This is a genomic window from Kitasatospora saccharophila, from assembly GCF_039529925.1.
GTDB classification, from domain to species: Bacteria; Actinomycetota; Actinomycetes; order Streptomycetales; family Streptomycetaceae; genus Kitasatospora; species Kitasatospora saccharophila.
This window is the reverse complement of the sequence record NZ_BAAANS010000015.1, coordinates 1-57,671: the sequence shown is the minus strand read 5'-3', so window position 1 is coordinate 57,671 and position 57,671 is coordinate 1. Positions and strand designations below refer to the sequence as shown.

Here is a 57,671-nt window from a genome sequence, read left to right as displayed (position 1 = left end):
CGGTCGAGCACGCCCGCCGCTCACTGGGCCTGGCGGTGCTGCCCGCCCAACTGCGCCTGCGCGGCGCGAAGCCCCGCCGGGAGCGGTCCCGCAAGAAGGCTCCGCGGGTGCAGTAGCCGGGGAGGCGGGGCGCACCGAGGCGAAACCGGGGGCGCGGGACGGTGCGAGCTCTCGTCCTGCTTCGCGATCCGGCTCTGCGTGCCCGGTCGGCCGCGCAGTTCCTCGCGCCCCTGGTCTCGTACCGGTGTCACAGGCTGCGGATCGCGCCGCCGTCGACGGGGAGCATCAGGCCGGTGAGGTAGGAGGCGGCGGGGGAGAGCAGGAAGGCGGCGGCGCGGCCGAACTCCTCGGGGGTGCCGTAGCGGCGCAGCGGGATGCCGGCGGCGGCCGTCTCGCGGGCGGTGGCGGGGTCGGCGGCGAGGGAGTCGAGTTCGCGGACGCGGTCGGTGTCGATCCGGCCGGGGAGCAGGCCGAGGACGCGGATGCCGCGCGGGCCGAGTTCGTCGGCGAGGGTCTTGGCGGCCATCGCGAGGCCGGGGCGCAGGCCGTTGGAGATGCCGAGGCCGCCGATGGGCTGGCGGACCGAGGTGGACAGCACGAAGGCGATGACGCCCCCGTCGGTGAGCTGTTCGGCGGCGGTGCGGGCCAGTCGCAGGGCGCCGAGGAAGACGGAGTCGAACGCGCTGCGCCAGGCTTCGTCGGTGGCGGTGGCGACCGGCCCCGCGGCGGGGCCGCCGACGCTGATCAGGACGCCGTCGAAGCCGCCGAAGCGGTCGCGGGCGGCGTCGATCAGGCGTTGCGGGGTGGCCGGGTCGGCGTTGTCCGCGCCGACGCCGTGGGCGTTCTCGCCGAGGGCGGCCGCGGCGGCGGTGGCGGCCGCTGCGGTGCGGCCGGTGACGACCACCTTGGCGCCTTCGGCGACGAGCTGCTGGGCGGTGGCGTGGCCGAGTCCCCGGGTCGCACCGGTGACCACGTACACCCTGTCCTTGAGTCCGAGATCCATGCCGACCATTCTCGCCGGTCGGCACGGATCCCGGACGGCGGGTCAGCCCACCGGGACGCCCGGGTTGACCAGGGCGGCGCCGCCGGTGACGGTGTTGTCGGCGGTGACGGTGGTCGGGCAGTCGGCGGAGTAGTTGGTGACGTCGATCGCGTACTTGGCGGCGTTGGCGCCGTTCGCGCCGGTCAGGTCGGAGGCGTTGCCGCGGAAGACGGTGCGGCAGCCCCAGCCGGGCTGCTGGGTGTGGGTCTGGTAGCCGTCGTTCATGGTGCGCACGCCGGTGTTGTTCTCGATGACGTAGTCGTTGCCCTTCACGTCGACCCAGGAGTCGTCGTAGTTGACGTTCGTCAGCCCGTTGCCGTCGAAGCGGTTGCCGGAGACCAGGCCGCCGGTGGTGCCCTCCTTGAGGTCGATGTTCTCGCCGCCGATGCCGGGGCCGATGGTGTTGCCGACGATCTGCACGTAGTCGCTCTTGTCGGTGAGCGTGTTGGCGGTGCCGACGTAGACGCCCTCGCCCTTGCCGTCGTGGGCGGTGCCGGTGTCGTGGACGGTCGAGTCGCGCAGCACGCCGTGGCTGGAGGAGTTGCGGAAGTGCACGCCCTCCATGGTGGTGTGGTGGACCGTCACGCCGTCGAGCACCACGTAGTCGGAGGCGTCGACCATGATGCCCTTCTGGGCGCCGGTGACGGTGAGGCCCCGGACGGTCCAGTAGGAGGCGCCCGTCAGCGAGAGGCCGTAGCCGCCGCCGGTGGTGGTGCTGAGCACCGCGTTCGGCGAGCCGGTCAGGGTGATCCGGGCGGCGGCCGTGCCCGGCGTGGTGATCTTGAAGTTGCCGGTGTAGGTGCCGTCGGCGAGCTGGATGGTGCGGCCGGGGACGGCGGCGCTCAGCGCGGCCTGGAGCTCCTTGGCGGTGCCGACCCGCACGGTGTCCCCGGACGGGGACGCGGAGGCGGACGGGGACGCGGAGGCGGACGGGGTCGGGGTCGGGGTGGGGGCGGACGGCGACGCGGAGGCGGTGGCGGACGGGGAGGGCGTGGCCGGGGCGGAGGAGGAGGGCGGGGTGGACGGGACGGCGCCGATGGCGGTCAGCGAGACGTCGTCGGCCTGGTAGGGGCTGCCGTACCAGCCGCTCAGCGTGACGGTGACCCGGGTGGTGCCCGGGCCGGTGGTGAAGGTGCGGGTGAGCTGGGTCCAGCCGGTGGCGTTCGCCCAGGTGGAGGTGGACACGCCGGTGCCGGAGGCGGCGAGGGTGACGTACGAGCCCTTCACCCAGGCGCTCAGGGTGTAGCCGGTGTTCGGCTGGACGGTGACGCTCTGGCTGCACGGCGCGAGGTCGCCCGCGCCGGGGGCGGCGGAGAGCGCGGCGCTGCCGGAGTGCGGGGCCGAGGTGGTGGTGGCGGCGGTGCCGACGCAGCTCCAGGGGGAGAGCGCGGCGGACTCGAAGCCGCCGTTGCCGAGGAGTTCGGTGGCCGCGCCCGCCTGGGCGGGCAGCAGGGCGAGGACGGCGGAGCCCAGGGCCAGGACGGCGGCCGCCGTGGCGCCGCGGTGGGTGCGGTGCGTCATGAAGGTTCGCTCCGGTGTGGGGGAAAGAGCGGTGCGGGCATGTGCACGGCCAATTTGGACTAGACCAATACGGGGCGTCAATGGGTGTGCGCCGACCGGGTGCGGGACCGGGCGTCAATGGCGCCGGACCGGGAACCGTCCGAAGATGGGGGAACCGGATCACCCACCCGAGGTGCAGCGCATGGACAGTCGGCGGTTGCCGAACATCGACGGCGTCGCGGCGGCCCTGGTCGACGGCGACGGACGCGTCGTGGGCTGGACGGCCGCCGCCGAGCAGTTGCTCGGCCTGCCCGCCGCCCAGGTCACCGGCCGTCCGGTCCGCGAACTGCTGGCCGACGGCCCGGCCGACGCCGGCGCGCTCGGCAGGCGGACCGGCGAGGTCCGGCTGCGCACCGGCGGCGGCGCCCCGCTGGAGGTCGCCTACCAGGTGCTCCCGCTGGCGGGCGAGCACGACGAGGTCCGCGCCCTGGTGCTGGCCACCCCCGCCGACACCGTCGCCCGCCGCCAGCAGGACGAGGCGTTCACCCGGGAGCTGTTCCTGCAGGACCGGATCGGCCTGGCCTTCTTCGACGCCGACCTGCGGCTGCTGCGCACCAACACCCACCTGCTGCCCTACACCGGCCTGCCCGCCCACCTGGCCGGGCACCGGCTCGGCGACTTCCTGCACCCGCAGGACGCGCGGGCCGCCGAGGCGGTCCTGCGCGGCGTGCTGGCCACCGGTGAGCCGGTGGTCCGCGCCGAACTGCCGATCCGCACCCTGGACGACCCCGGGCCGGCCGTGGTGATGGAGATCCAGGCGTTCCGGCTGCAGGCCCCCGACGGGACGCTGATCGGGGTGGCCGCGCTGTTCGGCGACGTCACCGAACTGCACCGCTACCGGCGGCGGGCCGACGTGCTGCACCGGGCCACCGCCGCCGTCGGCGGCTCGCTCTCGGTGGCCGGCACCGCCGAGGACCTGGCCGGCGTCCTGGTGCCCGGCCTCGGCGACCGGGCCGAGGTGGACATCGCCGAGGCCGTCTTCACCGGCGACGAACCGGTGCCCGGCGCCGACGGACTGCTGGCCGTCCGCCGCACCGCCACCGCCGGGCCGCCCGGACCCGACAGCCGCCCGCTCGGACCGCTCGGCCGCGAACGGCTCGCCCGCACCCCCGCCGCCACCGCCGGACCGCTCTCGATGAGCGCCCCGCTGCACGCCCGCAGCGGCCCGCTCGGGCGGGTCACCGTCCGCCGCGGCGAGGACGAGGGCCCGTACGAGGCCGAGGACCTCGAACTGCTCCGGGAGATCGCCGCCCGGGCCGCGCTCGCCCTGGACAACGCCCGCCGCTACACCCGCGAGCACCGGGCCGCCGTCGGCCTGCAGCGCTCGCTGCTGCCGCCCGCCGAGACCGCGGTGCCCGCCGCCACCACCGCCAGCGTCTACCGGCCCACCGACACCGCCACCGGCGTCGGCGGCGACTGGTTCGACGTCATCCCGCTCTCCGGCGCCCGGGTCGCCCTGGTCGCCGGGGACGTGGTCGGCCACGGCCTGCAGGCCAGCGCCACCATGGGCCGGCTGCGCACCGCCGTGCGCACCCTCGCCGACCTCGACCTGGAACCCGACGAGCTGCTGGTGCACCTGGACGACCTGGTCTCCCAGCTGGTCGTCGAGGGCAGCGAGGAGGAGCGCGAGCGCGGCGTCGCCGACCCCTCCGGGGCGACCTGCGTGTACGCCGTCTACGACCCGGTCTCCGGGATCTGCCAGGCCGCCAGCGCCGGGCACCCGCCGCCCGCGCTGGTGCACCCCGACGGCCGGGTCGAGTACCTGCCGGTCAACCCCGGGCCGCCGCTCGGCGTCGGCGGGCTGCCGTTCGAGACCGTCGAGTGCGCGCTGCGCGCGGGCAGCGTGCTGGCGCTGTACACCGACGGGCTGATCGAGGGCGGCAACGGCGGCGACCTCGACGAGGGCATGGACCAGCTGGCCGCCCGGCTCGGCGAGGCCGACCTCGGCGGGGACCTGGCGGCGGCCGGCCGGTCGATCGTCGCGGAGATGTCCACCGCGGGGCTGAGCGACGACGTGACGCTGCTGCTGGCCCGGCTGCACCCGGTGCCGCCGTCGGACACCGCCGTCTGGACCATCGACGCCGACCCGTCCGCCGTCGCCGGGGTGCGCGAGGCCGCCACCCGGACGCTGGAGGGGTGGGGGCTGGACGAGCTGGTGTTCACCACCGAGCTGGTGCTCAGCGAACTGGTCACCAACGCGATCCGGTACGCGGGCGGCCCGGTGGTGGTGCGGCTGATCCGCTCCTCGGTGCTGACCTGCGAGGTCTCCGACCCCAGCTCCACCCAGCCGCGGATGCGCCGGGCCCGGCTCACCGACGAGGGCGGCCGCGGCCTCTACCTGGTCGCCCAGCTGACCGAGCGCTGGGGCAGCCGCTACACCCGGGGCGGCAAGACCATCTGGGCCGAGCAGCCGATGGGGCCCGACTGAGCGGACCCGCCGCTCAGCCGGCGGCGCCGACCGGCTCCGCCGCGCCCGGCGCCCGCTCCGCGGTGCCCTGCTTGGCCTCGCGGCGGGCCAGCACCACCAGGCCGACCGGGATCAGCGCGGTGAACAGCCACCACTGGACGGCGTACGCCATGTGCGGGCCGATGTCGGAGTGGCCGGGCTCGGCGAGCGGCTCGGGGGAGGGGCCGGCGGCGGGCTGGGAGGAGGCGAGCTCCAGGTAGCCGCCGAGCACGGCGGTGCCCGCGTACTTCGCCTGCTCGGCGGTGTTGATCACCTTGAACATCCGGTCCGGCAGGCCGCCGCGGTTCTTCACGCCCAGCGAGGCGTACGTCTCGTCGGCGCGCAGCCGCCCGGTGACGGTGACCTCGCCGGACGGCGGGGCGGGGACGTCGGGGATGCTGGCGGCGTCCGCGGCGGACTCCACCCAGCCGCGGTTGACCAGGACCGAGCCCCTGCCGTCGGCGAGCACCAGCGGGGTGACCACGAAGTAGCCGATGGTGGAGCCGCCGGGCTCGGTGCGGCCGCGGATCACCACCTCGTGCCCGGTGTCGTAGCTGCCGGTGGCGGTCACGGTGCGCCACACCTCGCCGGTCGGGACGGACCAGCCGGGGGAGGAGAGCGAGTCGAAGGCGACCGGGGTGCTGCCCAGGTTCTGCGCCACCAGGTCGTTGCGGGCCACCCGGGCCTCGTGCCGGTGGTACTGCCAGAAGCCCAGCTTGATCATGGCGGGGACCAGCACCGCGGCCACCAGGACGATGACCGCCCAGCGCACGGACAGCAGGAATCGGTACACACCCGGCACGCTAACCCTCCTTACCGGCGCGTCAGGCACCGGGGTGCGGCGCGACCTCGCGCAACAGCTGCAGGAAGGCGTCCTCGCCGACCACCGGGGTGCCCAGCTCGCGGGCCTTGCGGGCCTTGCCGCTCCAGGAGCCGGGCTCGTTGGTGACCAGCAGGCTGGTGAGCCGGCTCACCGAGGAGGCGATGTGCAGGCCGGCCTCGGTGGCCCGGTCCTCCAGCAGCTCGCGGTCGGTGGCGGTGTCGCCGGTGATCGCCACCCGCATGCCCTGCACCAGCGGCGAGCCGTCCACCCAGCGGCCCGGGTTCGGGTACGGGCAGGCCGGGCGCTTGCGGCCGGGGCGGTAGGAGGAGCTCCAGGAGCCGCGGGCCGGGGCCGCCGCGGCGCCGGCGCCCTCGCCGAGGTCGGTGACCGCGACGCAGGCGGTCAGCGGCAGCGGGACGCCGCCGCTGCGGGCCAGCTCCAGCGAGGGGCGGAACACCTCGGCCAGCACCCGGGCGTCGTCCAGCGCGTGGTGGGCCTGGCGCTGGTGCACGCCGAAGTGCGCGGCCAGCGAGGAGAGCTTGCCGTTGGGCAGCGGCAGCCGCAGGTCGCGGGCCAGCACCATGGTGCACAGCCGCTGCTCGACCGGGGCGCGCAGGCCGGCCCGGGAGAACTCGCGGGAGATCATGTTCCAGTCGAACAGCGCGTTGTGGGCGACCAGCACCCGATCGCGCAGCCGCTCGGCGAACTCGGCGGCGACCTCCGGGAAGGTCGGCGCGCCGGCCAGCACCTCGCTGGTCAGGCCGTGGATCCAGACCGGCCCCGGGTCCCGCTCGGGGTTGACCAGGGTGTACCAGTGGTCGGTGACCTCGCCGTCCGGGTCGAGCTGGTAGACGCCGGCCGAGATGACCCGGTCGGAGCGGCCGAGACCGGTGGTCTCCACGTCGACCACGGCGAACCCGCGCCCGGTGCCCCCGTCGGGGCCGGTGCGCGGTGCCGGGAGCGGCGAGGACGGGAATGGCGCGTACATAACGCACCACTTTACGGGGAACGGCGGGCGGCTCCGGACGGCTCCGGCCGGAATAGTGCGGGCGGGCGGTGCCTTGGCACTGGAGACGCGGGTGCGGACACCCGCGCTGAACCGTAGAAACGAAGGACACCCCTCATGCGCGCCACCGTGATCCACGGCCCCCAGGACATCCGGATCGAGGAGGTGCCGGACCCGCGGATCGAACGGCCCACCGACGTCGTGGTGCGGGTGCTGAACGCCTGCATCTGCGGCAGCGACCTGTGGGCGTACCGGGGGGTCGCCAAGCGGAAGGCCGGGCAGCGGATCGGGCACGAGTTCCTGGGCTTCGTCGAGGAGGCCGGCGCCGAGGTGCGCGGCTTCGCGGTCGGCGACCTGGTGGTGGCCCCGTTCGTCTGGTCGGACGGCGTGTGCGAGTACTGCCGCGAGGGCCTGCAGACCTCCTGCCCGCACGGCGGCTTCTGGGGCACCCCCGGGTCGGACGGCGGGCAGGGCGAGGCGGTCCGGGTGCCGTTCGCGGACGGGACGCTGGTGAAGCTGCCCAAGGAGGCGGCCGGGGACGAGAAGCTGCTGCCCGGGCTGCTGGCGCTGTCCGACGTGATGGCCACCGGGCACCACGCGGCGGTCTCGGCGGGCGTGCGGCCCGGGGCGACGGTCGCGGTGGTCGGCGACGGCGCGGTCGGGCTGTGCGGCGTGCTGGCCGCGCACCGGCTCGGCGCGGGCCGGATCATCGCGCTCGGCCGGCACGCGGGCCGCACCGCGATCGCCCGCTCCTTCGGCGCCACCGACGTGGTGCCCGAGCGCGGCGAGGCGGCCATCGAGGCGGTGCGCGAGCTGACCGGCGGGCAGGGCGCGCACGCGGTGCTGGAGGCGGTCGGCACCGAGGAGTCGATGCGCACCGCGCTCTCGATCGCCCGGGACGGCGGCGCGGTCGGCTACGTGGGCGTGCCGCACGGCGGCAGCGCGGGCGTGGACATCGGCCAGATGTTCAACCGGAACGTGCAGCTGCGCGGCGGCGTCGCCCCGGCCCGGGCGTACATCCCCGAGCTGCTGCCGGACGTGCTCTCCGGGGCGATCGACCCGGGCGCGGTGTTCGACCGCACGGTGGGCCTGGACGGGGTGCCGGAGGGCTACCGGGCGATGGACGAGCGGACGGCGCTGAAGGTCCGGATCGCGTTCTGAGGTCCACCGGGCGGGTGGCCAACTACCCGCCGAACGGCTCAAGTTGAATGATCATTGCACCGGGGTGGCCGCAAAACGGCCGCCCCGGTGGCGTGTTCTGGTCAGTTTTCGGCCACATCGCGTGGGGAAGCTTCTCGGCGCCCGTTCCTGGATCTAGCATGCAGCGCACTCAATGTGACGTCACTCACGTCCATCTGATCGTCCGTCGCACCGAAGACGTCAGGAGTCCCCGCGTGGCACCCCCGCCCGAGACAGCCCCCGAATCGTTCCAACGTATCGAGGAGTCACCGGAGTTCCGGCAGCTGAGGAGCTCCTTCCGGAACTTCGCATTCCCGGTCACGGCCGGATTCGTCCTCTGGTACCTGCTGTACGTCCTGCTCAGCTGCTACGCCCCCGGCTTCATGAGCACCAAGGTCGTCGGCAACATCAACCTCGCGCTGGTGCTCGGCATCCTGCAGTTCGTCAGCACCTTCGCCATCGCCGCCTGGTACGCCAGGTTCGCCGACCGGCAACTGGACCCGCGCGCCGCCGTCATCCGCGGCCGCGCCGACGCCACGCTGCCCGCCCAGCCCACCGAGCACACCGCCGTGGCCGAGGAGGCCGCCGAATGATCCAGCTGGCCACCTCCGCGGGCGACCACCGGACCCTGATCATGTCGCTGTTCGGGGTGTTCGTCCTCGCCACCCTCGGCATCACCCTGTGGGCCGGCCGCAGCACCCGCGACGCCTCCGACTTCTACGCCGGCGGCCGCAGCTTCACCGGCTTCCAGAACGGACTGGCGATCTCCGGCGACTACATGTCCGCCGCGTCCTTCCTCGGCATCACCGGCGCCATCGCGCTCTCCGGCTACGACGGCTTCCTCTACTCCATCGGCTTCCTGGTCGCCTGGCTGGTCGCCCTGCTGCTGGTCGCCGAGCCGCTGCGCAACTCCGGCCGCTACACCATGGCCGACGTGCTGGCCTTCCGGATGCGCCAGCGGCCCGTCCGCACCGCCGCGGGCATCTCCACCATCGTGGTGTCGATCTTCTACCTGCTGGCCCAGATGGTCGGCGCCGGCTCGCTGGTCGCCCTGCTGCTCGGCGCCCAGGGCGACGCCGCCAAGCGCTGGGTGATCGTCGCGGTCGGCGCGCTGATGGTGCTGTACGTCGTCATCGGCGGCATGAAGGGCACCACCTGGGTGCAGATCATCAAGGCCGTGCTGCTGATCCTCGGCGCCGGGCTGATGACCGTCCTGGTGCTCGCCAAGTTCCACTTCAACCTGTCCGAACTGCTCGGCTCCGCCGCCAAGGCCAGCGGCAGCGGCGACAAGTTCCTGCAGCCCGGCCTCAAGTACGGCACCAACGGCACCACCAAGCTCAACTTCCTCAGCCTCGGCATCGCCCTGGTGCTCGGCACCGCCGCGCTGCCGCACATCCTGGTGCGCTTCTACACCGTCCCGACCGCGCGCACCGCCCGGAAGTCGGTGCTCTGGTCGATCGGCATCATCGGCGTCTTCTACCTGATGACGCTCGCCCTCGGCTTCGGCGCCGCCGCCCTGGTCGGCCGCAAGGCGCTGGCCGCCGACAAGTCCGGCAACACCGCCGCCCCGCTGCTCGCCGAACACCTCGGCGGCGGCGCCGGCACCACCGGCGGCGCGGTGCTGCTCGCGGTGATCTCCGCGGTCGCCTTCGCCACCATCCTGGCCGTGGTCGCCGGACTCACCCTGGCCTCCTCGTCCTCCTTCGCCCACGACCTCTACGCCAACGTGATCCGGCGCGGCAAGGCCACCGAGAAGGAGGAGGTCGCCAGCGCCAAGTTCGCCGCCGTCGCGATCGGCGCGGTCGCCATCCTGCTGTCGATCTTCGCCGACAAGCTGAACGCCGCCGCCCTGGTCGCGCTGGCCTTCGCGGTCGCCGCCTCCGCCAACCTGCCCACCCTGCTCTACTCGCTGTTCTGGAAGCGGTTCAACACCACCGGCGCGGTCGCCTCCACCTACGCGGGCCTGATCACCTCCGTCGGCCTGGTGGTCTTCTCCCCGGTGGTCTCCGGCAACGCCAAGGCACTGATCCCCGGCAGCTCCTTCGACTGGTTCCCGCTGGAGAACCCCGGCCTGGTCTCCATCCCGGTCGGCTTCCTGGCCGGCGTGATCGGCACCTACCTCTCCCGGGAGAAGGCCGACCCGGCGAAGTACGCCGAACTGGAGGTCCGCTCGCTCACCGGCCTCGGCGCCCACTGAGCGAACACCTCCCCGGCGGTGTCCGGGAGCGGAGTTAAGCTGGCCCGGCCACCGCACGGTGGCCGGGCCAGCGGGCTTCTCTCGGGCTTCTTCCAGGAAAGGCGGGCGCCGGAATGCTCCTCGACACCCACGGACGGCAGGCCGTCGACCTGCGGGTCTCGCTCACCGACCGGTGCAACCTGCGCTGCACCTACTGCATGCCCGAAGAGGGCCTCGACTGGCTCGGCAAACCCGAACTGCTCACCGACGAGGAGATCGTCCGCCTCGTCGCCCTCGCCGTCGGCGAACTCGGCGTGCGCGAGGTCCGCTTCACCGGCGGCGAACCGCTGCTGCGCCCCGGGCTGGTGGCGATCATCGCGGCCTGCGCCGGGCTCGCACCCCGGCCGGAGATCTCGCTCACCACCAACGGCATCGGCCTGGCCCGGATCGCGCCCGCCCTGCGGGACGCCGGGGTCGACCGGGTCAACGTCTCGCTCGACACCCTCGACCCCGACACCTTCGCCCGGCTCACCCGCCGCAAGCGCCACCAGGACGTGCTGGACGGCCTGGCCGCCGCCGAGGCCGCCGGGCTGCGGCCGGTCAAGCTCAACGCCGTCCTGATGCGCGGCGTCAACGACCACGAGGCCGCCGACCTGCTGGCCTGGGCGATCGAGCACCGCTACCAGCTGCGCTTCATCGAGCAGATGCCGCTGGACGCCCAGCACGGCTGGGACCGGAGCCGGATGGTCACCGCCGAGGAGATCCTCGAACTGCTGCGCACCCGCTTCGAGTTGACCCCCGAACCGTCCGCCGCCCGGGGCGCCGCCCCGGCCGAGCGCTGGCTGGTCGACGGCGGCCCGGCGACGGTCGGCGTGATCGCCTCGGTCACCCGCCCGTTCTGCCGCGCCTGCGACCGCACCCGGCTCACCGCCGACGGCCAGGTCCGCAACTGCCTGTTCGCGACCGGCGAGACCGACCTGCGCGGCGCGCTGCGCTCCGGCGCGAGCGACGCCGAACTGGCCGAGCTGTGGCGGGCCGCGATGTGGGGCAAGAAGGCGGGCGCGGGCATCGACCAGCCGGAGTTCCACCAGCCCGAGCGCCCGATGTCGGCGATCGGCGGCTGAGCGGCCCCCGCGGGGCGCACCGCCGTTCCCCGGGCCCCGGCGGGACGGGGGGCCGTCGGCAGGCGCACCGGGGACGGGCCGGAGCCCGGGGCAGCCGGAGGTGCGGCGGCCGGGTGATCCGCAGTTCCCGGCCCGAAGCAGCACGGGCCCTTCGGCGGGGTCCGGCCGGCAGCAGCTCGGACCCGCCGTTCCCCCGGTCCCTGGCGGGGCCTTCCTCAGTCGCGGTTGTGGAGCGCCTCCAGGCCGACCAGGTCGTCCGGGCGGGCGTCGGGGACCCGCTCGTCGAAGTGGGCGAAGACCGGCAGGCGGCGCAGCACCAGGCCGGTGGCGATCAGGACGAGCGCGAACAGGACGTACGTCAGGCCGAGGCCGCGGCCCGGGCCGGTGCCGATCAGGTGGCCGACGGTCGGGGCGAGCGCCCCGCCGGGCTCCAGGGCGGGCTGGAGCAGCGCGGCGGTGCCGGGGCCGAGCAGCACGAAGCCGACCGGCATCGTGCACCAGGCGAACAGCGCGTTCACCGCGAAGGCCCGGCCGTGGAAGCGGGCCGGCACCTTCACCTGGACGATCGTCGCGTACACGGTGTTCATCACGGTCAGGCCGAGGAACATGCCGAACACGCCCACCCCGACCAGGGCCGTCGACGGGCGCAGGCCGGTGACCAGGCAGCCCGCCGCCATCAACAGGAACGCGCCCAGCACGCCGCGCATCCGGTGCCGGGACGGGCCGCCCCACACCGCCATCAGGGTGCCGCCCAGGACGATGCCGAAACCGCCCGCCAGCGAGACCCGGGCGACGTCGGAGAGCGAGCCGAAACCCAGCACCAGCGGCTGGAAGAAGATGAACAGCGGCCCGACCAGCAGGTTCGTCCCCGCGAAGAAGAACAGCATCGCGCGCAGCCCCGGCGTCCCGAGGGCGAGCCGGAACCCGGCCCGCAGTTCGGCGCCGACGCTCTCCCGGCGGCTCCAGCCCAGCGTGCGGGGGAAGCGCAGGGCCGCGGTGACGGCGATCGCCACCCCGTAGCTGCACACGTCGGCGATCAGGATGCCGCGCAGGCCGACCGTGGCCAGGGCGGCCGTCGCGAGCAGCGGGACCGCGAACTGCACCACGCCGCCGCCCGCCTGGACCAGGCCGTTGGCGTGGCCGAGGAAGCGCTTGGGGACGAGCTGCGGGACGGCGGAGGACCAGGCGATCCGCTGGAAGGTCAGGGCCACCGACAGCACCGTCATCAGGGCGTACACCGCCGGGCGGTGCAGCGCCCCGGCGAGCAGCAGGGCCAGCATCGCGGCCTGGGTGGCGCCCGCGGCGGTGTCGGCGGCCAGCATCACGGCCCGGCGGCTGTAGCGGTCGGCGACGGTGCCCGCGAGCGGCGCGGCCAGCAGGCCCGGGACGAGGGCGAGCGAGGAGAGCAGGGCGAGCTGGAGCAGCGAGTCGCTGCTCAGGTAGAGCCACAGCGGCAGCGCGAACTCGGTGGTGGCGGTGCCCGCCATCGACACCAGCTGGCCCGCGGCGACCGCCAGGAAGCGCGGCATGCCGGGCGCGGGCGCCTTCGCCCTCGCCCTGGCGGCGGTGGCGGGTGGCGCGGCGGCGGCGCGGGAGACGTCGGCCAGGTGCCAGGTGGGCTCGCCGGCGGGGGCGGGCGGGGTGTCGGCGGGCAGCTCGCGGTGGACGGTGGTGAGGATCGCGGAGACCTCCGCGGCCCGGTACTTCAGGAAGTAGTGGCCCGCCTCGGCGAGCACCACCAGGGCGGTGGTGCCGGTGACGAAGTGCCACTCGCGGAAGCGCTCCCCGTGGTAGTCGGTGATGTCGTCGCGTTCGCCGACCACCGAGATCACCGGCGCCGACAGCGGGGTGACGCCGCCGGTCAGCAGCCCGGTGAAGTACTCCTCGGCCTGCTCGCTGTCGGCGCGCATGTCCCGCACCAGGCGGCGGGCGGTGGCCGGGTCGACGTCGTCCAGGCTCAGGCCCAGCGAGGTCAGCCAGTCGCGGTAGCGGCGGTCGCCGGTCAGCCGCTCCATCCGGGTCATCAGCCGCGCCACCGGGCCGCGCGGCCGGGCGAACGGGAAGATCGCGCCGGTGTACACCGCCTCCACGGCCCGGCCGTCCGCCTCCAGGGCGAGCGCCAGCGCGACGGCCAGCGCCCCGCCGACGCCGCAGTGCCCGTACACCGCGACCGGGCCGCGGACGTGCTCGCGGACCTCGGCGACGGCCGCGGCCACCAGCTCCGGGAAGGCCGCCCGGCCCTCGGAGCGGCCCATCTCCTCGCCGGTGCCCGCCAGCGCGAACAGGGCGTGGCCGGGCGGCAGGGCGTCGGCGAGCGGCTGGTAGACGGCCGCGCTGCCGCCGCCGTACGGGACGCACAGCAGGGTCAGCACCGGCTCGGCGGCCTGCCGGGGCGTCAGCTCGTGCAGGACGCGGGCCGGGCCGCGGTCGGCGGCGGGGGTGGCGGCCAGCGCGGCCAGGGCGCGGACGGTGGGGTGCTTGAACAGGTCCATCAGGGACAGGCCGGCGGCGTCCGGGAGCGCGGTGCGCAGCCGGGCGACCACCTTGATGCCGAGCAGCGAGTGGCCGCCCAGGTCGAAGAAGTCGTCGTCCCGGCCGGGCAGCGGGACGCCGAGCACCTCGGACCAGACCCCGGCGACCACCCGCTCGGCGTCGGTGGCCGGTTCGACGCGGTCGGCGCCCGGGGCGGCCGGGGCGGGGGAGGGCAGCGCCCGGCGGTCGAGCTTGCCGGTGGGGCCGACCGGCAGCGCGTCCAGGACGACGTACGCGGAGGGCAGCATCGAGTCGGGCAGCGAGCGGCGCAGGCCCGCGCGCAGGACGGCGGGCGCGGTGTCGGCGCCGCTGCCGTCCGGGACGGTCCAGGCGACCAGGCGGCGCACGCCCGGCCGGTCCTCGCGGACCGCGACGGCGGCCTCCCGCACGCCCGGCAGGGCGCGCAGCGCGGCCTCGACCTCACCGGGTTCGATCCGCAGGCCGTGCAGCTTGACCTGCTGGTCGGTGCGGCCCAGGTACTCGACGGTGCCGTCGGGCCGGTGCCGGGCCAGGTCGCCGCTGGCGTACATCCGGGAGCCGGGCGGGCCCCACGGGTCGTCGCGGAAGCGCTCGGCGGTCAGCTCGGGCCGGTTCAGGTAGCCGAGGGCGACCCCGGGGCCGGCGATGTGCAGCTCGCCGGGCAGCCCGGCGGGCACCGGTCGGCCGTGCCGGTCCAGCACGTACACCCGCATGTTCTGGATCGGCCGGCCGATCGGGGTGCGGCGGACGCCCGCCAGGTCCGCCGGGGTGCACGTCCAGGCCGTGCAGTCGACGGACGCCTCGGTCGGGCCGTACAGGTTGTGCAGGCCGGCGCCGGGCAGCCGCTCCAGGGTCTGCCGGGCCAGGTCGGCGGGCAGCTCCTCGCCGCTGCACACCAGGGTGCGCAGGCCCGTGCACCGCTCCACGCCCTCCTCGGCGAGGAAGACGGCGAGCATCGACGGCACGAAGTGCGCGGTGGTGACGGCGTGTTCGCGGATCGCGTCGCGCAGGTACGCGCCGTCGCGGTGGCCGCCCGGGCGGGCCATCACCAGGCGGGCGCCCTCGCGCAGCGGCCAGAACAGCTCCCACACCGAGACGTCGAAGGCCGCCGGGGTCTTCTGCAGCACCGCGTCGGCCGGCCCGATCGGGTAGGCGCGCTGCATCCAGTCCAGCCGGTTGTCGATGCCCCGGTGCGAGCAGAGCACGCCCTTGGGACGGCCGGTCGAACCCGAGGTGAAGATCACGTACGCCGGGTCGTCCGGCCCGGCCGGGCGCAGTGGACGGCGCTCGGCCGGGGGCCGCCGCAGCGCGGCATCGTCCAGGGACAACAACCGGGTGCCGCGCGGGAGTTCGGCCGGCAGCCGGTCGCGCAGGGCGTCCTGGGCCAGCAGCGCCCGGGGAGCCGCGTCGGCGAGCATGCCGGACAGCCGCTCGGCCGGGGAGTCCGGATCGAGCGGCAGGTACGCGCCGCCCGCCTTCAGCACGCCCAGCAAGGCGGCCACCAGCTCGGCCGACCGCTCGGCGCAGACCGCGACCACGCTGCCCGGACCCACCCCGGCGGCGGCCAGGTGGGCGGCCAACACCGAAGCACGCTCGTCCAGTTGGCGGTAGCTGAGCCGCTCGCCGGTGGCGTCGACCACCAGGCAGGGCGCGTCCGGGGTGGCGGCGGCCCGGGCCTCGAAGCGGCCGTGCAGGGTGCCGGGTTCGAGCGGGAGGGCGGTGTCGTTCCACTCCTCCAGGGTGGTGCGCAGTTCCTGAGGGTCCGTCAGGTCGAGCTGGGAGAGCGGCAGTTCGGGATGCCGGACGACCTGGCGCAGCAGGCGTCCGAACAGCTCGGCGAGGCGGGCGATCGTGCCGGGCTCGAACAGGTCGGAGCTGTAGGTGAAGTAGCCGTGCAGGCCCTCGTCGGTGTGCCGCAGGTACAGCTCCAGGTCGAACCGGGTGGCGCCGGTGGTGAACGGCTGGTGGCCCACCTCCGGGCCGTCGTCCGCCGGACCGGCCTCGGCCCGCTCGTAGTTGAGCAGCGTGAACGAGGTCTGGAACACCGGCGTCCGGCTCGGGTCGCGCGGCAGCGCCAGCTCCTCGACCAGCTGCTCGAACGGCATCTCCTGGTGGGCCAGGTCGGCGACGAACCGCTCCCGGACGTCCGCCAGCAGGCCGGTGAACCCAGGGTCGCCCGACAGGTCCGCGCGCAGCGCCAGGACGTTCGCGAACAGGCCCACCAGCGGCTCCAGTTCGGGCAGCGTCCGGCCCGCCACGGTCGAGCCGACCGCGAAGTCGTCCTGTCCGCACCAGCGGCCCAGCAGCGCCTGGTAGGCGGCCAGCAGCGTCATGTACGGCGTCGCGCCGTGCGCCGCGCCCAGCGCCAGCACCGCCCGGCTGGTCTCCGCGTCCAGCGCGAGGCCGTGGCCCGCGCCGCGCAGCGTCGGCACCGCCGGGCGCGGACGGTCGGCGGGCAGGTCGAGCGGCGGGACGCCGGCCAGCCGGCCGCGCCAGTGGTCCAGGTCGGCCCGGCGCACCTCGCCCCGGTAGCGCTCACGCTGCCAGGCCGCGAAGTCGCCGTACTGCACCGGCAGTTCGGGCGGCGGGACGTCCCCGCCCGCCCGGTAGCCGGCCAGCAGCCCGCGCAGGAACAGCTCGCTGGACCAGCCGTCCGAGACGATGTGGTGCTGCACCACCACCAGCACGTGGTCCCGCTCGTCGGCCCGCAGCAGGGCCGCCCGCACCACCGGGCCCGCCGCCAGGTCGAACGGGCGGCCGGTCTCCTCCCGCACCCAGGCGTCGAGCTGCGCCTCCCGGTCCGCCGGGGCCAGGCCCGGCGCGACCGCCCTGACCTCCAGCCGGACGCCGCCCGGCGGGTCGACCACCACGGTCGGCGTGCCGTCGGCCGCCGCCGGGAAGCGCATCCGCAGGCTCTCGTGCCGGGCCACCAGCCGCTCCAGCGAGGCCGACAGCCGCTCCGGGTCGAGCGGGCCGCGCAGCCGCACCACCAGCGGCACGGTGTAGGCGGTGCTGTCCGGGACGAACTGGTCCATGAACCACAGGCGTTCCTGCGCGAAGGACAGCGGCGGCGCGGTGCCCTCCGGGCGGCGCGGCACCGCCGCCACCGGGGCGGCGGTGCGGGCGCGGCGCAGCCGGCGGGCGAGCAGCTCGGCGCGGGCGTCGGCGGCGGGCGTGCGGGCGGTGCCGGGGGTGCCGGGGGTGCCGGCGGGCGTGGGGGCGGTGGCGGGGGTGGTGGTCATGCGGCCGGGGCGCCTTCCTGGAGCGGTGCGCGTACTTCGCTGACGGCGGGATGGGTGGGTGTCACGCGGTGGAGGCCGCGCGAGGGGTGTCACGCGGTGGGGGCGTGCGGTGGGGTCAGGCGGTCGGGGCGCCCTCGTCGATCAGGGACCGCACCTCGTCCTCGCTGAGCGCGTCGATCTCCGCGAGCAGCAGCTCCTCGACGGCGGCGGCCGTGCCGGCGACCGTCGGCGCGGCGAACAGCACCCGGACCGGGAGGTCGAGTTCGAGCGCGGCGCGCAGCCGGGCCAGCACCCGGACCGCGAGCAGCGAGTGGCCGCCGAGCGCGAAGAAGTCGTCGTGCACGCCGAACCGGTCCGGATCCAGCCCCAGCACCTCGGACCAGACCTCGGCGACCAGCAGTTCGGCGTCGGTGTCCGGCGCGACCCGCGCGGCGGCGCCGTCCTCCGGGGCGACGGCGGCGGCGGGGGAGGGCAGCGCGGCCCGGTCGAGCTTGCCGCGGACGGTCAGCGGCAGGCGCTCCAGCGGCAGGCAGACGTCCGGGACGAGGTGGGCGGGCAGCACGGCGCGCAGGCGCAGGCGCAACTCCTCGCCGTGCGGCGGGTGTCCGGCCCGGGAGGGGACCACCCAGGCGGCCAGCAGCTGCCGGCCGGCCTCGTCGTGCAGGTCCACCACGGCCTGCGCCACGTCCGGCTGCGCCAGCAGCGCGGCCTCCACCTCGGCGGGCTCCACCCGGTACCCGCGCACCTTGAGCTGGCGGTCGCGGCGGCCGAGGAACTCCAGCGAACCGTCCGGCCGCAACCGGGCCAGGTCTCCCGTCCGGTACATCCGGCCGCCGGTGAACGGGTCCGCGGCGAACCGCTCCGCCGTCAGGTCGGGGCGGCCCAGGTAGCCGTCCGCGAGACCGTCCCCGCCCAGCCACAGCTCGCCGGGCACCCCCGGCGGCACCGGGCGGCCGCCGTCGTCCAGCAGGTGGGCGACGGTCGCGGCGATCGGACGGCCGATGCCCGGGCGGGCGGCCGCGTCGTCCGGGCCCAGCCGGCAGGCGGTGGCGATCACCGCGGCCTCGGTCGGGCCGTAGGTGTTCCACAGCTCGACCCGGTCGCCGAAGCGCTCGCGCCAGGCCGCGACCGCGGTCGGCGCCACCTGGTCGCCGCCCAGCACCACCGTGCGCAGCGCCGGGGGCCACGGGACGGCCGGACCGGCCGCCACCAGCTCCTGCCAGTACGCCGTCGGCAGGTCGAGCACCGTCAGGGCGCGGCCCCGCGGACCGCCCAGCCAGTCCGGCAGCTCGGCCGACGGCACCGGCAGCAGGACCACCTCCGCGCCGTGCGCCAGCGCGGGGAAGACCTCCTCCACGTGCGTGTCGAAGCCCGGCGAGGCGAACTGCAGCACCCGCTCGCCCGGGCCCAGCCCGTACGCCGCGCCCATCCAGCGCACCCGGGCGAGCAGCGCCCGGTGCGGGACGGCCACCGCCTTCGGCTCGCCGGTCGAGCCGGAGGTGTACAGCACGTAGGCCGGGTCGGCGGGCGACGGGAGCTCGAACGGGCCTTCCGCGGCGGCGGGCTGCGGCGCGTCCAGCGGGTCCTGGCGGGCGGTGGGCAGGCCGGTGTCGACCTCGGGGGCGTCCGGGGTGGCCAGGACGGCGGTGGCGCCCGCGCCGTCCAGCATGGCGCGCAGGCGCGGCGCGGGGAGGGCCGGGTCGAGCGGGAGGTAGGCGCAGCCGGCCAGCAGGAGGCCCAGCATGCCCGCCAGCAGTTCGGCGGAGCGGGCGCCGTACAGCCCGACCGGCGTGCGCGGGAGCGCTCCCACGGCGCGGACGGCGGCCGCCGCCCGGCGCGCCCCGGCCATCAACTCCTGGTAGCTGAAAGCCCGTTCGCCGTCCCGGAGGGCGACCGCGGCCGGGGTCAGGGCGGCCTGCCGCAGCAGCAGGTCGAGCACCGTCTCCGGGTCGTCCGGCACGCCGTCCGGGCCGCGCAGCAGCGCCCCCCGCTCATCGGGAGCCAGCAACGACAGCTCGCCGAGCGGCAGTTCGGGCCGGGCCAGGGCGTTCCGGGCCAGCACCGGGAGGCGGTCCAGCAGGGCCTGCGCGGCGGCGGCGTCCAGCACCGCCGGGTCGTACGCCAGCAGCAGGTGCAGGCCGCCGCCGGCGGCCGGCCAGGCGTCCAGCGAGGTGTCGAAGGGCGTCGGCGCGGGCAGGCCGGGCAGGTCGTCCACCCGGAGCGGACCGGCCTCGGCGGGCTGCCCGGCGGCTGACTCGGTGTGCAGGTTGAACCAGTGCCGGAACAGCTGCCGCTGCCCCTCGCCGCGCGCCGTGCCCAGCGCCCCGAGCAGCCGCTCGTACGGGACCTGCGGGTGCGAGAGCGCGCCGGTGACGGTGGCCCGGGTGCGCTCCAGCAGGGCGGCGAAACCGGCCCCGCCGCCGAGATCGGCGCGCAGCGGCAGGACGGCCGTGAAGCAGCCCACCAACTGCTCGTCCGCCCGGCGCTCGCGCCCGGCGGTCGGCGCGCCCACCACCAGGTCCGACTGCCCGGTGTGCCGGCCCACCAGCAGCTGGTAGAGCGCCAGCCAGGCCATGAACGGCGTGCAGGAGCGCCGCCGGGCGAAGTCCTCGACCTCGGCCGCCGCGGCGGCGTCCATCTCGGCCCGCACCCAGTGCGCCCGCCCGTCCGGGGCCGGAGCGGCCGGCGCGCTGCCCGGCGGCAGGCCCCGGCCGGGCGGGGCGGCGAGCTCGGCCGCCCAGTACGCGGCCGCCCGGTCCGCCGCCGGGCCCTCCGCACGGGCCCGCTGCCACATCACGTGGTCGCCGAACCCCTCCGGCAGCGCCGGCAGTCGCGGCTCGCCGCCGTCCGCCACCGCCCGGTGCGCGGCCAGCAGCTCGTCCAGCAGCAGCCGGATCGACCAGCCGTCCGACACCAGGTGGTGCGCCGCCAGCAGCAGCACGTGCGCCCACTCGCCCGTCCGGTACAGCTCGATCCGCAGCAGCGGCCCGTCCTCCAGCGCGTACGGCCGCCCGCCGGACGCCTCGGCCAGCCGCAGCGCGGCGGCCTCCGGGTCCGGCTCGGCCCGCAGGTCGTGCAGCAGGACGGGCACCTCCACCCGGTCGGCGACCCGCTGCACGGGCACGCCGTCGGACTCCCCGAACGACGTCCGCAGCGGCTCGTGCCGGGCCACCACGGCGGCCACCGCCCGGCGGAACGCCTCCGGGTCGAGCGGGCCGGTCAGCCGGCGCAGGGTGACCAGGTTCTCCGAGACGTCCGACGGGTCCACGCGCTGCAGGAACCACATCCGCTGCTGGCCCGGCGTCAACGGGTACTCGCGGTCAGACATGCTGCTGCTCCTCGGTGAGACGGGCCAGCACGGCGCCGAAGCCGGCCGGGGTGGGGGACTCGAAGAACGCCGAGGCCGGGACGTCCACGCCGAACCGCTCGGCGATCCGGGCGGCGATCCGCACCACGGCGAGCGAGTCCCCGCCGCAGGCGAACAGGTCGTCCTGGTCGCCGACCCCCTCCCGGCCCAGGACCTCCGCCCACAGGGCGCGCAACTCCGCGACCGGGCCGGTGGCTCCGCCCGCAGCCGGGCCCCCGCCCGCGGCCTCCGCCCGGACGGAACGGGCCGGCGGCGCGGCGGGCGGCCGCCACGGCTCGGCGGTCCGGACACCGCTCAGCGCGGCCTCCGGACGGTCGGCCAGCAGCGTCAGCAACTCGACCAGCGCGTCCGCGAACCCCGCCACCGCCGGACGGGCGAACCGCTCGCACGGGTACGTCAGCACCAGCTCCGCGCCCTCCGGACCGACCCCCGCCGCCAGCACCAGGTCGTACGCGCTGCCGTCGACCTCCTGCCCCCACGGCGCGGCGGCCAGGTCAGCGCCCCACCCCGCGTCCGGACCGTCCGCCGCGACCTCCGTGCGCTCCACGAACAGCACCTGGAACAGCGGGTGCACCCCGGGCGCGCGGCGCGGGGCCACCGCCGAGACGATCCGGTCGAACGGGGCCGCCTGCGCCAACCCCGCCGCCAGCGCCTCCCGCACCCGCGGCGCGAACGCACGGAACGCCGGATCGTCCGCCAGCGACACCCGCAACGGCAGCAGATCCGTGAAACACCCCACCACGGCGTCCAGTTCGGCATGCGGACGGCCGCCCGACACCACGCCCACCGTCACCTCCCGGCGCCCCGCGCACCGCGCCAGCAGCACCAGGAACCCGGCCAGCAGCACCGAGTGCCCCGTCAGCCGCGCCCCGTCGCCGACCGCCCGCAGCCGCTCCACCACCGCGCCGGGCACCCGGACCGGGACCGTCGCGGTGCGGCGGCCGCCGCCGGGCCCCTTCGGGGCGTCCAGGCCGAGCTCCAGCACCGGGGGCGCGCCGTCCAGCAGGTGCCGCCAGTACGCCAGGCGCTCCGGCAGGACGCGGTCCAGCCGGGAGCGCGACCAGGCCGCGTAGTCCGCGTACTGCGGGCGGTCGTCGGCGGGGGACGCGCCGTCAGTGGGGGACGCGCCGTCGGCGGGGGCGCCGCCGGTGCGGTAGGCCGTCGCCAGTTCGGCGATCAGCAGGTCCGCCGAGCGGGCGTCCGCCGCGATGTGGTGGCACACCAGCAGCAGCCGGTGCCGGTCGGCGGCCAGCCGCAGCACCGTCAACCGCAGCATCGGCCCCGCCGCCAGGTCGAAGCGGTGCCCGCCCGCCTCCACGGCCAGGGCGGCGGCCAGCGCCTCGCGCTCCGGCTCCGGCGCGAAGGAGAGGTCCACCAGGTCGATCAGGGCAGCGGACTGGCCGGGCGTCAGGGGAGCATCGGGGCGGAACTGGACGGGCTCGCCGTCGACCTCCGCGTAGCGCGTCCGCAGGACCGGGTGCCGGTCGACCACCCCGGTGAGCGCGGCCGTCAGCCGGTCCAGGTCCAGCGGTCCCTCCAGCGCCAGACCCGCCGTCACCGGCGGCGACGCGTCCGGGCCGCCGATCCGCTCCGCCAGCCACAGCCGGCGCTGCTCCGCCGAACACACCACCGGACGGCCGTCCCGCGGCAGCCGGGGCACGCCCCGGACCGCCGAGCTCTGCCGACGCGCCGCGAGCAGGCGCGCGGCGAGGACGCGCCGGTCGGCGGAGGCGGCGGAGGCGGCGGAGGCGGCGGAGGCGGCGGAGGGGGAGGCGGTGGAGGGGGCGGTGGGGGCCGAGCCGTCGGCGAGGGCCTCCGGCGGGGCCGGGCGGTGCCCGGGCGCGGGCGCGGGGGAAGTCGTCGGGCCGCTGGTGGCGGCCTCCGGCGGGGCGGTGGGACCGGTGACGGGGGCGGGCGGGTTCACCGGCCCTCCCCGGCGAGTCGGTGCGGGTCCTCCAGCAGGGCCTTCACGCCCGTCAGCAGGGACGTCACCTGGCGGCCGTTCAACAGCCGGTGGTCGAACGCCGCGCCCAGGTGCACCAGGCTGCGGGCCCGGAAGCCCGCGCCGTCCGGGTCGGGTAGCACGACGGTGCGCGGGGCCGCCAGCGACAGCGCGCAAGCCTGGCCGGGGAACACCACGGGCAGCGCCAGGGCGACGCCCGGGTCGGTGTGCAGGGTCAGCGTGATGTTGGCGCCCTGCAGGTCGCGATCACGGAAGGCGCCGCGCAGTGCGGCCATCCGGTGGGCCATCATGGCCCGGGACAGCTCGCCCAGCGAAGACCGGTCGGCGTCGCGCAGCACCGGCACGAACAGGCCGGCGCCCAGCTCGAAGGTCACCCCGATGTGCGCGCCGGGCACCAGCCGGGTACCCGTCCCGTCGGCCGTCAGCGCCGCGAAGCAGGCCGGATCGGTGGCCCGCCGGGTGGCCAGCGCGGCCGCCGTCAGCTCGGCCAGGCCCACCAGGCTGCCGACCGCCGCCGCGAGTTCACGGCCGGCGGCGAGCGCGTCGGTGACGTCCACGTCCACGGCGGTGAACGCCGCCGGCACCTCGCGGTGCGCGGCGGTGACGGTCACCGCGACGGCGCGCTGGTTGCGGGACAGCGGGGCGAGCACCGTCCCCGGCGGGTCCTGCGGTGCCGGCGGGTCCTGCTGGTCCTGCGGCGCCTGCGCTGCCTGCGGGGCGGGGGTCCCGGTCCGGGGCCGCTCCGCGGCCGGGTCCGCCGCCTGCTCCGTCGCCGCGAGTCGCGCCGCCAGCAGGTCGACCTCGGCGCGGCGCACCACCGGCACGTCCAGCGCGAGCGCCGCCGACTCGGGGATGCCGAGTTCGGCCAGCCGGGCCCGGGCCGGGGCGGTCAGGACCGGGCCCCCGGTGGCGGGGGCGGGGGAGTCGGCGGACGGCGCCGGGGAGTCGGCGGACGCCACCGGACAGCGCCGGGCCGCGTCCAGGGAGGCCGCGTCGGGGTGCAGCCGGGCCAGCAGTTCGCCCGGCGCGCACTCGCGGCCCGCCGGGACGAGCAGTTCCAGCAGCCCGTCGGCCGGCGCGGCCAGTTCCTCGACCGCCTTCGAGGTCTCCACCTCCAGCAGCGGCTCGCCCTCGGCGACCTTCCCGCCGTCCTCGACCAGCCACCCCAGCAGGGTGTACGCCGCGTCGTTGGTGTTGACCTTCGGCATCCGGTACTCGGTCACCGTCACCGCTCCTCTCCGCGCTCCGTCGACGCGTGCTCCGCCGACATCCGTTCCGTCGACGCGTGCTCCGCCGACGCCCGTTCCGTCGACGCCTGTTCCGCCAGCGCGCGGACCGCCCGCCGGATGTCCTCGTTCCGGACGAACACCTCGTCCTCCAGGTGCGGCGCCGCCGGTACCGGCCGGTCCGCCGCCGTCAGCACCCGCACCGGCGCCCGCAGCACCGACCAGAGCCGGGTGTGCAGGGCCTGCGCGACCTCCGTCCCCCAGCCCGCGCCGGGGGTGCCGTCCTCCACCACGACCACCGCCGGGGCCCGTCCGCACAGCTCGGCCAGCCGGTCGGCGTCCAGCGGGTACAGCCGGGCCGGGACCAGCAGGCGCACGCACAGCTCGTCCTCCAGCAGCAGCGAGCGCAGCGCGCCGACCGCCCGCCGGGCCAGGCCGCCCGGGGCGATCACCACCGCGTCCGGCCGCTCCACGCCGGCCGGGCCGACCACGGCCGTGCCCAGGGCCGAGCCGCCGTCCAGCCGCCAGTGCAGCACCTCGTCGACCGTGTCGCCGGTGAACCGCCGCTCGGCGTACAGCACCTTGTCCTCGAACAGCACCGACGGGTTGCCGGTGGAGAGCGCGTGCCGCACCAGCGGCACCGCGTCGTGGAACGGGCTCAGCTCGTACAGGTCCAGGTCGGGGACGCCCATCAGGTGCTTCTGCGGGCTCTGGCTGTGCGTCGCCCCGTACCCGCGCCGCCCGCCGACCGGGCAGCGCACCAGCAGCGGCACCGGCACCCGGCGGCCGTACATGGAGACCGACTTGGCGGCGAAGTTCACCAACTGGTCGAAGGCCAGCGTGACGAAGTCGCCGAACATCATCTCGACCACCGCGCGCTCCCCGGCCAGTGCCAGGCCCGCGCCCACCCCGGTGATCGCGCCCTCGCTCAGCGGCGTCGACCGCACCCGCTCGCCGAACCGGGTGGACAGGCCCCGGGTCACCTTGAACGCCCCGCCGTACGGGTCCGACACGTCCTCGCCGAGCAGGTGCACCGACGGGTCGGCGGCCATCAGCTCGTGCAGCGCCCGGTTCAGGTTCTCGGCGACCCGCTCCGGCCCGGCGGGAGCGGACGGCGGCGGCACCGGCGTCAGCCGCGGCGCGGCGGACGCGGCGCGGGCCCGGCCGTCCGACGGCGGGCGGGACAGCACCTCCGCCACCAGGGCGTCCACCAGCGCCGACTGCTTGGCGTCCCAGGCCGCGAACCGCTCCTCGGACGCGCCCGCCCGGGCCCGGTACCAGTCGCGCGCGCCGAGCTCCGCCAACTCCCCCGCGCCCCGGGTGTCGTCGCCCTTGCTGTGCGGTCCCAGCCGCGGCACGTCCAGCTCCACCACCAACGGGCCGCCGCCGGAGCGCACTTGCTCCAGCAGCGGAGCCAACTCGGCGCGCAGCTCGGTCACTTCCGACGTCGACGAACGGTGGTGGGCGATGCCGAACGCCGCCGCCCGGGCCCCGATGCTGCCCGCCAACTGCCGTTCGGTCGGCGTGGACTGGGCGATGCCGTTGTGCTCCACCAGCACGACCAGCGGGGCCCGCCACAGCGCCGCCAGGTTCAGCGCCTCGTACACCGCGCCCTCGCCCCAGGTGCCGTCCCCGACGAACGCCAGTGCCAGCGCCCCCGCCCCGTCCCGGGCCCGGCGCAGCGCCGCGCCGACCGCGACCGGCAGGCTCTCGCCCTGCACGCCCGTGGAGAGGAACCCGCCCGTGTACAGGTGCTGACTGCCGCCCGCACCGCCGCACACCGCGCCCTGCCGCCCCAGCACCTCGGCGAGCAGGCCCTCCGCGTCGCCGGTCAGCGCCAGGTAGTGGCCGTGGCCCCGGTGGTTGCTGAACACCATGTCCGTCGCGCCCAGCAGCGGCGCCAGCGCCACCGGCACGTACTCCTGGCCCAGGCAGGTGTGCGTGGTGCCGCTGACCAGGCCCTCGCCGAACAGCCGCAGCAGCGCCAGCTCGACGTGCCGGATCAGCAGCAGCGCGGCCAGGTCCGCGTCGTCCGGCTCCGGGGCGGGCGGGGGGTTGAGCACGGCGGTCACTCCTCGGTCGTGGTGGTGGCGGCGTTCCGCCGACGGGCGGCCAGCAGGCGCAGCGCGGCGGCGCGGTCGAGCGGTGCCTCCGGCGGTGTGGCCGGCGGTGTGGCCGGCGTCCCGGACGCTGCTCCGGACGGCAGCGGTTCGGCCAGGCAGCGTTCGAAGGCGTCCGGGGCGAGGCCGTCGACGAACGCCAGCGCGGCGGAGCGGGACGCGGCGGACTGCTCCGCGTAGTGCGCCGGATCGCCGAGCAGCGCGTCGAGCGCCGCCAGCCACGGCCCCAACTCCTGCTCGGGCACGACCGGTTCGGGTCGGGCCGCGCCCGGCTCGCGGCGGTACGCGGTGACCGGCCGGACCGGCAGCGAGCCGGGCACGCCCAACTTGGCCTCCAGCAGCCCCCCGACCGCCGAGGCCAACACCGGCACGCCCCGCAGCATCGCCTCCACGCAGGTGTAGCCGAAGGTTTCGTCCCACAGCGAGGGCATCAGCAACACCCCCGTCCGGGACAGGACTTCGTCGATGTCGTCCACCGGCGGGATCACGGTGACGTTCGGCCGGCGGGCCAGCTCGGCCCGGTCGGCGGCGTCCGCACCCCAGGTCGGGACGGCCAGGAACGGCACCTCCGGCCGGGCGTCGGCCAGCCCGAGCAGCACCGAAATGCCTTTGTAACCACAGGGGTTGACCATCGTCACCGCGCCCTGCCCGGCCCGCCCGAGGTGCGGGAACGGCCCCGGCCCGTACACCTGCGGACGCACCACCTCCGCCGCCAGCCCCGCGTGCTCGCGCAGGTACGCCGCCGCGGCGTCGCTGACCGCGACCAGCCGGGCGGCCCGCCGCACCAGCCGCGTCCCGGCCTCGCTCGGATGGAACGCCCCCGGCCCGAACGGCAGTTGCTGGATCGTGTGGACCAGGTACACCACCCGGTCCGGGGTCGCGGCGAGCGCCGCACCGAGCATCAGGTGGCCCGGGTCGTCCCCGGGGACGAGGGTCCGGTCCGGGCGCAGCCGATCGGCCACCGCACGGACGGTCCGGGGCAGCAGGGACGGCGAGCGCACCGCGTGCACCGTGACGCCGCGGTGGGTGTAGACGACGGTCTCCCCGTCGTCGGAGCGGACCACCGCGCCGCGCTCGACCAGTGCCCGGACGGCCCGCCCGGCCTCGACGGTGGCCAGCGCGCCGGTCAGCGGGCCGACCACCTCGCAGCTGTGCCCGCGCGCGGCCAGCCGCTCCAGCAGCAGCCGGTTGGAACGGTTGGCCCCGCCGTGCGACGGCAGGTGGATCAGGTTCTGGGCGAGCAGGATCCTCATCGGGCCTCCTCCGGCACCGGCGTTCCGGCGGCGCGCCGCTCGCGCAGGCGGGCGTGCAGCCGGGCCCGGTCGGCGGGGGACAGGCCGTGCAGCGCACGGGGCCGCGGCCGGTCGGTGAGCAGTTCCGCCAGCCGGGCGGCCGCCGCGTCCAGGGCCTCGGCCGGACGCTGCGGGCCGGTGACGGCCGCGGCCCGCAGCGGCAGGTCGTGGTCGGCCGCCGCCGCGGCGATCGCATCGGCCAGTTCGGGCGTGCGCCAGCGGTCGGCCGGGACGGTGCGGGCCAGGTCCAGGCGGGCCAGCCGGGCCGCGTTGTCCGGGCGGTCCACCCCGTCCGCCATCAGCACCTGCGGGGTGCCGGCCGCGAGCGCCCGGGCCAGCGTGCCGATGCCCCCGTGGTGCACCAGCGCCGCCGCGTGCGGCACCGCGCGGGCGAAGTCCAGCCCCGGCGACCAGCGGACGTTGTCCGGCAGCGCGTCCGGCAGCAGGTCGCGGTGCCGGACCACCAGCAGGGTCGGCAGGCCCGTCCGCGCGGCGGCCGCCAGCAGCGCCGGGTAGTAGTCGGCGGCCAGCATCCGCCCCGTCCCGCCGGTGGCCAGCACGGGACGGGTACCGACCGGGAACAGGCCGTGGAACGGATCTTCGAACGGACGGTCGGCCGGGTCGGCGGGCGGTCGGTCGGCCGACGGGCGGTCTGCCAGGTCGGCCGGCGGGCGGTCCGACGGGTCGGCGCCGGCGGCGACCCGGGCGCCCAGGGCGCGGGCCGACGTGTCGGCGAGCGGGAAGCCGGTGAGCGCGACCCGGGCCGGGGCGCGGGGGCCGGCGGCGTCGAACCAGCCCGGCCACAGGCCGAGTTCGGCGTCCGACCCGGCGAACCAGGCCCGCCAGTCGGGTACTTCGGGCAGGCCGAGGCCGTCGCGGACCTCCTGCAGCCCGGCGGCCAGTTCGGCGCCGTACAGGTACGCGGCGACCGGCACCGCGAGCAACTGCGTCGGCGCGAGGGCCACCCAGGCGACGGGCGCGCCCAGCAGTTCGGCGGCGAACCGCACCGAGACCGCGGAGGTGTGCCGCCCGACCAGCACCGTCCCGCCCAGGACGTGCAGTTCGGCGAGGGCGCGGCACTCGGCCGCGATCTGCTCGAACAGGGCGTTGCGGCGGTAGAACCCGGCCCAGCCGGCCCGGTGCGGCGCGCTCCCCAGCAGCCCCGGCGTGTCCGCGAGCACGCTCTCGAACTCGGCCTCGCCGTCGATCGCCGCGAAGCCCAGACCGGCCTCCACCGCGACCGACCGGTACGGCGCGTGGGTGAGCAGCACCGCCCGGTGGCCGGCCCGGACCAGCGCCGCACCGAGACCGACGAACGGCAGCACGTCGCCGTCGCTGCCATGGGTCACCAACAGGAACAGGGCCATCGGAGCGTTACGCCCCCTCGGCCAGCAGCGCCCGGATCTCCTCGTCGCTCAGGCCGTCCAATTCGGCCTCCAGCGATTCGAGTTCGGCGAGGTCGGCAGATTCGACCAGGGACTGTTCGACGGCGGCGGCAGCCCCGTTGAGGGTGAACCCCGCCGTGAACAGGCGGTCCAACGGCAGTTCCACCCCGTAGGCGTCCTGCACCCCCGCCAGGAACCGGACCAGGGCGAGCGACGTCCCGCCCGCCTCGAAGAAGTCCACCTCGGGCCCGGCGGGCGCCACCCCCACGGCCTCCGTCCACAGCCGCGCCACGACCTCGCCGATCTCGCTCACCGGGCCACCCCCGCCCGGGTGAGGACGGCAGTTCCACGGCTAACAGGCAAGTCGTGCATGGCGGATCTCCCGAACGAGGGCAACCGGCGGGGTGGGGCCGGGCCGAAAAGGGATGGGGAGCCAGCAATGTGGGAGCGCTCCCACATCGGGCGCCGCCATTCCAGCAGCGGGTTTGAGCCCCTGTCAATGGATCGCGCGGCGAGAAACCACCCCGTGACCTGCGGTTTCCGCCATGCCCATGCCGTAAATGGGGCGGCGGTCGGCCCGGCGCGGCGAGGAACTCGCCGACCGGGCCGCCCAGTTCGGCACTCCCCGCGACCGCGGCGTGCAGCAGGGCGAGGTCGGACAGTCGAACTGTTCGCCGGAGGTGGCGACGCGGGCGGGCTCGGGGCAGGAAGAGGGCCGGGAGCAGGCCGGTCGCCATCGCGCTGGTCGCGATCAGGAAGGAGACGCGAAAACCGCTCATGGTCGGGATGGTGGCGCCGTTCCCGTGATGCGCGGTGTCGGCGAGGACCGTGCCTGTGGCAGCGCTGGAGATCGAGGCGCCGATCGAGCGCATCAGGGTGTTGAGGCCGTCGGGGAGGAGCTCGTCAGGGCCATCGCCGAGCCGAGCTTCTCGCGGGGGAGCACGTCGCGCATCGGACCGATGCCGAGAGGTATCGCGCCCGTGGCGAAGCCCTGGAGGCTCCGGCCCGCGGTCATGGTGAGCAGGTCGCTGGTGCGGGCAGGGCTCACTCCGAGGCGGACGCACTCTTCTTCCGGCCGGCTGTCGCCCAGGGGCCGAGGGCGAACCTGCCACTGTCCCGTCGTACTTCCAGGGCCCCTGCGCCACCGAAGTGCGCGGGAACGAGCAACTCCCGTTCGTCCGCCGCCCGCCCGAGAATTCGACGGCGGCTGGCCACCGCCTGTTCCGGGGCCAGGCAGGCGCTGCTGTTGCAGCAAGGGTGCAGGATCTGCACCGGGCTGTGCAGCAGATCTCCGACGAAGACCGCCCGGTCACTGCCGGATGCGAGCCGCAGCACGGATGAGCCGGGAGTGTGACCGGGTGCGGACTCCAGGGTGAGGTGTTCGTCGATGCGGTGGAGGCCGTCCCACAGCACACCCTGCCCAGCCCGGTGAACGGGCGCGATGCTGTCTTCGTAGATCAGGCGGTCGACCTCCTGCGCGCCGTTCCCGTACGCGTTGTCCGGGCCGTAGTGGAAGTCGTCGGCAGCCGGAATGAGGTAGTGGGCGTTGGGGAACGCCGGCACCCACTGCCCGTCCGCGTCGACGGTGTTCCAGCCGACGTGGTCGACGTGGAGGTGGGTGTTGACGACGACGTCGACGTCCTGCGGGCGGACACCGGCCCCCGCCAGGAGGCCGAGGAAATCACTCCGGGACTGGTGGAACGGCCCCATGCCCGGTCGCTCGCGCCCGTTCCCCGCTCCCGTGTCGACCAGGACGGTCCGGCCCGCACTGCGCAGCACCCAGCTCTGCAGAGCAAGCACCGCCACGTCACCGTCCGGCTCCCAGTGGTCCGGTGCCAGCCAGTCCTCGTTGTCCTTCCAGACACCGGCGGCAACTCCCGGAAACATGCCGGAGGTGGGCAGGAAGGGTTCGTGCCACTCGACGATCCGGATGACCTCGACGTCTCCCAACACCATGCTCTGCACGCTCTTGTTCTCGTTCGTCACGCGACTGACCCTAAGGAAGGTCGAACGATCGTCTCAATGTGCATCCAGCTCAAGAAGATACGAATCCGTCTCACCCCTTATACGGCCGGTATCCTGCACGGATGGATGTGGTGAGCGATGCGATCTCCGCCGTGCACCTCGGGCACCCCTGGTTCCACCGGCTGCGGACAGGCGGGAGCTGGTGCGCGCGACTGGATCCGTACGACGGCGCGGGTTTCTACGTCGTCCTCAAGGGCCACTGCTGGCTACTGACCGACGGCGGCGCCCCCGTACCTCTCGGCGTGGGTGACGCGGTGCTACTGCCCCATGGCACGGGCCATGTGATAGCCGATTCTCCGGTCGACGCGGCGGTCGCGGAGAACGAGGCGGTGCCGTTCGAGCAGTGGCTTGCGGGGGCAGGGCCGCGGACCCAGCCGGCTCGCTACGAGACGGAGATGCTCTGCGGCAAGTACTGGCTCGACTGCAGCCGCATGCACCCGCTCATGGCAGAGCTGCCCGAGGTCGTCCACCTTCCCGGCCGAGTGAGCAGCCGCCTCGAACTCCGTGCCGCCATCGATCTGCTCGCCGGTGAGCTGGATGAGACGCGACCCGGCTCCTGCGTGGCGCTCCCGAGCCTGCTCGACCTCCTCCTCGTCTACATGATCCGCGCCTGGATGGCCGAGGCCCCCAGCGGAGCCTGGCCCCGCGTACTGGGCGACCCGGTGACGGCGGCCGCCCTGCGGGCGCTGCATTCGAACCCGGCCGCACCGTGGAGCAACGACCGTCTGGCGGCGGAGGCGGGTGTCTCCCGCCCCACCCTGGCGCGCCGGTTCACCACCCTGGTCGGCCGCCCTCCGATGGCGTACCTCGCCTGGTGGCGGGTGATCCGCGCCGCCACCCTGCTCCGCGACACCCCGGACACCCTGGCCACCATCGCCGGCCGGGTCGGCTACGGCAGCCCGTACGCGCTCTCACACGCCTTCCAACGGGAGTTCGGCACCACACCGGGGCGGTATCGGGCGCAGGTCGTGGGACGATCCGCTGACGTCGAAACGGCCTGACGGCAGGAACCCGGTCAGGCGGGCAGCAGGCCGGGGGCGGGCTGGACCCGGCCCGGTCGACGAAGCGGGAGCCGGTGCGGTGGCGCTGACGGCCTCATTCCGAGAAGGGCTCGGTCTCCTTGAGGAAGCCGCGGACGGCGAGGAACTGGCTGAGCGAGTCGCGGTGGGCGTCGCAGGCGAGCCAGGTCTTGCGGCGGTCGGGGGTGTGGAGCTTGGGGTTGTTCCACAGCAGGGACCAGGCGGCGAGGTCGCGGCAGCCCTTGGCGGAGCACTTCGGGGGGCCGTCGGGGCCGGGGTGGCCGGTGGGGGAGCCGAAGAGGGGGTGCGCGGTGTCCATGCGGTCGATCCTATGCCCGGGCATGACGACGCCGGGCAGCCACGGGGGGAGCTGCCCGGCGTCGGTCTGTCGCTCCGACGGGGGATGCGGAGCGCTTAGGAAGTATGGCACGGTCGGGGGGCGGTAGGTGGGGCTGTCCGGTGATTAATTTGAGGATCGTCTGAGCTTTCGGACGGTCATACCACCGCACTGACTGACAAATCGGGCAGCGGACTTGAGCGGCCCTCAGTCCTGCGGCCGCTTCTCGGCCCCCGCGCCGCCGCTCGCGCCGCCGCCCCCCGTCCCGCCGGGGCCCAGCATGAGCGGGGTGTCGGGGGCGAAGGCGAACGTCGACGGCAGGCCCGGGGCGCGCTCGCGGCCCGCGTTGGCGATCAGCACCGCGAAGTAGGGCAGCAGGATCCCGCCGGCCAGCGCGGCGAAGGCGAGCCAGCGCTGGACGTCCCAGAGGATCACGGCGAGCAGGACGCACGCGGTGCGGATCAGCATCGAGATCACGTAGCGGCGCTGCCGCCCCCGGACGTCCTCGGTCAGGCTGCTGCGGGCCCCGGTGATCCGGAAGACCTGGCCGTCGTCCGTGTTCTTGGACATGTCGTCCCCATCCGTTCCTCGGGTCGGTTCGGCCCCTACGGTCGACCACCGTAACCCCGCTGACGCCGGCCGGACCCACCCGGGTCCGGCGCGGCGGCGCGGCGGCGCGGCGGTGCTCAGGGCAGCCGGCGCAGGTACTCGACCGGGACGGCGTCGGTCAGCCAGACGCCGTTCGCGGACACCCGGAACTCGTGCCCGGCCCGGTCCATCGCCGCCGCGTCGACCTCCAGGACGACGGGGCGGCCGTGCCGGGCGCCGACCTTGACGGCCGTCCCGGTGTCGGCGGAGAGGTGGACGTCCTGCCGGTTCATCGGGCGCAGGCCCTCGACCAGGACGTACCGCAGCGTCCGCTCGGCGGTGCCGTGGTAGAGCACGTCGGGCGGGGTGGCGGCGGGCAGGCCGAGGTCGACCTCGACGGTGTGGCCCTGGCTGGCGCGGATCGAGCGGCCGTCCTCGGAGTAGGCGAAGCGGCGCTTGTTGTTGGTGGCGACCACGTGGTCCAGTTCGGCGCGGGTCAGCCGGCGGCCGTGCCGGGCCAGCGCGGCGAGCAGGGCGTCGACCTCCACCCAGCCCGCCGGGTCCAGGGTGACCCCGATGGAGCCCGGGTCGTGCCGCAGGACGCGGGAGAGCGTCTTCGACGTCTTGACGGTGCGTTTCTCGTCCATCGGGGTCCCCCCTGGGGGTACGGGTCGGTCAGGAGGCCTGACTGACCGAGCTCATGTTGAAGTCGGGCACCCGGACCGGCGGCATCGCCGCCCGGGTGAACCAGTCGCCCCACTCGCGGGGCAGGCAGCGTTCGGTGCGGCCCACTTCGGTGATCCGGCCGAGCAGGTCCACCGGGGACTCGTTGAAGCGGAAGTTGTTGACGGCGCCGACCACCTCGCCGTGCTCGACCAGGTAGACGCCGTCCCGGGTGAGGCCGGTGAGCAGCAGGGTGGCCGGGTCGACCTCGCGGATGTACCAGAGGCAGGTGAGCAGCAGGCCGCGCTCGGTGCGGGCGACCATCTCCTCCAGCGTCGGCGCGCCGGGGGCGGCGGTCTCCAGCACCAGGTTGTCGACCGGCGGGGTGAGCGGGAGGCCGGCCAGGCCGGCGGAGTGCCGGGTGGTCAGCAGGTTGGCCAGCCGCCCGTCGCGCAGCCAGTCGGTGGCGGCCAGCGGGGAGCCGTTGTCGAACACCGAGTCGTTCTCGCCGGAGGAGTGCGCCAGCACGAACGGCGCGGCCTGCAGGCCGGGTTCGGCCGGGTCGGAGCGCAGGGTCAGCGGCAGCGGGCTGAGCCGCTCGCCGATCCGGGTGCCCCCGCCGGTCCTGGAGAACACCGAGCGGCCCTCCACCGCGTCCCGGGCGCCGGCCGACCAGGACAGGTAGACCATCAGGTCGGCGACGGCCGAGGGCGGCAGCAGCGTCTCGTAGCGCCCGGCGGGCAGGTCGACCTTCTTGCGGCCCCAGCCGAGGCGCCGGGTCAGGTCGGTGTGCAGGGCGGTGACGTCGACGTCGGTGAAGTCCCGGGTCGCGGCGCCGGCCCAGGCCGAGCCGGACAGGTCGGCGGTCTTGGCGTTCAGCTCGACGGTGCCGGTGGGCTGGTCGTGGCGCAGCCGCAGGCCGGTGGAGCTGCCCAGGTAGGAGGTGGTGCGCTCGTGCCGGGCGAAGCCGTACAGCAGCTCGCCGCCCGCCCGGGCCCGGGCGAACGCCTCGCCGAGGGCCGGGGCGAAGTCGGCGAACACGCCGATGTCGGTGGTCTCGGGGGCCTCGGTGAAGCGCGGGTCGGCGGCCCGGCCCGCGATCAGCGGCTGGGCGTCCTCGGCGGGCCCGGCGGCCCGGGCGGCGGCCTCGGCGGCGCGCACCAGCCGCTCGACCTCGTCCAGCGTGACGGCCTCCTGGGCGACCACGCCGGAGGCGGTGCCGGTGGCGCCGTCCGCGGTGGCGACCACGGTGAGGCGGCGGCCGCGGGTGACGCCGTTGGTGGTCAGGCCGTTGCCGGCCCAGCGCAGGTTGGCGGTGGACTCCTCGTCGGCGATCACCACGCAGCCGTCGGCGCGGGAGAGTTCGAGGGCGCGTTCCACCAGCTCGTGGGGGTGCGTGAGGGACATCAGTGACCCGCCTCCTGCTGGGTGTTGAGCACGTTGACCTGGCGGAACAGCGCGGACGGGCAGCCGTGGCTGACCGCGGCGACCTGGCCCGGCTGGGCCTTGCCGCAGTTGAAGGCCCCGCCGAGCACGTAGGTCTGCGGGCCGCCGACGGCGCTCATCGAGCCCCAGAAGTCGGTGGTGGTGGCCTGGTAGGCGAAGTCCTTGACCTGGCCCGCGAGTTCGCCGTTCCGGATGGCGTAGGCGCGCTGGCCGGTGAACTGGAAGTTGTACCTCTGCATGTCGATCGACCACGAACGGTCGCCGACGATGTACAGGCCGTTCTCCACCTGCGAGACCAGCCCGGAGGTGTCCGGCCCGTCGGCGGCCGGCTGGAGCGAGACGTTGGCCATCCGCTGCACCGGCACGTGCGCCGGGGAGTCCGCGTAGGCGCAGCCGTTCGAGCGCTCGAAGCCCTTCAACCGGGCCATCGGGCGGTCCAGTTGGTACCCGACCAGGACGCCGTCCCGGATCAGGTCCCAGGACTGGGTGGCCACCCCCTCGTCGTCGTAGCCGATGGTGGCCAGGCCGTGCTCGGCCGTCCGGTCGCCGGTGACGTGCATCAGCTCGGAGCCGTACTTCAGGCTGCCCAGCCGGTCGAAGGTGGCGAAGGAGGTGCCCGCGTAGGCGGCCTCGTAGCCCAGCGCGCGGTCCAGCTCGGTGGCGTGGCCGATCGACTCGTGGATGGTCAGCCACAGGTTGGACGGGTCGACCACCAGGTCGTAGCGGCCCGCGGCGACGCTCGGCGCCCGCATCTTCTCGGCCAGCAGCCCGGGCAGCTCGGCCAGTTCGGCCTCCCAGTCCCAGCCGACCCCGCGCAGGTACTCCCAGCCGCGGCCCGCGGGCGGCGCGATGGTGCGCATCGAGTCGAACGCGCCGGTGCGCTCGTCCACGCTGGTGGCCTCCAGCCAGGGGTGCAGGCGCACCCGCTGCTGGGTCGTCACCGTGCCCGCGGTGTCCGCGTAGAACTTGTTCTCCTGCACCGTCAGCACCGCGGCCGACACGTGCGACACGCCGTCGGCGGCCAGCAGCCGGGACGACCACTCGGCCAGCAGGCCGGTCTTCTCCGCGTCCGGCACGTCGAACGGGTCGACCTCGTACGCGGAGACCCACTCGGCGGCCGGGTACACCGGCTCCGGGGCCAGCTCCACCCGCTCGCCGGAGCCCGCCGCGCGGCTGATCCCGCCCGACAGCCGGGCCACCGCCACCGCCTGCTCGGCCACCGCCGCGGCCGCCCCCGGCGTCAGGTCGACCCCGGCCGCGAACCCCCAGGCGCCGTCCAGCAGGACCCGGACGGCGAAACCCAGCTGCACCGTGTCCGACGAGCCGGCCGGTCGGGCGTCCCGCAGCCGCCAGGACGCCGAACGGACCCGCTCCAGGCGGAAGTCGGCGTGCGACACCCCCAGCTGCCGGGCCCGGGACAGGGCCGCGTCCGCCAGCGGGCGCAACGGGTAGGAGAGGAACTGAGGGTCCAGCGCGGAGGGGGGCATCGGGCTCCCTGGGTCGAGGGTCGGGCGCGGCGGGCCGCCCCCGGCCGAGGGCGCACCCGCTCGCATCATCCCCGGCCGCAGGGCGTACGGCCAGCCAATATTCGCCGCGCCGCGCTGACGACCCGTCAGGCCCGGGTCAGACCAGGGACTCCCACCAGCCGTCCAGCTCCGGCGGGTTGGCCACCTCCACCCGCTGCCCCGGCCGCGGCACCGCCAGCGGCACGCCCTGCGCCTTCGCCTCCGCCAGCAGCCGCTCCACCGGCTCCGCCCACGGGTGCGGCGCCAGGTTGAAGGTGCACCAGTGGATCGGCAGCAGCAGCCCGCCGCGCAGCTCCAGGTGCGCCCGCACCGCCTCCTCCGGGTTCAGGTGGATGTCCGCCCAGGCCGGGTCGTACGCGCCGATCGCCATCAGCGCCGCGTCGAACGGGCCGTGCTGCTCGCCGATCCGGGCGAAGCCCTCGAAGTAGCCGGAGTCCCCGGTGAAGAACACCTTGCGCTCCGGGCCCGCCACCACCCAGGAACCCCACAGCGTGGTGTTCCGGGCCAGGCTGCGGCCGGAGAAGTGGTGCGCGGCCGTCAGCGTCAGCGTCAGCTCGCCGAGCGTGCAGGTCTCGTCCCAGTCCAGCTCGATGATCCGGTGCTCCGGCACGCCCCAGCGGCGCAGGTGGCCGCCGATGCCCAGCGGCACCGCGAACGGCGCCGACTGCAGCTCGACCAGGCGGCGCACCGTCGCCATGTCCAGGTGGTCGTAGTGGTCGTGCGAGATCAGCACCGCGTCCACCTGCGGCAGCTCCGCCAGCTCCACCGGCACCGGGTGCAGCCGCTTGGGGCCGGTCAGCCGCGAGGGCGAGCAGCGGTCCGACCAGACCGGATCCACCAGCACCCGGCAGCCGTCCAGCTCCAGCAGCGCCGAGGCGTGCCCGAACCAGGTCACCGCGACGCCCGCGGACGCCCCGCCGGAGACCTCGGGCACCGCCAGCGGCACCGGGGCGGTCGGCACCCGGCCCTCCTTCTCGAACAGCATCCGGCGCAGCGTCGCCCCGTCGGGCCGGCCCGGCGCCCCGGCCGCCAGCTCGGACGGCGCGTTGTGGAACACCCCGTCGCGGTACTGCGGGGACGCCCGCACCCGCGGGTCCGACGCGTCCGGCCGCCGCCCGAACTGGGCCGGCACCTCGCGCAGCGCCCACGCCGCCGCACCCGCCAGGGCCAGCGCCGCCAGCGCCGCCAGCCTGCGGCGGCCAGTCCGGCCAGGGTCTGCACCACTCATCGCGCCCGCTCCGATCGGTTCGCATCGCGTCGGCGCCCCGGTCCCTCCGGGGCACCCTCGGGGCAACGCCCGCCACCGGCCCGGCGTTCCCCCGCCTCCTCGATCCCCGTTGTGGGGATACGACAGTTCTCACCGGGCGCCCCTGTGGGAGGCGGCTTCGCCCGAGCTCGCACCCTACCGATAGCGTCGCAGGTGGGCTGCGCGCAGCCGCGCACGCACATCGGACGCACGTCGAGAGAATGAGGTGGACCCTTGAGCCGCTCGGTACTGGTCACCGGAGGCAACCGGGGCATCGGCCTGGCCATCGCCCAGAGCTTCGCCGAGGCGGGCGACAAGGTCGCGATCACCAGCCGCAACGGCGAGGTCCCGGCGGAGCTCGCCAAGTACGACGTCCTCGCGGTCCGCGCCGACATCACCGACGCCGCGCAGGTCGACGCCGCCTTCACCGAGGTCGAGGCCGCCCACGGCCCGGTCGAGGTGCTGGTCGCCAACGCCGGCATCACCAAGGACACCCTGCTGCTGCGCATGTCCGAGGAGGACTTCACCTCCGTCCTGGACACCAACCTCACCGGCACCTTCCGGGTCGTCAAGCGCGCCGCGGCGAAGATGCTGCGCGCCCGCAAGGGCCGGGTCGTGCTGATCTCCTCCGTGGTCGGCCTCAGCGGCTCCGCCGGACAGGTCAACTACGCCGCCTCCAAGGCCGGCCTGGTCGGCTTCGCCCGCTCCCTCGCCCGCGAACTCGGCTCGCGCAACATCACCGTCAACGTGGTGGCGCCCGGCTTCGTCGACACCGACATGACCGCCGTGCTCAGCGAGGAGCGACGCAAGGAGATCGTCTCCGGCGTCCCGCTGGGCCGCTACGCCGCCCCCGCCGAGATCGCCTCGGCCGTGCGGTTCCTGGCCTCCGACGAGGCCGCGTACATCTCTGGAGCCGTCATTCCCGTCGACGGCGGATTGGGCATGGGTCACTGAACCATGACTGGAATTCTCGAAGGCAAGCGCATCCTGATCACCGGCGTGCTGATGGAGTCCTCCATCGCCTTCCACACCGCGAGGCTCGCGCAGGAGCAGGGCGCCGAGATCATCCTCACCGCCTTCCCCCGGCCCAGCCTCACCGAGCGCATCGCCAAGAAGCTCCCCGCGCCCGTCAAGGTCCTGGAGCTCGACGTCTCCAGCGCCGAGCAGCTGGCCGGCATCGCCGACCAGGTCCGCGAGCACCTGCCCACCCTCGACGGCATCGTCCACTCGATCGGCTTCGCGCCGCAGGACGCCCTCGGCGGCAACTTCCTCGACACCCCGTGGGAGTCCGTCGCCACCGCGATGCACGTCTCCGCGTACTCCTTCAAGTCGCTCACCACGGCGCTGCTCCCGCTCATGCAGGACGGCGGCTCGGTGGTCGGCCTGACCTTCGACGCGCAGTTCGCCTGGCCGCAGTACGACTGGATGGGCCCGGCGAAGGCCGCCCTGGAGTCGACCAACCGCTACCTGGCCCGCTACCTCGGCTCGCGCGACATCCGCTGCAACCTGGTCTCGGCCGGCCCGATCGGCTCGATGGCCGCGAAGTCCATCCCCGGCTTCCCGGACCTCGCCTCCACCTGGGACACCCGCTCCCCGCTCAAGTGGAACCTCAGCGACCCGGAGCCGGCCGGCCGCGGCGTCGTCGCGCTGCTGAGCGACTGGTTCCCGAAGACCACCGGCGAGATCATCCACGTGGACGGCGGGCTGCACGCGATCGGCGCCTGAGCGCTCCGCTCCGGGCCGCTCCACCACGGGCGCGGCCGTCCCCTCCGGGGGGCGGCCGCGCCCTGTTTCACGGGGCCGGGAGACGCGTAACCAAGGGCTCGGGGAACGGCGAGTCCGGGTCTGCTGCGGGTTCACTGCCGGAGCGCGCATCGGCTTCCGGTTCTGTCCAAGACACGCAGCAGCACGAACACTCCGATGGGCTCCGGCCACCAGCAGCACGGGCTCGCCGTTCCCCGAGCCCCTGAATGCGCGCCCCTCCGAGCCCCTGATTTGTTCCCCCTTGTCAGCTCAGAGGTTCTCCGTCTTGCAGAAGCCGATGGCGCGGCCCGCCTCCTCGGCGGCCTTCTCGGGGTCGCCGTCGCGGATCGCGGTGAGGATCGCGGCGTGCGGGACCCAGCGGTGGGGGAGCAGGTCGGGGCCGACGTCGTGGCGGAGGTGGGCGCGCAGGACCTCGCCGAGGTCGGCGTAGAGGGCGGCCAGCACGTCGTTGTGGGCGGCGGCGACCACGGCCTGGTGGAAGGCGGCGTCGGCCTGGACGAAGTCCTCCGGGTCGCCGGCGTGCCAGGCCGCGTCGCGGCGTTCCAGGGCGGCGTCGAGGAGTTCGAGGTCGCGCGGGGTGCGGCGGAGGGCCGCGAAGCCGGCGGCGGAGGTCTCCAGGGTGGAGCGCAGTTCGGCGACCTGGTCCTGGTCGGCGTCGGCGAAGCGGCGGTGCATGACGCCCGCCAGTTCGCTGGTGGCGAGGACGTAGGTGCCGGAGCCCTGGCGGATGTCGAGCAGCCCGTTGTGGGCGAGGGCCCGGACGGCCTCGCGGACGGTGTTGCGGGCGACGCCGAGCTGGTCGACGAGCTCCGCTTCGGTGGGGATGCGTGATCCCACCGGCCACTCGCCGGAGGTGATCTGGGCCCGGAGCTGGGCGATCACCTGGTCGGAGAGCGGGGTGCGGCGAGTGGTCGACAGCGCCAAGGCGGGTGCTCCTTCTGTGGTCTACGTCATCAGGATACCGGGGTGCAGTAAGTCATCCCATGATTCTATGATTACGCCATGTCTACCGCAGCAGACCCCTCCGCCACCGAGACCGCGAGCCGCCCGCCAGCCACACCGTCCACCACGAGCACCACCCCCGGCGCCGCACCTGCCGCTCCCGCCGCACCGGCCGCCCGGAACGCCGCCGCCGTCCTGCTCGCCGTCGCGGTGGCCGCCGCCGCGGTGAACCTGCGCCCCGTGGTGACCAGCCTGGGCGCGCTGCTCGACCCGGTCCGCGACGGGCTGGGGATGAGCGCCACGACGGCCGGGCTGCTGGCCGCGGTGCCGCCGCTGTGCTTCGCGGCGCTGGGCGCCTGCGCGCCGGGCCTGGCCCGCCGGACGGGCCCGATCGCCGTGGTGACGGCCGCCATGGCGGCGATCGCGGCGGGCGTGCTGGCCCGCTCGTTCACCGGCTCCGCCGCGGTGTTCCTGCTGCTGACCGCGGTGGCGCTGGCCGGGGTGGCGCTGGCGAACGTGCTGATCCCGGTGGTGATCAAGCGGTACTTCCCGGACCGGGTCGCGCCGATGATCGGCCTGTACTCGATGGCGCTGTCGGTGGGCACCTCGCTGGCCGCCGCCACCACCGTCCCGCTGACGGACGCGATGGGCGGCAGCTGGCGGCTCGGCCTGGGCGTCTGGGGCCTGCTCGCGGTGGCCGCCCTGGCGGTCTGGCTGGTGGTGCTGTTCGCCCGCCGGGAGCGGCCCGGCGCGGCCGCGCCGGCCCCGGCGCCCGTCCAGGCGAAGCTGCCGATCCTGCGCAGCCGCACCGCGTGGGCGCTGGCCGCGTTCTTCGGACTGCAGTCCACCAGCGCGTACGGCGCGATGGGCTGGCTGCCGAAGATCTACCACGACGCCGGGGTCTCGGAGTCCGCGTCCGGCGTGCTGCTGGCCGTGGTGATGGCGGTCAGCGTGCCGGTCTCCTTCCTGCTGCCGAACCTGGCGGCCCGGCGCGGCGACCAGCGGCTGTACGTGGTGGTGCTGGGCCTGTGCGGGATCGCCGGCTTCCTCGGGCTGATGCTCGCGGCCGGCACCGTGCCGTGGCTGTGGGCGGTGCTGGTCGGCCTGTCGATGTGCGCGTTCCCGCTGGCGCTGACCATGCTCGGCCTGCGCGCCCGCACCCCGGGCGGGGTGGCCCAGCTGTCGGCGTTCGCGCAGAGCCTCGGCTACCTGATCTCCATCCCGGGCCCGATCCTGATGGGCGCGCTCTACCAGCGCACCGGCCAGTGGTACCTGCCGCTGGGCCTGCTGGCGCTGCTGCTGGTGCCGCAGATGCTGGTCGGCCTGCGCGCGGCCAGGGCCCGGCACATCGAGGACGAGGCGGTCGGTTAGGCTCGGCGGCATGCCAGTACTGGACCCCGACCCGCAGGGCGGGCAGAAGAAGCTGCTGCAGATGCTCGGCCTGATCGCCGCCATCGTGGTCGTCATCGGGATCGTCGCGACCGTCGCGAACGCGATGGGCTGAACCGCTCGCCGGTGCGGGTTCCGGGCAGCTGCCACCCCTGCGGGTGGCAGCTGCCCGGACCACGCGACCAGGCGGCGGTTTTCTGCGAAGCTCTAGGGGTATGAGCGCCGACACCCCCCGTAGGATCATCGTCCTCCGCCACGCCCGGGCCGACTGGCCCAACCAGGTCAGCGACCACGACCGCCCGCTCGCCGACCGCGGCCGCGGCCAGGCCACCGACGCGGGCCGCTGGCTGGCGGACTCCGGGGTCAACCCCGACCACGTGCTGTGCTCCACCGCGCTGCGGACCAGGGAGACCTGGAAGCTGGTCGCCCACGAGCTGCCCAAGCGGGCCCGGAGGACGGTCTACGAGGACCGGGTGTACGAGGCCCAGCCCGGTCGGCTGATCGAGGTCATCCAGGAGACCCCCGAGGAGCACGCCGACCTGCTGCTGGTCGGCCACAACCCCGGCGTGCTCGGCCTCACCCAGGTGCTGGCCGGCGACGAGGGCGACACCGAGGCGCTCAACCGGCTGCGCCTGAACGGCTTCCCGCCCGCGGCGGTGGCGGTGCTCAGCTTCGCGGGCCCGTGGAAGCTGGTGGAGCCCGGGGTGGCCCGGCTCGACTCGTACTTCATGCCGCAGGACTGAGCGCCGCCGGCCCGCCCCGGACCGGGCGCCGGGCCGGGCGGCAACGGCGAGGGGGCGGGGTCCGCACGCGGACCCCGCCCCCTCGCCGTGCGCGCGGGTCAGTCCCCGGTGGGCGCGCCGTCGAGCTCGTCGGCGGCCTCGACCTCCTCGCGGGTCACCCCGAGCAGGTACAGCACGGTGTCCAGGAACGGCACGTTCACGGCGGTGTCGGCCTGCTCGCGGACCACCGGCTTGGCGTTGAACGCGACGCCGAGACCGGCCGCGTTCAACATGTCGAGGTCGTTGGCGCCGTCGCCGATCGCCACCGTCTGCTCCAGCGGCACCCCGGCCCGCTCGGCGAAGCGGGCCAGCCAGCGCGCCTTGCCCGCCCGGTCGACGATCTCGCCGGTGACCCGGCCGGTGAACTTCCCGTCCTCGATCTCCAGCGTGTTGGCGGCCGCGAAGTCCAGGCCCAGGCGCTCCACCAGGTGGTCGGTGACCTGGGTGAACCCGCCGGAGACGATCGCCACCTGGTAGCCGAGCCGCTTCAGGGTGCGGATCAGCGTCCGGGCGCCCGGGGTCAGCCGGACCTCGGAGCGGACCTTCTCGGTGATCCCCGCGTCCAGCCCGGCCAGCAGCGCCACCCGGGCGCGCAGCGACTCGGCGAAGTCCAGCTCGCCGCGCATCGCCTGCTCGGTCACCGCGGCGACCTGCTCCTCGCAGCCCGCGTGGGCCGCGAACAGCTCGATCACCTCGTCCTGGATCAGGGTGGAGTCCACGTCCATCACGATCAGGCGCTTGGCCCGCCGGTGCAGGCCCGCCCGGACCACCGCGATGTCCACCCGCTGGACCGCGGCCTCCGCCGCCAGCACCCCGCGCAGCTCCTCGGTGGGCACCCCCGAGATGGTCAACTCCACCGCCGTCACCGGGTACTTGGCGAGCCGGAAGACCCGGTCGATGTTGCCGCCGGCCTCCGAGACCCGGGTCGACAGCGCCGCCACCGCGGCCGCCGTCAGCGGGTTCCCGAGCACCGTCACGTGCGAACGGCCCTCGCCGCGCGAACGGTTGTCGCCGGTGCCGGAGATGACCTCGGCCTGGAGCTTGTGCTCCTCCGCCCAGCGGTGCACCGTCACCCGCAGCGCGCCCTCCGCGCCCGGCGCCGCCGGGGGGGTGACCAGCGCGCACAGCGTTATCCGGCCACGGGTGACCACCTGCTCGATGTCGATCACCTCGACGCCGAAACCGGCCAGCCGGTCGAACAGGCCGGCGGTGATCCCGGGGCGGTCCTTGCCGAACACCTTGACCAGCAGCGTGCGCTCGGCGTCGGTGCTCACGGGCGGCGCGGCGGAAAGGGCCTGAGCGGCCTGATCGATTGCGTTCATGGTGACCCCCACGCTACCCGGCCCGGCACCGCCCCGACCGCAGGCGTCCGCGAGGTGGGACACCCGCCGGAACGCCCGCCGGAACGTCCCGCCGCGGCCCCGGGCCGGTCGCCGGGCGGTCACAGAACGGCAGCCCGACTTCCGAGTACACCGGGGGGGCTGGAATGATCCTCCTGTCAGATGCAACATCCTGGGGGACCGGAGATCGGGGCGGGCGGAGAGTTGCCGCAACTCGTACTTGAAATCGACGGCCGGCAGCGGGTACTCGAACCCGGCCGCGCCTACACCATCGGCCGTGACCCGGCCTCGGACTTTCCGTTCGACGACGCCCGGGTCTCCTGGCGGCACGCCAGCCTGAGCTTCGACGGCGCGAGCTGGCAGCTCGCCGACCACGGCTCCACCAACGGCACCTTCGTCGCCGGGGCCCGGGTCGCCCAGACCGCGCTCCACCCCGGCACCGTCGTGCACCTCGGCAACGGCCAGAACGGGCCCCGGCTCGCCTTCACGGCGCCCGCCGCGGCCCCCGCCCCGCAGGGCGGCATCCACGAGGCCGCCACCAGCCGGGCCCCCGGCCCGCAGCAGGGCCAGGCCCCGTTCCAGCAGCCGCAGTTCGGGCCCGGCCCGGCCGCCGCCGCGGGCCACCGGCCGCCGCCGGTCGAGCAGCCGATCCCGCAGGGCTGGGACGCACCCACCCCGCGCCCCGGCTTCCCCCAGCAGCAGGCCGCCGCCCCCGTGCCGCAGCAGTTCCAGCCGCCGGTGCAGCAGCCGCCCGTGCCGCAGCAGTTCCAGCCGCCGGTGCAGCAGCCCCCGGTGCAGCAGCAGTTCCCGCCGCAGCAGCAGGCCGCCCCGGCCCCGGTCGGCGGCCTCGGCAACCCGACGATGATCCGCAGCCTGGCCGGCGGCCGCACCATCCGGATCGGCCGCGCGCTCGACAACGACATCGTGGTCTCCGACCTCCAGGTCTCCCGCCACCACGCGGAGCTGCGCCAGCTCCCGGACGGCCGCTGGGAGATCGTCGACCTCGGCAGCCACAACGGGATCTTCCTCAACGGCCAGCCCACCCGCCGGCAGCTGATGGGCCCGCAGGACCGGCTCACCGTCGGCCACTCCTCCTTCGTGCTGGTCGGCGACCAGCTGCAGGAGTACGTCGACAACGGCGCCGTCTCCTTCTCCGCCCACCACCTGACCGTCGAGGTCGACTTCAAGGGCGGCAAGAAGGTCCTGCTCAACGACGTCAGCTTCTCCGTCCCGGAGAAGTCCCTGGTCGCGGTGATCGGCCCGTCCGGCTCCGGCAAGTCCACCCTGCTGCGCGCCCTCACCGGCTACCGCCCCGCCGACCGCGGCGACGTGCTGTACGACGGCCGCAACCTGTACCGCCAGTTCGCCGAACTGCGCTCCCGGATCGGCCTCGTCCCGCAGTCCGAGATCCTGCACAAGGAACTCACCGTCCGCACCGCCCTCAAGTACGCGGCCCGGCTGCGCTTCCCCGGCGACACCGAGGCCGCCGAGCGCGAGCGCCGGATCGACGAGGTGCTGTACGAGCTGCGCCTGGACAAGCGCGCCGACAACCGGATCACCGCCCTCTCCGGCGGCCAGCAGAAGCGCGTCTCGGTCGCCCTGGAGCTGCTCACCAAGCCCTCGCTGATCTTCCTGGACGAGCCCACCTCCGGCCTCGACCCGGGCATGGACCGCGAGGTCATGCAGACCCTGCGCGGCCTCGCCGACGACGGCCGCACCGTCCTGGTCGTCACCCACTCGGTCGCCGAACTCGCGCTCTGCGACCGCCTGCTGGTGATGGCCCCCGGCGGTTCGGTGGCCTACTTCGGCCCGCCCGGCGAAGCCCTGCACTTCTTCGGCTACGAGACCTGGGCCGACGTCTTCCAGGCGTTCGAGAACTACCCGGACCACGACTGGGCCGGCCGCTACCGCAGCTCCGTCCACTACCAGCAGTACTCGGCCAACGTGGACGCCGTCGCCTCCAAGGTCCACCAGCCCAACACGCTCAACCAGCTGCGCCCGCCCAAGCCGCAGAGCTGGGGCTCCCAGCTGTGGACGCTGATCCGCCGCTACCTGGCGGTGATCGCCTCCGACAAGGGCTTCATCGCGCTGTCCGTGATCCTGCCACTGGTCCTCGGCGCGGTCTCCGCGGTCATCCCCGACAAGTGCGGCCTGGCCGCCTGCGACACCGGGTCCCACCGCAACGACGCGGCCCGGCTGATCCTGATGGTCGTCGCGTTCTCCGCCTGCCTGGCCGGCTCGGCGAACTCGGTCCGCGAACTCATCAAGGAACGCGCGATCTACGAACGGGAACGCGCCACCGGCCTGTCCCGCTCGGCCTACCTGGCCTCGAAGTTCATCGTGCTCGGCGCGATCAGCTTCCTGCAGGGCGGGCTGATCTCCGCGATCGCCTTCAAGGTCCGCAAGCTCCCCGCCGAGGGCCTGATCCTCAAGCACCTGCCCGCGGCCGAGATGTCCGTCGGCGTGATCCTGCTCAGCTTCACCTCGATGATGGTCGGCCTGGCGATCTCCTCGCTGGTCAAGACCGCCGAGAAGACCATGCCCCTGCTGGTCATGTTCGCCATCGTCCAGATGGTCTTCACCGGCGCGATCTTCCAGCTCTTCGACAAGCCCGGCCTCGAACAGCTCGCCTGGCTGATGCCCGCCCGCTGGGGCGTCGCCGCCAGCGGCAACACCCTCGACCTGGCGCACACCTCCCCGGTCGTGATCGCCAAGCCGCCGGAGACCGCCCCGCTGGACTCCCTCTGGGACCACTCCGCGGGCATGATGTTCCTCAACTGGACCGCGATGATCCTCATCTCGGTCGGCCTGGGCCTCGCCATCCAGCGCTTCCAGAAGCGCCACGAGCCCGACGTCATGCAGAACGGCTGAGCGGGTTCCCGCAGGCCGGGGCCGGGAGCGACACCAGTCGCTCCCGGCCCCGGCCGTTTCCCGGCCGGGTGCGGGCCTCCCGTCCTAGGTCTCGCGCCCGAGGCGCCCGCCGTGATCACGGCGGTAGCCTCGGGCGCATGGACAGTCCCCGGTGCGACCCGTCGCTGCAGGCGATCGAAGCGGTCAGCGCGGCGGTGCTGGCGATGTCCCGGCCGCTGGAGGTGCGGGAGGTGCTGCGCCGGATCACCGCCTCCGCCCGGACCCTGCTGGGGGCCGAGTACGCCGCGCTCGGGCTGCCGGACGACCACGGCGGGTTCGCCCAGTTCGTGGTGGACGGGGTGAGCGACGAGCAGTGGCGGGCGATCGGCCCGCTGCCGCGCCAGCACGGGGTGCTGGCCTCGATGCTGCACGACCGCGAACCGACCCGGCTGACGGACGTCCGCACCGCCCCCGCGTTCGGCGGCTGGCCGGACGCCCACCCGGACATGACCGACTTCCTCGGCATGCCGATCATGGACGAGGACGAGATCGCCGGCGCCCTGTTCCTCGCCAACAAGCCCGGCGGCTTCACCGAGCAGGACGAGGAACTGCTCCGGATCCTGGTCGCGCACGCCGCCCTCGCCCTCGGCAACGCCCGGCTCTACGAGCGCAGCCGCGAACTCACGCTGTCCGGCGAGCGCGCCCGGATCGCCCACGACCTGCACGACGCCGTCTCGCAGAAGCTCTTCTCGCTGCGGCTGACCGCCCGCGCCGCCGCCACGCTGGTCGACCGGGACCCGGCCCGGGCCCGCGACAACCTGGCCGAGGTGGCCCGGCTCGCCGCCGAGGCGGCCGACGAACTGCGGGCCGTGGTGATCGAGTTGAGGCCCGCCGCGCTGGAGGAGGACGGCCTGGTGGCCACCCTGGCCTCGCAGGTCCAGGTGCTGGACCGGGCGCACAGCGCCAAGGTCGCCTTCACCGCCGCCGGCGTCCGCGCGCTGCCCGCCGCCCAGGAGGCGGCCGTGCTGCGGGTCGCCCAGGAGGCGCTGCACAACGCGCTGCGGCACGCCGGGGCGGGCGGCGTCGAGGTCACCCTGACCGGCACCGCCGGCCGCGGCGTGCGGCTGACCGTCCGGGACGACGGCCGCGGCTTCGACCCCGAGTCGGTGCGCCGGGCCGGCCGCCACCTCGGACTGGTGTCGATGCGCGACCGGGCCGCCGCGGTGGGCGGCCGGCTGTCCCTGGAGTCCGCCCCGGGCCGGGGCACCCTGGTCGAGATGGAGGTTCCCGGTGCCTGACACCACGCCACCGATCCGCGTGCTGCTGGTGGACGACCACCAGGTGGTCCGGCGCGGCCTGCGCACCTTCCTGGAGGTGCAGGAGGACATCGAGGTGGTCGGCGAGGCCGCCGACGGCGCCGAGGCCGTCGAGCAGGCCGACCGGCTCGCCCCCGACGTGGTCCTGATGGACCTCAAGATGCCCAAGGTGGACGGCATCGAGGCGCTGCGCCTGCTGCGCGAGCGCGGCAGCGCCGCCCGGGTGCTGATCGTCACCAGCTTCACCGAGCACCGCACCGTGGTCCCGGCGCTGCGGGCCGGCGCCGCGGGCTACGTGTACAAGGACGTCGACCCGGAGGCGCTGGCCGGGGCGATCCGCTCGGTGCACGCCGGACACGTCCTGCTGCAGCCCGAACTGGCCGCCGCGCTGCTCGCCGAGGACGTCCCGGCCCCGCCGCAGGGCCGCGGCGGCTCCCTCACCGACCGCGAGCGCGAGGTGCTCTCGCACATCGCCGACGGCCGCTCCAACCGGGAGATCGCCCGCACCCTGCACCTGTCGGAGAAGACGGTCAAGACGCACGTGTCGAACATCCTGATGAAACTGGACGTCGCCGACCGCACCCAGGCCGCCCTGTGGGCGGTCCGCAACCAGCCGCAGCGGTAGGCGCTCAACGCCGCTCGTCCACCGCCGCGTTGTACGCCGCGACCTGGGCCCGCCGGGCGGTGCGGTCCAGCGGGGCCAGGGTCTCCCGCCGGGCGGCCATCTCGGAGGCGGAGACCGCCGCCCCGTGCCCGCCCGCGGCGATGTGCAGCAGCGCGGACACCTGCCGGGCCGACTCCAGCACCCGCACCGCGCGCTGCGGGTAGCCGGGTGCGAGCGGCTCGCGGTGGCCCCGCCGGCGGAAGGAGTCCAGGGCGCGCAGCGCCTCCGGCCCGGCCCCAGCCACGTCGAGCCGGACCAGCGCGGCGGTGGCCTGCCGCAGCCCGTCGGCGAGTTCGCGCTCGGCCTCGTCCAGCGAGGGCACGTCGGCGGGCGGCGCGTCGTTCACCGGCAGGCACTGCCACAGCACCCGCACGCCCTGGTCGCCCGCGGGCCCGTACACCTCGACCTCCGGCACCAGCCCGTACGGGACGCCGACCACCAGGACGGCCTCGCCGGCGCCCAGCGCCAGCGCGTTGAAGGAGGCCGGCCCGGTCAGCCCGAGCGGGTGCCCGGCCACCGGGAGGGCCAGCCGCAGGCCCTTCGCGCCCAGCGAGCGCAGCCGCCCGAGTGCCCAGGTGAGGCCGTGCAGCGAGTCGGGCGCCTCGCCCGGCAGGCCGGTCACCCGGTGGGCGTCGTCGGTGCCCTGGACGGCGGCGGCCGCGTCGTCGGGGGAGGCGGCCCCGGCCAGCAGCGCGTTGCCCCAAGCGGTGAGCCGCCCCGAACGGGGTTCTTGGTACGGATTGTCGGCAGGAGTGGCGAGCATCGGACCAGCCTACGGACAAGCGCGCCGGGCGGGTGGCGTAGGTTTGCCCTGACACATGGTGGACCGCACCCCGAGGACCGAACGCCCAGGTCCACGGACGGCCGGATTCTTGCATTTGGGGAAGGCGTAGGCATGAGCGACGTGCTGGAGCTGGTGGACGTTTCCGTGGTCCGGGAGGGGCGCGCGCTCGTCGATCACGTGTCCTGGACGGTCAAGGAGGGCGAGCGCTGGGTGGTGCTCGGCCCGAACGGTGCGGGCAAGACCACGCTGCTCCAGATCGCCGGCGCGTACCTGTTCCCGAGCTCGGGCGAGGCCGTGGTGCTCGGCGAGAAGCTCGACCAGGTCGACGTCTTCGAGCAGCGCGCCCGGATCGGCCTGGCCAGCGCCGCGATGTACGAGAAGCTGCCGGTCGGGCAGACCGTGCTGGAGACCGTCCTCACCGCCGCCTACGGGCAGACCGTGCACGGCAAGGAGACCTACGAGGACTCCGACGAGTCCCGCGCGCTGCTCCTGCTCGACCTGCTCGGCATGGCGAGCTTCACCGGCCGCAAGTTCGGCTCCCTCTCCGAGGGCGAGCGCAAGCGCACCCTGATCGCCCGCGCCCTGATGACCGACCCCGAGCTGCTGCTGCTCGACGAGCCCGCCGCGGGCCTCGACCTCGGCGGCCGCGAGGACCTGATCCGCCGGCTCGCCGCGCTCGCCCGGGACGAGTACGCGCCGTCCATGGTGATGGTCACCCACCACGTGGAGGAGATCGTCCCCGGCATGACCCACGTGCTGATGATCCGCCAGGGCAAGGTGCTGACGGCCGGTCCGATCGAGTCCACCCTCACCGCCCGCAACCTCTCGCACTGCTTCGGCCTGCCGCTGACCCTGGAGCAGCGCGGCGACCGGTGGACCGCGCAGGGCTTCCCGCTCGGCTGAGACCCGCCCGCCCGGACCCGGTCCGGTCGGATCCCGCCCGGCCCCGCGCGCCCCGTTCCGCGCGGCCGGATCGCGTCCCCCGAGGCGAACGTCGGGAACCGGTCGCACACACGGCCGGTTTCCGCCGCCCCACCTGCGGGAAGCTACGCGGGGAGAGCCTCGACTTCCCTAGGATGGAGCCCGTGGACAGCTGGATCTGGTGGCTGCTGCTCGCCGTCGCGCTGGGCATACCGCTGGTGGTCACCGCGATGCCCGAGTTCGCCATGTTCGCGATCGGCGCCGGCGCGGCCGCGCTGACGGCCGGTCTGGGCGGCGGCACGGTCCCGCAGTTCCTGGTGTTCGTCGCGGTGTCGGCGGCGCTGCTGGTGTTCGTGCGCCCGATCGCCTACCGCCAGCTCAAGAAGGGCCCGGGCTACCGCACGGGCGTGGAGGCGCTGACCGGCGCCACCGCAGTGGTACAGGAAACAGTCGACGGGGGAGAGGGCGGGCGGATCAAGCTGAACGGCGAGATCTGGTCGGCCCGCGCGCTCCACCCGGGTTCGGTGTTCGAGCCGGGGCAGCAGGTCGACGTCGTCGAAATCCAGGGCGCGACCGCCCTGGTCGTCTAGGGGAGAAGCGTTGGAACCCGTCCTCATCGTCTTGATCGTCCTGGTCGTGGTGGCCTTCATCGCCCTGATCAAGACGATCCAGGTGATCCCGCAGGCCAGCGCGGCCATCGTGGAGCGCTTCGGCCGCTACACCCGCACCCTGAGCGCCGGCCTGAACATCGTCGTCCCGTTCATCGACACCATCCGCAACCGGATCGACCTGCGCGAGCAGGTCGTCCCGTTCCCGCCGCAGCCCGTCATCACCTCGGACAACCTGGTCGTCAACATCGACACCGTCATCTACTACCAGGTGACCGACCCGCGCGCCGCGACCTACGAGGTGGCCAGCTACATCCAGGCCATCGAGCAGCTCACCGTCACCACCCTGCGCAACATCATCGGCTCGATGGACCTCGAATCCACCCTGACCTCCCGCGAGGTCATCAACGCCGGTCTGCGCGGCGTGCTGGACGAGGCCACCGGCCGCTGGGGCATCCGGGTCAACCGGGTCGAGCTGAAGGCGATCGAGCCGCCGACCTCCATCCAGGACTCGATGGAGAAGCAGATGCGCGCCGACCGCGACAAGCGCGCCGCGATCCTCACCGCCGAGGGCGCCCGGCAGGCCCAGATCCTGCGCGCCGAGGGCGAGAAGCAGGCCGCCGTGCTCCAGGCCGAGGGCGAGGCGCAGGCCGCCGTCCTGAAGGCCGACGGTGAGGCCGCCGCGATCCGCACCGTCTTCGAGGCCATCCACGAGGGCGACGCCGACCAGAAGCTGCTCGCCTACCAGTACCTGCAGACCCTGCCCGAACTCGCCAAGGGCGACGCCAACAAGCTGTGGATCATCCCCAGCGAGGTCGGCGACGCGCTCAAGGGCCTCGGCGGCGCCTTCCAGGGCGCGGTCGGCGGCGGCGCCACCCCGGCGGCCCCCGCCGTCCAGCCGCCCGCCGCCCGGGTCCCGGTCGACCCGGCGACCGGCCCCCGCCCGGTGGACACCGAGAACAAGACCGCCCGCCCCCGGGTCGAGCCCACCCGCCAGTACCCCAAGATCGACGAGTAACCCCCGCGAGCCCCGTACGGGCCCCGGCCGACCACGCGTCGGCCGGGGCCCGCACCCGTTTCCGCACCCGTTTCCGCAGCCGTTCCGCGACCCGCCGCGCCCGTCCGCACCCGTTCCGCATGGCGGACCACCCCTCGCCAAGCCGCGTGCCGCTCCGGCATGATCGTCCGGCGCATGACAGCAGCCAACGAGGGGGAAGCCGATGACACTGTGGGAGATGACCGCCGTCCTGCTGGCCGGGGTCGCCGCCGGAGCCATCAACACCATCGTCGGCTCCGGCACCCTGATCACCTTCCCGGTCCTGCTCGCCGTCGGCCTGCCCCCCGTCACCGCCAACGTCTCCAACTCGCTCGGCCTGGTCCCCGGCTCACTGGCCGGAGCCATCGGCTACCGCGCCGAACTCGCCGGACAGCGCCACCGACTGCTGCGCTTCGGCACCGCCTCCCTCACCGGCGGACTCACCGGCGCCGTCCTGCTGATCACCCTCCCCGGCAGCGCCTTCGAAGCGGTCGTCCCCGTCCTCATCCTCACCGCCCTGGTCCTGGTCGTCCTGCAACCCCGGGTCGCCCGCGCGATGGCCGCCCGCCGCGCCGCCGGCACCTCCGCCCCCGCCACCGACGGCGGCTGGCTGCTGCTCGCCTGCATCGGGCTCACCGGCGTCTACGGCGGCTACTTCGGCGCCGCCCAGGGCGTCCTGCTGCTCGCCCTGATGGGCATGCTGCTCCCCGACGACCTCCAGACGATCAACGGGATCAAGAACGTCCTCGCGGTGATCGTCAACGGCGTCGCCGCGGTCTTCTTCCTGTTCACCGCCACCATCGACTGGACCGCCGCCCTGCTGATCGCCGCCGGCGCCACCCTCGGCGGCGTGCTCGGCGCCCGGATCGGCCGCCGGCTCCCGCCGATCGCGCTGCGCGCCCTGATCGTGGTGGTCGGCCTCGCCGCCGTCACCAAGCTGCTGTTCTTCTGACCCCGGGCACCCGGCGACGTAGGCTCGGCCGTGAGACCCGGAACCCGGACGGAGCCCGCCATGAGCCGCACCCGCCTCAACGAGGAACAGATCGCCAACGCCCTCGCCGACCTCCCGCAGTGGACCCGCACCGGCGAGGCGATCACCCGGACCGCCGAGACCGCGAGCTTCCCCACCGCCGTCAAGGTGGTCGACGCCGTCGCCGAACAGGCCGAGGCGCTCGACCACCACCCCGACATCGACATCCGCTGGCGCACCCTGACCTTCCTCCTCACCACCCACAGCGCGCACGGCCTGACCAGCCTCGACATCACGCTCGCCCACCTCATCGACCGCGCCCTCGACGACGCCGCCTGACCGCACCGCCCCCGACCCCGCGAAACCCCGGCAGAACCCGTTCCCGGGCCATGAGATGCTGGCTGCTTGCCAGACCGCAGTCGGGACGGACGGAACGCATGGCTCAGGAACCTCCCACGACCCCCGGGTACGACCAACAGCCCTGGTACCCCCAGCCGCAGGGCTACCCGGAGCAGCAGCAGGCGTACGGTCAGCAGCCCTTCCCGCAGCAGCAGCAGGGCTACCCGGACCAGCAGCAGGCGTACGGCTACCCCCAGCAGCAGGGCTACGCCGACCCGCAGCAGCAGGGCTACGGCTACCCGGAGCAGCAGCAGGCGTACGGTCAGCAGCCCTTCCCGCAGCAGCAGCAGGGCTACCCGGACCAGCAGCAGGCGTACGGCTACCCCCAGCAGCAGACCGGCTACCAGGACCAGGCCGCCCAGCAGCTCTACGCGCCCGCCGAGCCCGGCCCGAACCCGTTCGACGCCCCCGGCCCGTTCGACGCCCCGCAGTCGCAGTCGCAGCCGCAGTCCGCGCCGTACGAGGCGGCCGCCGCCCCGGCCGCCGAGGCCGGGCCCGTCACCGCCACCGACTACCCGCACACCAGCGCCGAGGACCCGTTCGCCCCCGGCGGTGACGGCGTGTCAGCGTCCGCCGCCGGCAGTGCCGGTGACGGCGGACCGGAGCGGGCGGCGGCCGCCCCGCGCGGGTTCGCCGCCAAGGCCCGCGCCGCGGTGCTCTCCGGCGAGGGCGCCCCCAGCCGCCGCGGCCTGGCGATCCGGGTCGGCGCGGGCGTCGCCGCCCTCGCCGTGCTGATCACCGCGGGCGTGCTCGCGGTGTCCGGCGAGGACGAGGACAAGCCCGCCGACAAGGCCGCCCCGGGCGGCCCGCAGAACATCTCCGTCGCCCACGCCAAGTCCTGGACCGTCGCCGCCGACCCCGGCACCGGCGGCGACCAGGGCACCGACGACACCCTGGTCGGCAGCTGGCTGCTGGCCGACGCCGTGGTCCGCGCCGACGGCACCGGCGTGCACGCCTACGGCCTCGCCGACGGCAAGCCCACCTGGACGCTCAAGGCCCCCGCCGACGGCGCCGTCCCCTGCGGCCTCTCCCCGGCCGTCAACGGCTCCGGCCTCGGCGCGGTGGTCTACCGCCCCGCCGCCGACCCGAAGAGCCCGTGCAGCACCGTCGCCGCCGTCGACACCGAGTCCGGCCAGGCGGTCTGGACGAAGACGCTCTCCGACACCAAGGACAGCTACGCCACCCACGTCTCCGTCACCGAGGACAAGGTGGTCGCGGTGGGCGAGGACAAGGCGTACGCCTGGGGCGTCGCCGACGGCGCCGAGGCGTGGCAGTACGGCGGCCAGGGCAAGTTCTGCCGGCTGTCCGGCAGCGCCGGGGCCTCCGTCGTGCTGCTGCACAGCCACTGCGCCGACTCCACCCCCGGCGACCAGGCCGTCGCGCTCAACGTCGGTGACGGCAAGGTCAAGTACTGGCGGGGCCTGAACAACCAGCCCACCACCGTCACCGTGCTCTCCGCCGAACCCGCCGTGGTGCTCACCACCGGCGCGAAGCCCGAGGACGAGCGGGTGTTCGCCTGGGGCGCGGAGGGCGACCCGGCGGTGGAGATCCCGACCGCGGTCGAGGGCGGCGGCCGCCTGGACGTCGACAACGGCGGCTTCGCCGCCGTCCCCGGCGTCTACTTCCAGGGCAGCAGCATGTTCGCCGCCGTCGTCCCCGGCGGGGGCGGCAGCCCCACCGCGATCGCCGCGTACGACCTCGGCACCGGCAAGCAGCAGTGGCGCACCCCCATCGCGGAGAAGGGCAAGGCCCACCCGGCGGGGGTGGACGCCGACGGCCTGCTGCTCTCCGTCGACGAGCGCGCCGACCAGCCCGCCCACCTCAGCCGCTTCGCGCTCTCCGACGGCAAGGAGACCCAGGGCGGCGCCTTCCCGCAGGGCACCGGCTCGCTGCTCTCGGCCGGCCGGCTGCACACCGCCACCGGGAAGCTGGTGGCCGTCCCCGAGCACGCCTCCCACTACAGCGCCGCCACCGCCTTCGCCAGCAAGGGCTGAGCACCCCCGCCCCGCCCGGCCCCGCGCGCACGCCGACGGGCCCGACCTGTCCCCTGATCAGGTCGGGCCCGTCGGCCGTTCACACGCCCGCGACCGCCTGCCGGTCCTCCGGCCGCTCCGGCAGCCAGGCCGCCAGCTCGCCCAGCTCACCGGCCCGCAGCCCGAGCGCGAGCATCAGCGTCGCCTCCGGCGTCGGCTCGAACGGACGCCGCAGCAACCGCATCCCGGCCTGTTCCGGCGTCCGGTCCGCCTTGTGCTGGTTGCACTCCGCGCAGGCCGCCACGGTGTTCAGCCAACTGTCCGCTCCACCACGGGACTTGGGGAACAGGTGGTCCACCGTGGTGCCCCGCCGCCCGCAGTACGCGCAGCGGAACTGGTCCCGCGCCAGCACCCCCCGCCGCGACCACGGCGCCCGTTGTCGGAACGGCACCCGCACGTACCTGGTCAGCCTGATCACCCGCGGCACCGGCAGCCGCACCCCCGAACCGCGCACCACCCGCAGCGGGTGCGCCTGCTCGACCACCGCCTTGTCCTGCAGGACCAGCACCACGGCACGGCGCAGCGGCACCGTGCTCAACGGTTCGTAGCTCGCGTTCAGGACAAGGGTGTTGCGCATAACGGGCCACCTCCGGCGCTCGCCCGCCGCACGGCGGTGGCACCACTGTGAACGCCCGCACCCCGCCGAACAACGGAATTTCCGCCCCCGCCCACCGACCTGCACCGGAACCCCGGGACCCCGAGCGCGTAGGCTCTACCCCGCTGGAACCGTCCAGGCGCCCCGCCCGCCCCCGGGCAACCGCGCCGGACCCCCGACCGAAGGAGACGCGGGACCGTGACCGACATCGTCGACGAGCTGCAGTGGCGCGGGCTGATCGCCCTGTCCACTGACGAGGACGCACTGCGCAAGGCGTTCGCGGACGGCCCGGTCACGTTCTATTGCGGCTTCGACCCGACCGCCCCCAGCCTGCACCTCGGCAACCTGGTCCAGATCCTCACCATGCGCCGCATCCAGCAGGCCGGGAACCTCCCGCTCGGCCTGGTCGGCGGCGCCACCGGCCTGATCGGCGACCCCAAGCCCACCGCCGAGCGGGTCCTCAACGACCCCGAGACGGTGGCCGGCTGGGTCGAGCGCCTGCGCGGCCAGGTCGCCCGCTTCCTCGACTTCGAGGGCGAGTACGCCGCCCGCATGGTCAACAACCTGGACTGGACGTCCGGCATGTCGGCCATCTCGCTGCTCCGCGACGTCGGCAAGTACTTCCGCGTCAACAACATGATCGCCAAGGAGGCGGTGGCCCGCCGCCTCAACTCCGACGCGGGCATCAGCTACACCGAGTTCAGCTACCAGATCCTCCAGGGCATGGACTTCCTGGAGCTGAACCGCCGCTACGACTGCACCCTGCAGACCGGCGGCAGCGACCAGTGGGGCAACCTCACCGCCGGCACCGACCTGATCCGCAAGGCCGAGGGCCGCTCCGTGCACGCCCTCGCCACCCCGCTGATCACCAAGGCCGACGGCACCAAGTTCGGCAAGACCGAGTCCGGCACCGTCTGGCTCGACCCCGAGCTCACCACCCCCTACGCCTTCTACCAGTTCTGGCTGAACGCCGACGACCGCGACGTCGCCAAGTTCCTGCGGATCTTCTCCTTCCGCAGCCGCGAGGAGATCGAGCAGCTCGAACGCGACACCGCCGAACGCCCCGCCGCCCGCCTCGCCCAGCGCGCCCTCGCCGAGGAACTCACCACCCTCGTCCACGGCGCCGACCAGTACGAGCGCGCCGTCGCCGCCTCCAAGGCCCTCTTCGGCCAGGGCGACCTCGCCGACCTCGAACCCGCCACCCTGGCCGCGGCCCTCGCCGAGGTCCCGAAGGCCACGGTCACCGAACTCGGCCAGATCGTCGACCTGCTGGTCGAATCCGGCCTGGCCCCCAGCCGCTCCGCTGCCCGCCGCACCATCAAGGAGGGCGGCGCCTACCTCAACAACGCGAAGGTCGCCGACGAGGAAGCCGTCGCCACCGCCGACGACCTGCTGCACGGCCGCTGGCTCGTCCTCCGTCGCGGCAAGCGCAACCTCGCCGCCGTCGAACTCGCCGGCGCCTGACGACGCACGGAGCCGGCCGAACGCCCGTACCGGCTCCGCACAGGTCGTCAAGTGTCCTGAAATGGACCGGGCTTGACCTGCGAACACGGTGAACAGGGGCCGGATCCAGCCAGATCCGGCCCCGTCGTGTTTGACTCGCCCGCTCCGGTGACCTAACGTAGTCCGAGTCGCCTGAACCGGTTGGAACCGGGAGGCGGAACCCCCCAAACCCTGATGAGCGATTCGTCGCGCGTCCATTCGGATTCCGGATGGAAAAGCGGACCGAATAACTCTGGTAGAGTTCGGGAGCGCCGAAAGGCAAAAGCGAATCGGATCGAATGAAACTCCGGAAAACGGAGCGGAAAACCTCTGATAAGCTGGGAACACGAAAGAACGAAGCGCCCGGAGATACGGTCGGAAGGCCGGTCGAAGGAAGCATCCGTTCCTTGAGAACTCAACAGCGTGCCAAAAGTCAACGCCAGATATGTTGACATCCCCGGCCAGCCGGTATCGGTTGGTTGGA

General features: G+C 74.7%; 46 protein-coding genes and 1 pseudogene (1 of these 47 running past the window's edge). 22 read left to right on the top strand and 25 right to left on the bottom strand.

The features are described 5' to 3' along the window. Positions 1-116: the 3' end of an Asp23/Gls24 family envelope stress response protein gene (locus ABD345_RS13450; protein ID WP_344552237.1), read on the top strand. It extends 520 nt beyond the left edge of the window; 116 of the gene's 636 nt are visible here — the last part of the coding sequence; its start codon lies off the left edge, out of view; the stop codon is at positions 114-116. A gap of 131 nt (positions 117-247) precedes the next feature. On the opposite strand, the gene ABD345_RS13445 is transcribed toward ABD345_RS13450, so the two are convergent. The 3 genes and pseudogenes from ABD345_RS13445 to ABD345_RS13435 all read right to left on the bottom strand — a co-directional run. Beyond that, complete coding sequence (locus ABD345_RS13445) at positions 248-1,003, bottom strand: SDR family oxidoreductase (protein WP_344552236.1); 756 nt, start codon at positions 1,001-1,003, stop codon at positions 248-250. 42 nt (positions 1,004-1,045) lie between these two features. Continuing rightward, positions 1,046-2,080, bottom strand: a complete 1,035-nt coding sequence (locus tag ABD345_RS13440; RefSeq protein WP_380276484.1) for a right-handed parallel beta-helix repeat-containing protein — start codon at positions 2,078-2,080, stop codon at positions 1,046-1,048. A gap of 57 nt (positions 2,081-2,137) precedes the next feature. Then, positions 2,138-2,563, bottom strand: a pseudogene (locus tag ABD345_RS13435) (carbohydrate binding domain-containing protein); the annotation flags it as partial. A 181-nt stretch (positions 2,564-2,744) separates the two neighbouring features. On the opposite strand from ABD345_RS13435, the gene ABD345_RS13430 reads away from it, so the two are divergent. After that, the gene (locus ABD345_RS13430; protein ID WP_344552235.1) at positions 2,745-5,030 is read left to right on the top strand and encodes a SpoIIE family protein phosphatase; all 2,286 of its coding nucleotides are present in this window, start codon (positions 2,745-2,747) and stop codon (positions 5,028-5,030) included. Positions 5,031-5,043: 13 nt separating this feature from the next. Here the strand turns inward: ABD345_RS13430 and ABD345_RS13425 are convergent, their stop codons facing one another. Next, the gene (locus ABD345_RS13425; RefSeq protein ID WP_344552234.1) at positions 5,044-5,841 is read right to left on the bottom strand and encodes an SURF1 family cytochrome oxidase biogenesis protein; all 798 of its coding nucleotides are present in this window, start codon (positions 5,839-5,841) and stop codon (positions 5,044-5,046) included. Positions 5,842-5,872: 31 nt separating this feature from the next. Beyond that, positions 5,873-6,859 carry a DEDDh family exonuclease gene (locus tag ABD345_RS13420; protein ID WP_344552233.1) on the bottom strand — a complete coding sequence of 329 codons (987 nt, stop codon included), beginning with the start codon at positions 6,857-6,859 and terminating at the stop codon, positions 5,873-5,875. 135 nt (positions 6,860-6,994) lie between these two features. Here ABD345_RS13420 and ABD345_RS13415 point away from each other — a divergent pair, with 135 nt between their 5' ends. The 4 genes from ABD345_RS13415 to moaA all read left to right on the top strand — a co-directional run bounded on the left by ABD345_RS13415 (position 6,995) and on the right by moaA (position 11,356). Further along, on the top strand, positions 6,995-8,038 hold the full coding sequence (locus ABD345_RS13415) for a zinc-dependent alcohol dehydrogenase family protein (protein ID WP_344552232.1): 1,044 nt from the start codon (positions 6,995-6,997) through the stop codon (positions 8,036-8,038). A gap of 233 nt (positions 8,039-8,271) precedes the next feature. Further along, positions 8,272-8,649 carry a DUF485 domain-containing protein gene (locus tag ABD345_RS13410; protein WP_344552231.1) on the top strand — a complete coding sequence of 126 codons (378 nt, stop codon included), beginning with the start codon at positions 8,272-8,274 and terminating at the stop codon, positions 8,647-8,649. Continuing rightward, the gene (locus ABD345_RS13405) at positions 8,646-10,253 is read left to right on the top strand and encodes a solute symporter family protein (RefSeq protein ID WP_344552230.1); all 1,608 of its coding nucleotides are present in this window, start codon (positions 8,646-8,648) and stop codon (positions 10,251-10,253) included. Before ABD345_RS13410 ends, ABD345_RS13405 begins: the two co-directional genes overlap by 4 nt. A 113-nt stretch (positions 10,254-10,366) precedes the next feature. Next, complete coding sequence (gene moaA, locus ABD345_RS13400) at positions 10,367-11,356, top strand: GTP 3',8-cyclase MoaA (RefSeq protein WP_344552229.1); 990 nt, start codon at positions 10,367-10,369, stop codon at positions 11,354-11,356. 215 nt (positions 11,357-11,571) lie between these two features. Here moaA and ABD345_RS13395 read toward each other — a convergent pair whose 3' ends face one another. The 10 genes from ABD345_RS13395 to ABD345_RS13345 form a co-directional block, all read right to left on the bottom strand. Then, positions 11,572-17,109, bottom strand: coding sequence for a non-ribosomal peptide synthetase/MFS transporter (locus tag ABD345_RS13395; protein ID WP_344552228.1), 5,538 nt, complete (start codon positions 17,107-17,109; stop codon positions 11,572-11,574). Between the two features lie 115 nt (positions 17,110-17,224). Next, positions 17,225-20,437: an amino acid adenylation domain-containing protein gene (locus ABD345_RS13390; protein ID WP_344552227.1), complete on the bottom strand. Its 3,213-nt coding sequence runs from the start codon at positions 20,435-20,437 to the stop codon at positions 17,225-17,227. After that, positions 20,430-22,400, bottom strand: a complete 1,971-nt coding sequence (locus tag ABD345_RS13385; RefSeq protein ID WP_344552226.1) for a condensation domain-containing protein — start codon at positions 22,398-22,400, stop codon at positions 20,430-20,432. Before ABD345_RS13385 ends, ABD345_RS13390 begins: the two co-directional genes overlap by 8 nt. Continuing rightward, positions 22,397-23,662, bottom strand: a complete 1,266-nt coding sequence (locus tag ABD345_RS13380) for a 2-oxo acid dehydrogenase subunit E2 (protein ID WP_344552225.1) — start codon at positions 23,660-23,662, stop codon at positions 22,397-22,399. Before ABD345_RS13380 ends, ABD345_RS13385 begins: the two co-directional genes overlap by 4 nt. 2 nt (positions 23,663-23,664) lie before the next feature. After that, complete coding sequence (locus ABD345_RS13375) at positions 23,665-25,728, bottom strand: dehydrogenase E1 component subunit alpha/beta (RefSeq protein WP_344552224.1); 2,064 nt, start codon at positions 25,726-25,728, stop codon at positions 23,665-23,667. A 5-nt stretch (positions 25,729-25,733) separates the two neighbouring features. After that, entirely contained in the window at positions 25,734-27,038 is a 1,305-nt protein-coding gene (locus tag ABD345_RS13370) for a glycosyltransferase family 4 protein (RefSeq protein ID WP_344552223.1), read from the bottom strand. Beyond that, on the bottom strand, positions 27,035-28,444 hold the full coding sequence (locus ABD345_RS13365) for a glycosyltransferase (protein ID WP_344552222.1): 1,410 nt from the start codon (positions 28,442-28,444) through the stop codon (positions 27,035-27,037). The genes ABD345_RS13370 and ABD345_RS13365 overlap by 4 nt, the downstream gene beginning before the upstream one ends. A 7-nt stretch (positions 28,445-28,451) precedes the next feature. Further along, positions 28,452-28,775: a phosphopantetheine-binding protein gene (locus ABD345_RS13360; protein WP_344552221.1), complete on the bottom strand. Its 324-nt coding sequence runs from the start codon at positions 28,773-28,775 to the stop codon at positions 28,452-28,454. Positions 28,776-29,333: 558 nt separating this feature from the next. Then, positions 29,334-29,510, bottom strand: coding sequence for a hypothetical protein (locus ABD345_RS13350; protein ID WP_344552220.1), 177 nt, complete (start codon positions 29,508-29,510; stop codon positions 29,334-29,336). Continuing rightward, the gene (locus tag ABD345_RS13345) at positions 29,507-30,448 is read right to left on the bottom strand and encodes an MBL fold metallo-hydrolase (protein WP_344552219.1); all 942 of its coding nucleotides are present in this window, start codon (positions 30,446-30,448) and stop codon (positions 29,507-29,509) included. Before ABD345_RS13345 ends, ABD345_RS13350 begins: the two co-directional genes overlap by 4 nt. A 101-nt stretch (positions 30,449-30,549) precedes the next feature. On the opposite strand from ABD345_RS13345, the gene ABD345_RS13340 reads away from it, so the two are divergent. Beyond that, a complete protein-coding gene (locus ABD345_RS13340; RefSeq protein ID WP_344552218.1) occupies positions 30,550-31,488 on the top strand; it encodes an AraC family transcriptional regulator in 939 nt (312 codons plus the stop codon). 94 nt (positions 31,489-31,582) lie between these two features. On the opposite strand, the gene ABD345_RS13335 is transcribed toward ABD345_RS13340, so the two are convergent. From ABD345_RS13335 to ABD345_RS13310, 6 genes are all read right to left on the bottom strand, one after another. After that, positions 31,583-31,825, bottom strand: a complete 243-nt coding sequence (locus tag ABD345_RS13335) for a hypothetical protein (protein WP_344552217.1) — start codon at positions 31,823-31,825, stop codon at positions 31,583-31,585. Positions 31,826-32,050: 225 nt separating this feature from the next. Next, entirely contained in the window at positions 32,051-32,413 is a 363-nt protein-coding gene (locus tag ABD345_RS13330; RefSeq protein ID WP_344552216.1) for a DUF3099 domain-containing protein, read from the bottom strand. A gap of 116 nt (positions 32,414-32,529) precedes the next feature. Then, positions 32,530-33,078, bottom strand: coding sequence for an RNA 2'-phosphotransferase (locus ABD345_RS13325; protein WP_344552215.1), 549 nt, complete (start codon positions 33,076-33,078; stop codon positions 32,530-32,532). A 28-nt stretch (positions 33,079-33,106) separates the two neighbouring features. Continuing rightward, a complete protein-coding gene (locus ABD345_RS13320) occupies positions 33,107-34,501 on the bottom strand; it encodes a metallopeptidase TldD-related protein (protein ID WP_344552214.1) in 1,395 nt (464 codons plus the stop codon). Then, a complete protein-coding gene (locus ABD345_RS13315; RefSeq protein WP_344552213.1) occupies positions 34,501-36,027 on the bottom strand; it encodes a TldD/PmbA family protein in 1,527 nt (508 codons plus the stop codon). The genes ABD345_RS13320 and ABD345_RS13315 overlap by 1 nt, the downstream gene beginning before the upstream one ends. Before the next feature lie 136 nt (positions 36,028-36,163). After that, positions 36,164-37,294: an MBL fold metallo-hydrolase gene (locus ABD345_RS13310; RefSeq protein ID WP_344552212.1), complete on the bottom strand. Its 1,131-nt coding sequence runs from the start codon at positions 37,292-37,294 to the stop codon at positions 36,164-36,166. Between the two features lie 252 nt (positions 37,295-37,546). Between ABD345_RS13310 and fabG the strand changes: the two genes are divergently transcribed. Then, positions 37,547-38,266: a 3-oxoacyl-[acyl-carrier-protein] reductase gene (gene fabG, locus ABD345_RS13305; protein WP_344552211.1), complete on the top strand. Its 720-nt coding sequence runs from the start codon at positions 37,547-37,549 to the stop codon at positions 38,264-38,266. A 3-nt stretch (positions 38,267-38,269) separates the two neighbouring features. Continuing rightward, positions 38,270-39,037 carry an enoyl-ACP reductase FabI gene (gene fabI, locus ABD345_RS13300; protein ID WP_344552210.1) on the top strand — a complete coding sequence of 256 codons (768 nt, stop codon included), beginning with the start codon at positions 38,270-38,272 and terminating at the stop codon, positions 39,035-39,037. Positions 39,038-39,325: 288 nt separating this feature from the next. On the opposite strand, the gene ABD345_RS13295 is transcribed toward fabI, so the two are convergent. Beyond that, a complete protein-coding gene (locus ABD345_RS13295; RefSeq protein WP_344552209.1) occupies positions 39,326-40,000 on the bottom strand; it encodes a FadR/GntR family transcriptional regulator in 675 nt (224 codons plus the stop codon). 78 nt (positions 40,001-40,078) lie between these two features. On the opposite strand from ABD345_RS13295, the gene ABD345_RS13290 reads away from it, so the two are divergent. The 3 genes from ABD345_RS13290 to ABD345_RS13280 all read left to right on the top strand — a co-directional run bounded on the left by ABD345_RS13290 (position 40,079) and on the right by ABD345_RS13280 (position 42,150). Beyond that, complete coding sequence (locus ABD345_RS13290; RefSeq protein WP_344552208.1) at positions 40,079-41,389, top strand: MFS transporter; 1,311 nt, start codon at positions 40,079-40,081, stop codon at positions 41,387-41,389. Positions 41,390-41,399: 10 nt separating this feature from the next. Then, positions 41,400-41,522, top strand: a complete 123-nt coding sequence (locus tag ABD345_RS13285; RefSeq protein ID WP_344552207.1) for an SGM_5486 family transporter-associated protein — start codon at positions 41,400-41,402, stop codon at positions 41,520-41,522. Between the two features lie 100 nt (positions 41,523-41,622). Beyond that, a complete protein-coding gene (locus tag ABD345_RS13280; RefSeq protein ID WP_344552206.1) occupies positions 41,623-42,150 on the top strand; it encodes a SixA phosphatase family protein in 528 nt (175 codons plus the stop codon). Between the two features lie 98 nt (positions 42,151-42,248). Here the strand turns inward: ABD345_RS13280 and serB are convergent, their stop codons facing one another. Then, on the bottom strand, positions 42,249-43,511 hold the full coding sequence (serB, locus tag ABD345_RS13275; protein ID WP_344552205.1) for a phosphoserine phosphatase SerB: 1,263 nt from the start codon (positions 43,509-43,511) through the stop codon (positions 42,249-42,251). Between the two features lie 180 nt (positions 43,512-43,691). On the opposite strand from serB, the gene ABD345_RS13270 reads away from it, so the two are divergent. The 3 genes from ABD345_RS13270 to ABD345_RS13260 all read left to right on the top strand — a co-directional run bounded on the left by ABD345_RS13270 (position 43,692) and on the right by ABD345_RS13260 (position 48,320). Beyond that, a complete protein-coding gene (locus ABD345_RS13270; protein WP_344552204.1) occupies positions 43,692-46,400 on the top strand; it encodes an FHA domain-containing protein in 2,709 nt (902 codons plus the stop codon). Between the two features lie 137 nt (positions 46,401-46,537). Then, positions 46,538-47,677 (top strand): GAF domain-containing sensor histidine kinase, encoded by a 1,140-nt coding sequence (locus ABD345_RS13265; protein ID WP_344552203.1) that lies wholly within the window; start codon positions 46,538-46,540, stop codon positions 47,675-47,677. Further along, complete coding sequence (locus ABD345_RS13260; RefSeq protein ID WP_344552202.1) at positions 47,670-48,320, top strand: response regulator; 651 nt, start codon at positions 47,670-47,672, stop codon at positions 48,318-48,320. The genes ABD345_RS13265 and ABD345_RS13260 overlap by 8 nt, the downstream gene beginning before the upstream one ends. 4 nt (positions 48,321-48,324) lie before the next feature. Here the strand turns inward: ABD345_RS13260 and ABD345_RS13255 are convergent, their stop codons facing one another. After that, a complete protein-coding gene (locus ABD345_RS13255; protein WP_344552201.1) occupies positions 48,325-49,122 on the bottom strand; it encodes a hypothetical protein in 798 nt (265 codons plus the stop codon). A 132-nt stretch (positions 49,123-49,254) separates the two neighbouring features. Between ABD345_RS13255 and ABD345_RS13250 the strand changes: the two genes are divergently transcribed. The 6 genes from ABD345_RS13250 (at position 49,255) to ABD345_RS13225 (ending at position 55,071) form a co-directional block, all read left to right on the top strand. Next, complete coding sequence (locus ABD345_RS13250) at positions 49,255-50,046, top strand: ABC transporter ATP-binding protein (protein WP_344552200.1); 792 nt, start codon at positions 49,255-49,257, stop codon at positions 50,044-50,046. Between the two features lie 173 nt (positions 50,047-50,219). Then, positions 50,220-50,654, top strand: a complete 435-nt coding sequence (locus ABD345_RS13245; RefSeq protein ID WP_344552199.1) for an NfeD family protein — start codon at positions 50,220-50,222, stop codon at positions 50,652-50,654. A gap of 10 nt (positions 50,655-50,664) precedes the next feature. Continuing rightward, positions 50,665-51,690 (top strand): SPFH domain-containing protein, encoded by a 1,026-nt coding sequence (locus ABD345_RS13240; RefSeq protein WP_344552198.1) that lies wholly within the window; start codon positions 50,665-50,667, stop codon positions 51,688-51,690. Positions 51,691-51,892: 202 nt separating this feature from the next. Continuing rightward, positions 51,893-52,660, top strand: a complete 768-nt coding sequence (locus tag ABD345_RS13235; RefSeq protein ID WP_344552197.1) for a sulfite exporter TauE/SafE family protein — start codon at positions 51,893-51,895, stop codon at positions 52,658-52,660. A gap of 60 nt (positions 52,661-52,720) precedes the next feature. Continuing rightward, positions 52,721-53,017 carry a 4a-hydroxytetrahydrobiopterin dehydratase gene (locus ABD345_RS13230; protein ID WP_344552196.1) on the top strand — a complete coding sequence of 99 codons (297 nt, stop codon included), beginning with the start codon at positions 52,721-52,723 and terminating at the stop codon, positions 53,015-53,017. Positions 53,018-53,115: 98 nt separating this feature from the next. After that, on the top strand, positions 53,116-55,071 hold the full coding sequence (locus tag ABD345_RS13225; RefSeq protein WP_344552195.1) for an outer membrane protein assembly factor BamB family protein: 1,956 nt from the start codon (positions 53,116-53,118) through the stop codon (positions 55,069-55,071). A gap of 79 nt (positions 55,072-55,150) precedes the next feature. On the opposite strand, the gene ABD345_RS13220 is transcribed toward ABD345_RS13225, so the two are convergent. Continuing rightward, positions 55,151-55,687 carry an HNH endonuclease gene (locus ABD345_RS13220; protein ID WP_344552194.1) on the bottom strand — a complete coding sequence of 179 codons (537 nt, stop codon included), beginning with the start codon at positions 55,685-55,687 and terminating at the stop codon, positions 55,151-55,153. Between the two features lie 216 nt (positions 55,688-55,903). Here ABD345_RS13220 and tyrS point away from each other — a divergent pair, with 216 nt between their 5' ends. Then, complete coding sequence (gene tyrS / locus ABD345_RS13215; protein ID WP_344552193.1) at positions 55,904-57,169, top strand: tyrosine--tRNA ligase; 1,266 nt, start codon at positions 55,904-55,906, stop codon at positions 57,167-57,169. Positions 57,170-57,671 lie beyond the last annotated feature (502 nt).

Excerpts from the sequence above, each read along its gene's own strand:
- moaA (WP_344552229.1), top strand. The coding sequence starts at position 10,367 with ATGCTCCTCGACACCCACGGACGGCAGGCCGTCGACCTGCGGGTCTCG.
- ABD345_RS13255 (WP_344552201.1), bottom strand. The coding sequence starts at position 49,122 with ATGCTCGCCACTCCTGCCGACAATCCGTACCAAGAACCCCGTTCGGGG.
- ABD345_RS13390 (WP_344552227.1), bottom strand. The coding sequence starts at position 20,437 with ATGTCTGACCGCGAGTACCCGTTGACGCCGGGCCAGCAGCGGATGTGG.
- ABD345_RS13330 (WP_344552216.1), bottom strand. The coding sequence starts at position 32,413 with ATGTCCAAGAACACGGACGACGGCCAGGTCTTCCGGATCACCGGGGCC.
- ABD345_RS13250 (WP_344552200.1), top strand. The coding sequence starts at position 49,255 with ATGAGCGACGTGCTGGAGCTGGTGGACGTTTCCGTGGTCCGGGAGGGG.
- ABD345_RS13420 (WP_344552233.1), bottom strand. The coding sequence starts at position 6,859 with ATGTACGCGCCATTCCCGTCCTCGCCGCTCCCGGCACCGCGCACCGGC.
- ABD345_RS13320 (WP_344552214.1), bottom strand. The coding sequence starts at position 34,501 with ATGTCCCTCACGCACCCCCACGAGCTGGTGGAACGCGCCCTCGAACTC.
- ABD345_RS13365 (WP_344552222.1), bottom strand. The coding sequence starts at position 28,444 with ATGGCCCTGTTCCTGTTGGTGACCCATGGCAGCGACGGCGACGTGCTG.
- ABD345_RS13235 (WP_344552197.1), top strand. The coding sequence starts at position 51,893 with ATGACACTGTGGGAGATGACCGCCGTCCTGCTGGCCGGGGTCGCCGCC.
- ABD345_RS13395 (WP_344552228.1), bottom strand. The coding sequence starts at position 17,109 with ATGACCACCACCCCCGCCACCGCCCCCACGCCCGCCGGCACCCCCGGC.
- ABD345_RS13430 (WP_344552235.1), top strand. The coding sequence starts at position 2,745 with ATGGACAGTCGGCGGTTGCCGAACATCGACGGCGTCGCGGCGGCCCTG.
- ABD345_RS13230 (WP_344552196.1), top strand. The coding sequence starts at position 52,721 with ATGAGCCGCACCCGCCTCAACGAGGAACAGATCGCCAACGCCCTCGCC.
- ABD345_RS13220 (WP_344552194.1), bottom strand. The coding sequence starts at position 55,687 with ATGCGCAACACCCTTGTCCTGAACGCGAGCTACGAACCGTTGAGCACG.
- ABD345_RS13290 (WP_344552208.1), top strand. The coding sequence starts at position 40,079 with ATGTCTACCGCAGCAGACCCCTCCGCCACCGAGACCGCGAGCCGCCCG.
- ABD345_RS13225 (WP_344552195.1), top strand. The coding sequence starts at position 53,116 with ATGGCTCAGGAACCTCCCACGACCCCCGGGTACGACCAACAGCCCTGG.
- ABD345_RS13265 (WP_344552203.1), top strand. The coding sequence starts at position 46,538 with ATGGACAGTCCCCGGTGCGACCCGTCGCTGCAGGCGATCGAAGCGGTC.
- ABD345_RS13285 (WP_344552207.1), top strand. The coding sequence starts at position 41,400 with ATGCCAGTACTGGACCCCGACCCGCAGGGCGGGCAGAAGAAGCTGCTG.
- ABD345_RS13325 (WP_344552215.1), bottom strand. The coding sequence starts at position 33,078 with ATGGACGAGAAACGCACCGTCAAGACGTCGAAGACGCTCTCCCGCGTC.
- ABD345_RS13335 (WP_344552217.1), bottom strand. The coding sequence starts at position 31,825 with ATGGACACCGCGCACCCCCTCTTCGGCTCCCCCACCGGCCACCCCGGC.
- ABD345_RS13445 (WP_344552236.1), bottom strand. The coding sequence starts at position 1,003 with ATGGATCTCGGACTCAAGGACAGGGTGTACGTGGTCACCGGTGCGACC.
- ABD345_RS13315 (WP_344552213.1), bottom strand. The coding sequence starts at position 36,027 with ATGCCCCCCTCCGCGCTGGACCCTCAGTTCCTCTCCTACCCGTTGCGC.
- fabI (WP_344552210.1), top strand. The coding sequence starts at position 38,270 with ATGACTGGAATTCTCGAAGGCAAGCGCATCCTGATCACCGGCGTGCTG.
- ABD345_RS13405 (WP_344552230.1), top strand. The coding sequence starts at position 8,646 with ATGATCCAGCTGGCCACCTCCGCGGGCGACCACCGGACCCTGATCATG.
- serB (WP_344552205.1), bottom strand. The coding sequence starts at position 43,511 with ATGAACGCAATCGATCAGGCCGCTCAGGCCCTTTCCGCCGCGCCGCCC.
- ABD345_RS13370 (WP_344552223.1), bottom strand. The coding sequence starts at position 27,038 with ATGAGGATCCTGCTCGCCCAGAACCTGATCCACCTGCCGTCGCACGGC.
- ABD345_RS13340 (WP_344552218.1), top strand. The coding sequence starts at position 30,550 with ATGGATGTGGTGAGCGATGCGATCTCCGCCGTGCACCTCGGGCACCCC.
- ABD345_RS13280 (WP_344552206.1), top strand. The coding sequence starts at position 41,623 with ATGAGCGCCGACACCCCCCGTAGGATCATCGTCCTCCGCCACGCCCGG.
- ABD345_RS13415 (WP_344552232.1), top strand. The coding sequence starts at position 6,995 with ATGCGCGCCACCGTGATCCACGGCCCCCAGGACATCCGGATCGAGGAG.
- ABD345_RS13270 (WP_344552204.1), top strand. The coding sequence starts at position 43,692 with ATGCAACATCCTGGGGGACCGGAGATCGGGGCGGGCGGAGAGTTGCCG.
- ABD345_RS13310 (WP_344552212.1), bottom strand. The coding sequence starts at position 37,294 with ATGAGTGGTGCAGACCCTGGCCGGACTGGCCGCCGCAGGCTGGCGGCG.
- ABD345_RS13245 (WP_344552199.1), top strand. The coding sequence starts at position 50,220 with ATGGAGCCCGTGGACAGCTGGATCTGGTGGCTGCTGCTCGCCGTCGCG.